Source organism: Bordetella sp. FB-8 (genome assembly GCF_000382185.1).
Classification (GTDB): Bacteria; Pseudomonadota; Gammaproteobacteria; order Burkholderiales; family Burkholderiaceae_B; genus Bordetella.
This window is the reverse complement of sequence record NZ_KB907784.1, coordinates 1735867-1793537: the sequence shown is the minus strand read 5'-3', so window position 1 is coordinate 1793537 and position 57671 is coordinate 1735867. Positions and strand designations below refer to the sequence as shown.

Genomic DNA, 57671 nt, shown 5'->3' with positions numbered 1-57671 from the left:
ATTTAAGCCCGGTTGGAATCGCAATTCTGCTTTCTGCAATTTTCGGAAATTCGAGATCGTTAACTGCGCTAAATGCACTTGCGCCCCCTGGTCACAAATTTTGATGTGCCTGCGATGGTTCGAGGTTGTCTTCCCCCGACTGTCAGGCCGCGCTTACGTGTCGAGCATGTCCCAATCGTCGCCCAACATCCATCGGATGGCGGATAGCTTGCCGTTAATCATTCCCCACTCGAAATCGCTCCACGGACCAATGCCGTCCGAGCCAAGTTCGTCTTCTGCTCGCTTGGCCGCCGCAAGAGCGCCTTCCCATACCGTATCTACGGTTGTATTGATCCGCTTCTTGGGCGACAACTTCTCCCACGCCTCGCCACTTACCAGCTTGTGTTTGCCACTCTCGATAGAAATGCGCAAGTTCCAATGCCGGTTGTACCAAACCTGCTTGAAAAGCCTGTGTTCGGCCTCTAGCAGCTCGGATAGTTTGCGTGGTTCCTGGCTGAATTCATGTTCAAACTTGATCTCTTCCAGCAGGTCTTCGGCGAACTCACCTAACAACGGCCCAAGGCTGGTCGCATATCGGGAGCTGCTGTTGTCGAATATCGCGGACAGATCCGAGTGCGGCAGGCGCGAGTCACCGCCGCGATCACTGAAGTCGTGGATGTTATGGGTCACAAAGCCGTACACATCGTCGGCATTGGACCTAAAGGAAAGCGCATCGATGTATGTCTCGATGATAATGGCGTCATCGATGCCATTGCGTTGCCGATGAAATGGGGCGGTTTTTGCGATAGCACGATCTGCCGCTCGGGCCTTAACGGCATCGGCGAGTGCGATGTGATCGGTGGACGCGAATATCTTTTCGATGATCCCGATGGCATCGTTCACCGCCTCACCACCGATCGCTATCCGATGATCGGCCTCATTCAGTTTTCGCAGCGCGTCTTCACGCCCTTCTTCCTGTGAAAACTTCAACATAGCTTCTCGAACTAGCTTGAAATGACTCGACAGACTGCGCTTGCTATCGGCAATGATGCGCTCTTTGTTTCGGTTGAATTCGTCCACCACTATCTGAGGGAGGACGATTTCAAGTTCGCCGGCGTTTTTCATGGCGAGGACAGCATCAAGAAGCGGAAGTTGCCGATAGTCTTTGGCCAGATCCAGCCAGACGCACGTATCTATAAGCAGATGAAGCTTCAAGGCCCCCTCCAAATTTTGATCGTTTGAGCCATCGCATCGGATAGGTCTCGCGGCATTTTGCCCGACAAATGAGATGCTATCTCATGCTGCTGGACGCTTAGGAAGTTTCCGATGGGCGTCCCCGGCCAGGCGGCCGGTCGCGCTCTCGTGCTGCGCATCGAACCTCGCTGCGCGAGTTTCGCCCCCTACGGGCTTCCGTCGCTGACGCCTACGGCCCGGATTCCTCGATCCGGGCCTGCGCGCTTCGCTTGCGTGCGGTCGGCACACAGGAGTGGCCGTTGCCTTGTCCAGCCGTCTCCCCTGACTTCATCACCTTGTCCGCGACTGTAGCCCGCGTCCGTGTGCCGTCAAGGCGCGCAGGGCCGTGTCCTCGGCTGCGCCTGCGGGCCGCACCAACCCTGCGCTTGCCTCCTTGACGGCCCCCGTCCGCGCGCTCCTGACCGTCGCGGGCGATGAACTCAGGAAAGACGGTGGCAACAGGGCCAACCGGGTTCCTCGTGCCGACCGCACAGAACCGCCGAAAGGCGGGCTCCGAATCTAGGAATCCGGTGTGCGGCTCGAACAGCCAACCCTTTTCATCAGGAGAAAGACCATGCAACTCGCTTCCCGTTTCGCTTCGCGCTCGCCGGTACTGCGTTCCGACTATCCGCTGTCGGATGACCAGATTCGCGCCGTAGCGCCTTCTATCTTTGCGGACGCCCCGCACGAAAGCCGTTCCGAGCGGTACAGCTACATTCCCACCGCGACCGTGCTGCAAGAACTGCGCGGCGAAGGCTTCGAGCCTTTCATGGTGTGCCAGACCCGCGTGCGGCAGGACGACCGCCGCGACTACACGAAGCACATGATCCGGCTACGCCACGCCAGCCAGATCAACGGCCGCGAAGCCAACGAAATCATCCTGCTGAACTCCCATGACGGGACGAGCAGTTATCAGATGCTGGCCGGCATGTTCCGGTTCGTGTGCCAGAACGGCCTTGTTTGCGGCGACACCGTGGCGGACGTGCGCGTACCCCACAAGGGCGACGTAGCCGGGCACGTCATCGAAGGCGCTTACGAAGTCCTGCACGGCTTCGACCGCGCGCAGGCATCTCGCGATGCCATGCAGTCGATCACGCTGGACAGCGGCGAGGCGGAAGTATTCGCCCGCGCTGCGCTGGCGTTGAAATACGACGAGGCAACGCCCGCACCCATCACGGAATCGCAAATCCTGATGCCGCGCCGCCACGACGACAGCCGTCGCGACCTGTGGAGCGTGTTCAACCGCACCCAAGAAAACCTCATCAAAGGCGGCCTGTCCGCCCGTGCCGCGAATGGTCGCCGCCAGACCACCCGCCCGGTGCAGGGCATCGACAACGGCATCCGCCTGAATCGCGCCCTGTGGCTGCTGGCCGATGGCCTGCGCCAGTTGAAAGCCTGATTCCCCACGCGGCAGGGGCAGGCAGCAGCCCTTGCCGCTTCTCCCGCTGCTGCATCCCTAACCGCAAGGAGTTGTCACCATGAACGCCGTTACCAAAACCGAAGTCATCGCCCTCGAAACCGCCGCGCCACTGGAAGTGGCCGACCCGACCAAGAACCTGATTCTGGTTCCGCTGTCGCAACTGTTGCCGCGCCGTTCCAAGCGCAACGTCCGCACGACCCCGCGCCAGTCCATCCCCGAACTGGCCGCGAGCATCGCCCGCGTCGGCCTGCTGCAAAACCTCATCGTCATCCTGTCCGCCGATGGCGAGCAGTACGAAGTCGTCGCGGGCGACCGCCGCCTGACCGCGTTGAAGCTGCTGGCGAAGAAGAAGCGCGTCGCTGCCGACTACGACGTGCCGTGCCTGCTGGTGGCCGATGCTTCCGCCCGTACTGTCAGCCTCGCCGAGAACGTGCAGCGCGAGGCCATGCACCCCGCCGACCAGTTCGCGGCCTTCGCCGCGCTGGTCAAGGAAGGCCGTCCCATCGAGGACATTGCCGCCGACTTCGGCGTGTCCCCGCTGGTCGTGCAGCGCCGTCTCAAGCTCGCCAACGTCTCGCCGCGCCTGCTGGCCGACTACCGCACCGGAGCCGCCACGCTGGAACAGTTGATGGCCTTGACCATCACCGACGACCACGCCGCGCAGGAAGCCGCGTACTACGGTGCGCCCGAATGGCAGCGCGGCGCATCCGCGCTGCGCGACCGCCTGACCGAGCGCGAAATCACCGCCACGCATCCGCTGGTGCGTTTCGTCGGGCTGGACACCTACACGCAGGCCGGTGGCGGTATCCGCCGCGACCTGTTCGCGGAAGGCGATGCCGGAACCTACCTCACCGACGCCGCGCTGCTGGAAATGCTGGTACGCGGCAAGCTGGACGCGCAGGCCGAGGACGTGCGCGCCGAGGGCTGGGCGTGGGTGGAAGCCGTGCCGCACATGAGCCACGCCGACCGCCAGACGTTCCAGAACGCACCGCGCCAGCGCCGCGAGCCGACCGCCCGCGAAACCCGCCGTATCGCGTCCCTGCAAACCCGTCTCGATAAGCTCGACACCGAACTGGAAGCTGCCTACGACGCCGAGGACGAGGACAAGACCGAGGCGTTGGAACCGCGCCGCGAGCAGGTGGCCGAGGAACTGCAAGCCATCGAAGAAGGCTTGCGCGACTACGCCCCGGACGTGCGCGCCGTGGCCGGTGCCATCGTCACGCTCGACCGCGAAGGCGAAGCCGTGATTCATCGCGGTCTGCTGCGCGAGGCCGAGGCGAAGGCGTTGCGGACGCTGGAAAAGCTGCGGCAGGGTTTCAGTGCAGGCGACGGTGCGAACGACGAGGAAGGCCACGACGAAGGCGACGCGCCCAAGACCGCGAGCCTGTCCGACCGGCTGGCGCAGCGGTTGAGCGCCCACCGCACAGCGGCGCTGCAAATCGAAGTCGCACGGCATCCGCACGTTGCGCTGGCCGCGTTGGTGCATGGCATGGTGCGGATCGTCTTGCAGGATGGATACCACCGCGACGGCTTGCCGTTCGGCGTGAGCCTGAAAGTGCAAGACCGACTGGAAGACATGGCCCCGGACATGCCGGAATCGCCTGCCGCCGTGGCGCTGCGCGAATTGCAGGAAGTCGCAGGCGAAGCCTTGCCGCAGGACAGCGCCGACCTGTTCGCCGCGTTGCAGGCGAAGTCGCAAGACGAGCTGGTGCGCCTGCTGGCCGTGTGCGTGGCGTCCACGGTGGACGTGGTAACGCCTCGCGCTTCGCAGCAGCAATCCGGCGCGGCGGAACTGGCGCAGGCCGTGGAGTTGGACATGGCGGCATGGTGGAAGCCGACCGCCGAGGGCTATTTCCGCCACATCGCCAAGCCCGCGATTCTGGAAGCCGTGGGCGCGTTCGCACCGTCGAGCGTCACCCGGCTGGCGAAGTTGAAGAAGGCCGACATTGCCAGCGAAGCGGAACGGCTGGCGGATGGCACCGGCTGGATGCCCGCCGTGTTCCAGATCGACCACCACACCGAGCCGGAAGGTGCGCCCGAGGCGAAGGACGAAGCGGATGCGCCAGACGATGCCGCCGAGGTGGAGGAAGCGCACGCGCTGGCCGCGTGAGGCCGCAGCATGGCCCCGGCGCACCGCGCCGGGGTTTTTACCCGAACCGGGCGCGGCAAGTCTGCCGCGCCCGGATTCAACGTCCACCCCAAAACCGCCGCGTCGCCGCCTTTGACCAGGCGGCGACGCGGCGGGCGCGCAATAGCCTTGCGCGCCACAGCGAATCGGTGCCCGCTGGCGCGGGCAGGGTTCTAATCGCGCCCCGCCGCAAGAGACGGGGCTTGTGGGCTACGCCCCGGCTTGCTGCGGCAGGTTGTGCCAAAGCGTGCCGTCCTCGACGCTGACGGTTCGCCGCCTGTCCGTCACGAAGGACGGTTCACCGACACGCCGCCCGGTCTTGCGATGGAGCTTCCACGCCACGCCTCAACCACGATGGCCGCCTGCTGGCGGCAGGTGGCGTTCTTGCCTTGTCGCTGGCGATTGCCCTTGCCCGCGTCAGGGCGCAAGCCGGTAAAGCCGTCACGCGGAAATGCCGAGGTCGGCCATGTCTCCTTTCGGGTGCGGGCGGCCTGTGCGTCCTTGGCTTGTCGTGAATCTGGCGAAGGCACGGCTGCGCCTTGGGCTTCATGGCCGCAACCTTCCAGCGAAAACAATTTCCCCTGCGCTGCGCGCATTCCTCGCGGGACAAATTCTTTTCGCTTCCAGGTTCTCCACTGCATTGCGACCGCAAGCGGTGCGACCCGCCCATCCCCCGCCGGCCGGTTCACAACAAGGACGCACTGGCGCGACCTTGTTCAACCCGAAAGGAGAAACATCATGGCTAACATCGGCACCTTCACCGCAGAGAAAGACGGCTTCACCGGCACGCTTCGCACCCTGACGTTCAACGTCAAGGTCAAGCTGGTTCCCAACGACAAGGGCGACAGCGAGAACGCCCCCGACTTCCGCGTGCAGGCGGCGGGTCACGACATCGGCGCGGCGTGGAAGAAAGTCAGCAAGGCCGAACGGCCCTACGTGTCCGTGACCCTGGACGATCCTTCGTTCCCGGCAACGGTCTATGCCCGCCTGATCGAAGGCGAGGACGGCACGCACGACCTGATCTGGTCGCGCAGCAAGCCGCAGCAGGCGGACTGACGCCGCCCACCGCGCCCCGTCCCTTGCGGCGGGGCGCTTGCCGTGTGACGCCTACGCTTCGGACGCCGCGAGCTGGCGTTCCGTTTCGGTCATCACCACGGCTGTACTGCATTTAAGCGCGCTGGCGATCTTGAAGATGATCGCCAGCGTGGGCATGTGCTCGCCGCGCTCGACCTTCCCCATATGGGAACGCTCGATGCCGGCCAGGTTGGCCAGCGATTCCTGCGCAATCCCGCGTTCCGTTCGCAGTGCGCGCACCGCCGCGCCGAAGGCTTGCGCCAGTTCGGCATCGAAGGTGGTAGCACCGGCCGGACGGCCGGGTTGGACGGATCGCTTCTGCATGGACAGAAGCGTCCAATCGCGGGACAATTAAAACCACGTTATCTTTAACTCATTGGCAGCAATTTAGGTTCGCTTCCGTGCCTTTACGGAAATCCGCATCGGCGGATTCCGACAGAATCAGGGAACCGTATCCGTGCTTTTCCTGGCCTGCACAATTCCGCTTTCGCTCTTCTGCGCATGTACGGATTCGATGGCTTGCGCCTTCGTGTTTCCGCACGAAAGCACGCATCCGCTTCGTCAGTTCCGTGCTTCGCAAGAAAAGCGCATCCTTGCATTGTCGGATTCGTGGGATACCCGCCCATGACCCAGCCACTCGTCACCGCAGAACAGCGCGCGCAGCTACTCGCCGTCGGTGCGGCGCGTGCTGCGGGGCAGGACATTGACCCGCTGCCGGTGGTGCGACTGTTCACGCCGGACGCGCACGCGACCTGGTTGCTGGCTTCGCTCGATCCCGCCGATGGCGATACCGCCTGGGGACTGATCGACCTTGGTATCGGGATGCCGGCGCTCGGGACGGTCAAGCTGTCCGACCTGGCCGGTATCGTCGGGCCGCAGCAACGGCCTGTCTTGCGCGACCTCTATTTCCACGCCGCACGGCCACTATCGGAGTACGTCAGGCTGGCGCAGCGCGACGGCTCCATTCCTGACTAAGCGGGGCGTATTGTGTCTTTCTCGGTCTAGGTCAAGACAGTTGCGGTCTGGATCGGCACTCTGGCACCAAGCCGGTGCGGCCCTGACCGAAAGAGACAGGATGCGCGGCGCGGCTTACGGCAGGGTGTCCGGTGCTGCTCGCCATTTCCGTGCGGCGCAGCCGTTGCATTCGGACGACCCTTGCAAGGCACCGGAGCTAATCGGTCTTGACACCCCTCGTTACAGCTTGATTTTTCGCTTACTTGATGGCGCTTTGATGTTGTAGCTCCTGTGTTCGACGCCCGTGGTGACGTGCCTGTTTGACAGGAGGTTGTGTCATGGCTGATCGAAGCGCCGATGCCTGGTATCCCACCGCCGCGTACCTGTACGTCCTGCATCTGGATGGCCCCGCACTGGCCTGGGAGTACCTGCGCCGCCATCCCGACTACCGGCGCGACTGGCTGCGCCGTCGCTTCCGCCCGGATGCGGCGCACGCCTGGGGCTTGCGCCTGCTGGAAGACCCGACACTGGATGCACGCGACGCACATCCAGACTGGTTTCCCGATCCTGTTGGCGTGATCCAGCTCTACCCGGATGCCGACCCGCCACCGAAAGCCAACGCCTTCGCGTTCTGGCGCATTCCCGGTCGCAAGCACCTGATCCATGACGGCAAGCGCCTCGTGCTGACCGCACGTTGGCCACGCTGCTGCGTGCGGCTTGTATTGGCGCAGGGTCTGGCCGATGGCATGGCCTATCTCTATGCCGTTCGCGCCTGCGTCACAGCTCGCGCGAGCTACCGCACGATCACGGCCGAACTGGACATGCTGGCAACGGTAGACGCAGCCGTGCCTGCGGCAGCGGCCCGCTCGCGGCCCACGTCTGCCGCGCTGCTGGAGCTGCACACTTTGCAGGCGCTCGACGCCGCCCTCGCGGGCGCATCCTTGCGCAAAACCGCCATCGGACTGTTTGGCGCGGATGCCGTGGCCGCCAACTGGTACACCGACGGCGGCCTGCGCTCGCGCGTGCGCCGCCTGGTGCGGCGCGGCCAATCGCTGATGCGCGGCGGCTACCGCCGCTTTGCACAGCTCGATTGACCTGCGCAGGGTCGCTTTGCCTACGTTGCAAAACGACCCTCCGCGCAACGCGTCGCTTTCCCAAGACTGCCTCCATCCGGTCGCGCTGTGTGGCCGGGCGTTCCTGACCGATGGAGGTTCATCCGATGCGTCCCGCTCCCTTGCGGCCTGCCGCCGCACCCGTCGCCACGACACCGCAACCCCAACGCTACCTTACCAACGACGAAGCCGCCGAGTACCTGCGGCTGTCGCCGCGCACGCTCGAAAAGCAACGCGTGATTGGCAACGGGCCGAAATTCCGCAAGTTCGGCCGCCGCGTGATGTACGCAGCAGTCGATCTCGATGCCTGGGCCGACCAGCGCAGCTACGAAACCACGTCCGATCCCGAATACGCCGAGCATCACTCGGCGGACAACCGTGCGCGCTGACGGGCGACTCGCCGGTGGCCATCGCCATGCCCAGCCCATCGCGGGAGCGGGAACAGCTCGACCTGTTCCGCGCCTTGCCGGGCGACATGGTGCCGCGCGACGCCCAGGACTTGATGGCCTTTCCGTTCTTCTCGCTGGCGAAGTCGCGGCGCACCGCGCCGATCGACTTCCGCAGCGGCAACGTCACGATCCGCGTGGAGGGCACGCAGGAGCACGGCATAGCGACCATCTGGGACGCGGACGTGCTGATCTGGGCGGCCTCGCAGATCGTGGAAGCGCGCGACGCGGGCCTACGGCCGTCGCGGCTGATGCAGGCCACGCCCTACGAGATCCTGCGCTTCATCGGACGCGGGGTGTCGCTGCGCGACTACCAGCGCCTCAAGGCCGCGCTCGACCGGCTGCAATCGACGACCGTAGCGACTTCCATCCGCGAGACGACTGGGCGGCGCCTACATCGCTTCTCGTGGATCAACGAATGGAAGGAGCTGGCCGACGCCCGCGGCACGCCGCTGGGCATCGAGTTGATCCTGCCGGACTGGTTCTATGCCGGCGTGCTCGACGCCGCCCTGGTGCTGACCATCGACCCGTCGTATTTCCGGCTGACCGGCGGTATCGAGCGATGGCTGTACCGGCTCGTGCGCAAGCACGGCGGGAGACAGGAACACGGCTGGCAATTCGACTTCCGGCACCTGCACAAGAAATCGGGCAGCACGGCGAAGCCCTACGACTTCGCCTGCGACTTACGCGCGCTGGTCGCGCGGCAGTCGCTGCCCGGTTACGTGCTCGGCATCGAGCGGATACCGGACAGCAACACCGAATTGTTGACCTTTCGGCCCGTGCCGTTCACGGCACGGGGATAACTCGGGGACATCGTGTGGACGGCCTCGTGCTATCAGGCGTGCCGGGTATCGTGCTATCAGGCGTGTCCCTATCGTGCTATCAGGCGTGCGAAATCGCCGCAAAGCCAATAACGGCGCGGGTTTGCGCTCCCTCTAACTTCTCTAACTTAAAAGCTCTAACTGGTAGTAAGAGCGCGCCGCTTCGGTGGACAACCGCCAAACGGCACCATGCGCAACCGCGAAAACCCGGCTTTCCAGCACGGAGGACCGCGCCATGATCGTTGCGCTGCTCAACCAGAAAGGCGGCGTCGGCAAGACCACGCTCGCCACGCACATCGCCGGCGAGCTGGCGATGCGTGGCCAGCACGTCGTCCTGCTCGATGCCGACCCGCAAGGCTCGTCGCTGGACTGGACGCAGCGGCGCGCCCAGCAGGGCTTGCCGCGCCTGTTCAGCGCCGTGGGCCTGGCCCGCGAGACGCTACATCAGGAGGCGCCAGAGCTGGCCCGCCGTGCCGATCACGTCGTCATCGACGGCCCGCCGCGCATCGCCGCCCTGGCGCGCTCTGCACTGCTGGCGGCCGAGCGCGTGCTGATTCCCGTGCAGCCCAGCCCCTACGACTTGTGGGCGTCCGCCGAGATGGTGGCGCTGATCCGCGAAGCGCAGGTATTCCGGCCTGCGCTGCACGCGGCCTTTGTCGTCAATCGGCGCGTCAGCACCACCATCATCGGCCGCGAGGCACACGGCGCGCTCGCCGAGCAGCCACTACCTGCGCTGCGCTCGGAAGTGCATCAGCGCATCGTGTTCGCCGACAGCGTAGCCGATGGCCGGCTTGCACGCGAGACAGCACCCGACAGCGCCGCCGCACGCGAGATCACCGCGCTCACCGACGAGCTGCTGCGGTGGCCGACATGACGACTGCGCGCGGCAAACGCATCGGCATCGGCGCACGTCCGCCAGCAAACCCGCACGCCGAAGCGTGGGTTCGCCAGGGCGACGCCGATGGCCTCCAGAAAGGCGACCTCTACACCGCACGCCTGACCCTCGACATCACGCCCGCGATGCGGGCGCGTATCAAGGTGTCGGCCTTCACGCAGGGCGTGACCGTCGCCGAACTGCTGCGCGCACTGCTGGAACGCGAGTTCCCGGAGAAAACCTCATGAACGCATCCGCTCTGGCGGCCACGACTGCGCCGCCGCCATCGCTTACAGTGCTCATCGGTCAGGTCGGCATCGCACCGCTGACCCGCGTTTCGCTCGCCTATATCGAGCAGCGCATCGACGTGTATCTACGCTTCGGCGAACCGGCGCGCACCATCCGGCTCGACCGCTGGCGCCGTGTCGCCGTGTTCCTGCCGCGCGCCATGTTTTGCCGCATTCGCTGGCACGCCAACGACTACGGCACGATCCGCTGGCAACTCATGGTAATGCAGGCTTGCACGCCGCTGGACGCGGCGCAGCGCATCCCCGGCGTGTTGCCGGGCGCGCGCCTGCTGCTGCATGCCGAGAGCAAGCCTGCCGTGCGCGCCGTGCTGGCGCAGCTCGACGCCATCGAGGCGCAAGGTATCGCGCCCGCCGACGTGTCGCCCGCGTACTGGCGCACGCTCGGCAACCGGCTCGCGGCACGCTTGCCGTTGCCCGCGTACACCGCCGAGCGGCACGCCGCCTGGCTGGCTGGGAGGTCGCGGCCATGACGAGTATTTTTCCATCCGGCACCGCACCGCATTCTCGTTCGCGCCTGCGCGCTCGCCTCGTGCTGGCGGGCCTGTCCGCCTGCGGCTTCGCTGCGCTGGCCTGGGCGGCTTTCGTGCAGCCGCTGCCGCGTCTGACCTACAACCCGTCCGACAGCGTGGCGGTCGGCTGGTATCGCGTCGATCTGCTCGACCATCGGGCCGGCTCGCTGCCACGTCCGTTGTCCGTGGACAGCATCGTGCTCGTCCCGTTGCCGACCGAAGCCGCTGCACTGGCGGCGCAGCGCGGCTACCTGCCAATGCGCGTTCCCTTGCTCAAGCGCATCGGTGCGGTCGCGCCGCAGGAGGTGTGCATCGTCGGTCGCAGCGTGCGCATCGACGGCGTGCCGATGGCCCCCGTGCTGCCCGCTGATCGCATAGGCCGTCCGCTGCCATCCTGGCAGCAGTGCCGCCGCCTCGCACCGGGCGAACTGTTCCTGTTGAGCGTGACCAACCCAGCGTCGTTCGACAGTCGCTATTTCGGGCCGATTGCTGCTTCCACGGTGATCGGTGTCGCGCATCCGGTCTGGCTGGAGACACGCTGATGATGGCCACCGATTCGCTGCGCTTCCTCGTGCCATCCGGCGTGCCGTTTTTCCGGCCGTCGCCGTGTCGTCGCGCGTGTCGTACGAGCGCGTCCGCGCCGCTCGTCGCGCAACATCCAGCGACGCTTTCCCCCGTGCAGGCATCTTGCCTTGAACGCGCCCGACCGAGGGTCGTGGCTGCGTTCCAGGGCGTGCTGGCTGCGAGCAACACAGCGCCGCCGGGCCGACGATGCCTGGAGCGACAGCGAAGGGCAAAGGCGGAAGGCAAGATAAAAGGTCGCGGCACATGGCCGCTTGAAAACCTTGTCTGCACATGGGGGGGGCGCGGCACGCGCCAGGGGACGGCAGCGTGCCGCGAAGGTGCGCCATGCCGCATCGGCATTAGCGGAATCGCGTGCTTTGTCCGCTGGACTGCGACAGCCTTGGATTGACCCTGCCTCGATTTCACGTACATCAAGAAGTTGTTAACTTCAAAGGTACGGAGAATCGAGATGAAAGAAGGCAGGCTGCCCAAGAGGCAGTACACAGAGCAATTCAAGGCAGAGGCTGTCAGGCTCGCGGCCTCGGTGGGCGGGCACGAAGCGGCACGGCGCCTTGGCGTGCCGGTGGCCACGCTGGGAAACTGGTCAAGGCGGAGCGTTGCCTCGGCCAGCACCGGCGTAGGGGCAGTCGCGGGGGAGGCGCCTACCCGTCGCCCCATCAGTGAGTTGGAGGCGGAGAACAGCCGCCTGCGCCGGGAATTGGCCGAAGCGAAGCTGGATGTAGAAATCCTGCGAAAAGCGACGGCGTACTTCGCCAAAGTGTCGCGATGAAGTACGCCTGGATCGACAAACATCGCGACCAGTACCCTGTTAGCCGGTTGTGCCGCGTGCTGGGTGTCTCGCGCAGCGGCTACTGCCAATGGCGCGTGCGCCCGCCCAGCAAGAGGGCGTTGGCCAATCAGGCCCTGGATGCCAAGGTGGCCGCTCTCCACCAGGCCAGCCGCCGCAGCTACGGACGTCCTCGAATCGTGCAAAGACTGCGCCAGCAGGGCCAGATCGTCGGTGCCGAGCGGGTTCGCAAAAGCCTGCGGCGCCAAGGGCTGCGGCCGGTGTACAGAAGGCCGTTCGTGGTGACTACCGACTCGGCCCACCGCCTGCCGGTGGCGCCGAACCTGCTGGATCGACGTTTCGATGGCTGGCAGCCCGACCAAGCCTGGGTGGCCGACATCACGTATGTGCCCACCGGCGAGGGCTGGCTGTATCTTGCGGCAGTGATGGACTTGGCAGGCCGGCGGATCGTGGGGTGGTCGATGTCCGAGGCCATCGATGCGGGCTTGGTATGCGCCGCGCTGCAATCGGCCTGGTGGCAACGCAAGCCCGAAAAGGGTCTGCTCGTACATACCGATCGCGGATCGCAGTATGCCAGCGGGCGCTACCGAGCGTTGGCGGCCGGCCTGGGCATCACGATGTCTATGAGCCGCAGGGCCAATGCTTGGGACAACGCACCGATGGAGAGTTTCTTCAAGACGCTGAAGGTCGAACGTGTCTACCAGGTACGCTACGAAACGCGGGCGCAGGCGCGGCTAGACATCGTCGACTGGATCGAGGGCTGGTACAACCGCCAGCGCCTGCACTCGGCCAACGGCTTCCTCGCCCCTGTCGCATGGGAGAATGCCCGTTCGGCTGCATGACTTGATGTACGTGGAAACGAGACAGGGTCACAACGCCTGCAACGCCGCCAGCGCGCCGCGCATGGCGCTTCGACGGCCGCGCATGTCGTGCGCTCGGCCGACCACGGCGGCGGCGGGGCCGCGCCGGAACTCAACGATTCCTCGAACGAGTAAGGGAGGCGAGCCATGCGCTTCACACGACCCGGCGTGCGCTACAGCGAGTCACCTGTGCCTGCCACGCCTTATCAGGCCGCCGCGCAGGTATGGGATGAACGCCTCGGCAGCGCGCGCGTGCAGGCGAAGAACTGGCGGTTGATGGCCTTCGGCTGCCTGGGCCTCGCGCTGCTGATGGCTGCGGGCCTTGTCTGGCAATCCGGCCAGTCGCGCGTCACGCCCTACGTGGTCGAGGTCGGTCACTCGGGCCAAGTCCGCGCGGTCGGGGCAGCTACGACACCGTACCGGCCAACCGATGCACAGATCGCGTACCACCTGGCGCGCTTCGTGACCGACGTGCGTTCGCTGTCGATCGACCCGGTGGTGGTCCGCCAGAACTGGCTCGAAGCCTACGGCTACACCACCGACCGGGGCGCGGCGACCTTGAACGATTACGCCCGCGCTCACGATCCGTTCGCACATGTCGGGCAGGACTCTGTATCGGTGGATGTAACCAGCGTGGTGCGCGTCAGCGATACCTCATTCCAGGTGCGCTGGACCGAACAGCATTTCAACGACGGCACGCCGACCGGCACCGAGCACTGGACGGCGATGCTCACTCTTGTCATGCAGACGCCGCGCACCGAACAGCAGGTGCGTCGTAATCCCCTCGGCATTTACATCAACGGGCTGTCCTGGAGTCGTGACCTGGACGCGCCGGAAGGAGCGAAGAAGCCATGAAACCGTCGATCACCGCCATTGCCTTCCTCGTCCTGCTGGGTAGCCTTGCTGGCTGCGCCACGCAAGGCCAACCACCGCCGGCGATCTCGCTGGACGAATCGGTCAAGGCGCAACCATTGCCCGAGCCGCCCAAGCCGGTTGCAGTCGTGGAGGTGCCGAAGCCCTTGCCATTGCCGGATCAGATGAAGCAGCTGCTGCCAAGTGCTGCCGATGGAAAGCCGGCACCCGAACCCGCAGACGCGAAAGCGCGCGTTGAGCAGGCCAACGCCGACGCAAGCGTGGTGCCGACGCGCGACGGCTACATCAACGCGATCCAAGTCTGGCCGTTCTCCGATGGCGCGTTGTATCAGGTCTATACCAGCCCCAGCCGCGTGACGGTCATCAGTTTGCAGCAAGGCGAGGAACTGGTGACGGTCGCGGCCGGCGACACGGTGCAATGGATCGTGGGCGATACCGCGAGCGGCAATGGCGCGAGCCGGCGCGTGGCCGTCATGGTCAAGCCGGTGCGCGCGGGGATCATGACGAACCTCGTCATCACCACGAACCGGCGCACCTACCTGCTCGAACTTACGTCCACCGCGAAGGCGTGGATGGCGTCCGTATCATGGGAATATCCGAAGGACCAGATGCTGGCCTTGCAGGCCCAGGCGCAGGCCGCCGATGCGGTGGCGCCTGCTGCCGATGGCCTGTCGCTCGACCAGTTGCATTTCCGCTACGCGATCACGGGCGACAGCCCGCCGTGGAAACCCGTGCGTGCCTTCGACGACGGGCAGCATGTCTATATCCAGTTTCCTGCGGGCATCGCGCAGGGCGAATTGCCACCGCTGTTCGTGGTCGGGCCGGATGGCAAGGGCGAGCTGGTGAACTACCGTTTCCATGCGCCTTACGACATCGTGGATCGTTTGTTCGGTGCGGCCGAGCTACGGCTCGGCGGCAAGGATGAGAGTAGGGCGGCCGTGGTACGCATCGAGCGTATCGATGGCGTGGCTGCGGGAGCCAGTCATGGGCGCGACTGATAACGAGGCCCAGCCTGCGCCGAAGGTCGCCCCGGAAGGTGTCGCGTTGCGTGCTGCACCGCGCGCGGTCACGCGGCTCAACCGTCGCACGCTGGCCGTCTCTGCCACGCTGCTCGCGGTGGCCGTGGCCGGCGCGTCGATGTGGGCGCTGCAATCGAAGGGCCGGCGTGATTCGGGCGACCAGAGCAACCTGTACAACGTTGATCGGATCGCCAGGGCCGACGACCTCGACCGGTTGCCGTCTGACTACTCGAAGCTGCCGGCGAAACCCGCGCCGGCTTCGCCGGCCAGCGTGCCGCAGCTCGGACCGCCGTTGCCTGGCGACTGGGGCGCAGCGTCTGCCAAGCCGCCGCTACCGGGTGGCAGCGTCAATCCGGGACCATCGGCCGAGAACATCGACCGGCAGCGCCAGGCCGACGAGATTGCGCGCTCGGCGGTGTTCTTCGACACCGGCAGCGATGCCGGCAAACCCGATGCGGTTTCCGCGTCTGCGGGCACCACGCCGACGGCGAATGCCGCGGCCGGCCCGTTCAATCCGATGGGTGCGGGGCCGGCATCCACAGCCGCGCAACCCAATGACCCGACGGCGATCCAGAACCGGCAGGACCAGAAAGAAGCGTTCATGGCAAAAGGCGGTGACGCTGCGACCAGCAACACCGGCAGCTTGCAGGCACCGGCCTCGCCGTACACGATCATGGCGGGCACGATCATTCCGGCCGCGCTGGTGACGGGCATCAATTCCGACCTGCCGGGGCAGATCATTGCCGAGGTCACGCAGCCCGTGTACGACACCGCAACCGGCCACTATCTGCTGATTCCGCAGGGTTCGCGCCTGATCGGGCGCTACGACAGCCAGGTCGCGTTCGGGCAGCAGCGGGTGCTGCTGGTCTGGTTGCGGCTGGTATTGCCGGATACCTCGTCGATCGCACTCGACAAGTTGCCCGGCATCGACCCGGCCGGCTACGCGGGCCTCGAAGATGGCGTGGACTGGCATTGGGGCCGCATTCTGACGGGTGCAGTGCTATCCACGATGCTCGGCGTTGGCTCCGAACTGGCCGTCTCGAATCAGGGCAGTGCTAACGGCAATACCGTTATCGCGTTGCGGGATAGCTCGCAGGACACCGCCAATCAGGTCGGTCAGGAAATCACGCGCCGCGACTTGAGTATTCAGCCGACGCTGACGGTACGGCCTGGGTTTCAGGTCAACGTGATGGTGAACAAGGATATGGTGCTGCGGCTATACCAGCCGCTTTTTGTCCAGAGAGGGCCGATGCCATGAGCACGATGCGCAAGCTGCGGCTAGGGCCGCTACCGAAGACCGAGAACATCAAGCTGGCCTTCGCATGTCCGGTCACGCTCAAGGCCGACCTTGATCGCTACGCCTCACTGCACGCGCAAACCTATGGCGAAGCGGTCGATGCTGCGACGCTGATCCCGCACATGCTGGAGGCGTTCATAGCAGGGGATCGCAGCTTTCGGCGCGCTGAGAAACCATTGAAGACCAAGTATCCCGTTGGGGGTGAATGATCCGAGGGTTACTCTTGCTTAGGTTTGGCTGATCCCCGCCCAAAGTGCTCGCTTAATGGTTCTTCGCAGTGCCTCAGAACTTCCCCTGTATCTGGATCGACTACACGCTCGTAGTAAGCGTCGGCATCTCGGTCTATATCTCGGACTTTTTCGACCATCTTTTCAAGGGATGTGCTCCATTGGCTTCCCGTCTGCAAATGCCGCCGCATTTTCCGTTTACCCGACATCTTGGTGTTTGTGGCTTTGACGTCCAACCAATCCGTAACGGTTACACCAACCTCATCCGAAAAGTGCATGTTGATGGTCTTGGCCAAGCTTCCGCACTTGGCGCATGGCACATTCTCTTGCCCTGCGGGCACTGGCGCACACGGCTCGCCACATTCAGTGCAATTCCACGTCTCACTTTGGCTCATATGCAATTGACCTGCTCACGATTGGAAGCACGACAGTAGAACGATAGCAGTGCTCGAATTAACGAAAAAAGCCGCCCCTGCGTGAGCAGGGGCGGCTTCCGAATTGGTGCCCGAGGTCGGACTCGAACCGACAAGCCTTGCGGCGGAGGATTTTCTTCCCACTTCGGCTTTCGCCGCCGACCTGCACGGGGCAGGGCGTTCGTGGTCTGGAGCACGCCTTCACCATAGCATTGCGTGTTACCGCTTTGCCGTAGGTGCCCGCCGTCTGCTCTCTACACCTTCCCTTGAACCTTTCGGTTCGAGGGCTTGGCTCGGCATTAGCTCGGACTTGCGTCCAGGGCCTTCACCGAGTTTGACGGGCTTCACCTCAAGGATTTCTCCAAGAGGGCTCAAATTTGGTCTGAGTCCTCTGCGTCTACCAATTCCACCACTCGGGCAGGACGCACATGATACTTCAACTAATTGCTACTACTGACTTGGAGCCAGCCCGCGCTGCCCTGGCTCCTAATTGGCTCCTAGCTCAAAAAGCGCGCTTTTCGATCGGAAGCCGGTTTGCCTCAAAAACCCTTGCCAGACATGGAGTTGCAGACGCTGAACCCAAGCTAACCATAGGTACAAGTACCTATTTTTGAGTCCCCTGCGTCTACCAATTTCACCACTCGGGCACATGCGTGAAGATCATCATTATATATGGCTCCGGTCGGCTGCTCCTACACCCCAGGCGACTCCGACTTACTTTCCTGCCCGGGAGGACGGACACCGCGGCGGCCGGCTCGCCCGGCCTGCCGCCTACACCGCCTACGCCGCCGATTCGGCCGGCTCGTGCTCGCGGCGTTGTTTGAGTTTGAGCGGCGGCACGCGCCGCACCAGCAGCAGCCCCAGCAGCGAGACGCCCAGACCGACGTATTGGCTGATGTGGATGGCGTTCACCAATACCAAGTGGATGCCTCCGAACAGCGCCTCTGGGTTGTGCCCCTGCGCCGCGAGCTGCGCCATGACCTGCCGCTGCCCTTCCTGGTCGAGCAGCACCTGCGGATTGCGCAGGCGATCCAGCCAGGTCGTGGCGTCCATGGTGCGAAGCAGAAAGGTCACCTGCGATTGATAGGCATGACCCACCACGGTGCCCACCAGCGCCGTGCCTATCATGCCGCCCACCATGCGCAGCGACTGCGTGGTGGCGGTGGCGATGCCCAGATGGTGCGGCGGCGCGGCCAACTGCCCGAAAATCGTCAGATTGGGCATGACAAAGCCCACGCCCATGCCGCTCAAGGCCATATAGACGCCGAACAGCCAGTGCGGCGTGTCGGCTTGCGTGAGGATCACGCCCAGCGAAGATAGCGCCAGCGCGGCAAAGCCGATATACAGCATGATCAGGGGGCGCTCCAGCCGCGAGATGACGCGGCCGTTGATCAGGCTGGCGAAGGGGATGCCGACCATCATGGGCGTGACCAGCAGGCCGGCTGCCTGTGGCGACATGCCAAAGCCGCCTTGCAGCATCAGCGGCACGTAGAACATGACCGAAAACGAAGCCGTGCCCATCAGAAAGGCCAGCAGGAACAAGACCGAGATAGTGCGGTTGCGGAACATCTCGAAGGGCAGCAGCGAATAGGTGCAGCGGCGCTCCCAGAAGTAGAGAGCGGCGAAGGCCAGCACGCTGCCCGCGCCCAGCCACGACAGCGTCGTGCCCGATTCGTGTCCGGGCAGCAGCTCCACCAACAGTTGCAGGCTGCCCAGCGCCAGCGCGATCAGGACTGCGCCCAGCCAATCGAGCTGGATTTTGGTGTCCTTGTGGTGCCGGATGGTGGGCATGTGCCAGGACACGAAATACACCCCGAGCAGGCCCACCGGCGCGTTCACATAGAACACCGAGCGCCAGCCGTATTGCTCGGTAAGAATGCCGCCCAGCGTGGGGCCGATCGCGCTGGCCAGGCCGAATGCCGAGGTGATCAGTATCTGCCAGCGCAGGCGCACGCGCGGATCCGGGAACAGGTCGGGCACGCTGGCGAAGGCCGTGCCCACCAGCATGCCGCCGCCTACCCCCTGCAGCGCGCGCGCCAGCACCAGGAAGGTCATGCTGGTGGACAGGCCGCACAGCACCGAGGCCAGCGTGAACACGATGATGGCCGCCACGACGAAGGACTTGCGTCCGTAGTAGTCGCCCAGGCGGCCGAATATCGGCACGGTGATGACCGAGGTCAGCAGGTACGAGGTGGCAACCCAGGCATACAGGTCGAACCCGTGCAGTTCGGCGACGATGGTGGGCAGCGCCGTGCCCACCACGGTCTGGTCCAGGCCGACCAGCATCATGACGCAGCAGATGCCCAGCATGGCCAGCAGGGATTTGACGAACGGGCGCGAGGCTTCGGCGGACGGGGGTGTGGCGGACGCAGGTGTGGCGGGCATCAGGGGCTCGGATCAACGGCTTGGGCAAAGTAGACTAATCGATTGAGTATATGACCCTTGAAATCGCGCCAATTGCCCTTATCTGGACCGACGAACCCAATTTCCTTTTTTTCACGCCTATCCGACGTTCCGATTCCCATGAGCCAGACTGCACCCTCCCCTTCCGAAACCCTGGGTTTCCAGGCCGAAGTGAAGCAATTGCTGCACCTGATGATCCACTCGCTCTACAGCAACAAGGAAATTTTCCTGCGCGAGCTGGTCTCCAATGCATCCGATGCCTGCGACAAGCTGCGCTTTGAGGCCATCGACCACCCGGAACTGCTGGCCGGCGACAGCGAGCTGGGCATCCGCGTGTCCTACGACAAGGCGGCGCGCACCCTCACCCTTTCGGACAACGGCATCGGCCTGTCGCGGGATGAGGCCATCGCCAACCTGGGCACCATCGCCCGCTCGGGCACGCGCGAGTTCTTCTCGCAACTGACCGGCGACAAGCAAAAGGACGCCCAGCTCATCGGCCAGTTCGGCGTGGGCTTTTATTCTTCCTTCATCGTGGCTGACCGGGTCACGGTGGTGAGCCGCCGTGCCGGGGCCGAGGGCGCCATACGCTGGGAGTCCGACGGCCAGGGCGAGTTCACCATCGGCGAAGCCGAACGCGCCGGCCGCGGCACGGATGTGACGCTGCATCTGCGCGCCGAGGAAGACGAACTGCTCAACGGCTGGAAGCTGCGCGAGATCCTGCGCCGCTATTCCGACCACATCTCGCTGCCCATCCGCATGGCCAAGGAGGAGTGGGACGCCGAAAAGAACGAGCAGGTGAAAAAAGACGAGTGGGAGGCGGTGAACCAGGCCAGCGCCTTGTGGACCCGCGCCAAGTCCGACATCACCGACGAGCAGTACCGCGAGTTCTACAAGACCATCTCGCACGATTTCGACGACCCGCTGACCTGGACGCACAACCGCGTGGAAGGCCGCAGCGAATACACCCAGCTGCTCTACCTGCCCAAGCATGCCCCCTTCGATCTGTGGGACCGCGACGCGCGACGCGGCGTCAAGCTGTACGTCAAGCGCGTGTTCATCATGGACGACGCCGAGCAGCTGCTGCCCTCGTACCTGCGCTTCGTGCGCGGGGTGATCGATTCGGCCGACCTGCCGCTGAACGTCTCGCGCGAGATCCTGCAGGAAAGCCGCGACGTGCGCGCCATCCGCGAAGGTTCGGCCAAGCGCATCCTGTCGCTGCTGGAAGAGCTGGCCGAGAACAAGAAAGACGACTACGCGGCCTTCTGGACCGAGTTCGGTCAGGTGCTCAAGGAGGGCGCTGGTGAAGACCCGGCCAACCGCGAGCGCCTCGCCAAGCTGCTGCGCTTTGCCTCGACGCATACGGGCGACGCGGCGCAGACCGTTTCGCTGGCCGATTACCTGTCGCGCGCCAAGGAAGGCCAGGACAAGATCTACTACGTCACAGCCGACTCCCATTCCGCCGCCGGCAGCAGCCCGCATCTGGAGATCTTCCGCAAGAAGGGCATCGAAGTGCTGCTGCTGTCCGACCGCGTGGACGAATGGATGCTGTCCTACCTGCGCGAGTTCGAAGGCAAGTCGCTGGTGTCCGTGGCCAAGGGCGGCCTGGACCTGGCCGACCTGGCCGACGAAGAAGAAAAGAAGCGCCAGACCGAGGTGGCCGAGGAATTCAAGCCGCTGGTCGAGCGCCTGCAGCAAGCGCTGAAGGATCAGGTCAAGGAAGTGCGCGTCACCTTGCGCCTGGTCGATTCGCCTGCCTGCGTGGTGGTCGGCCAGAACGAGCTCAGCCCGCATCTGCTGCGCATGCTCAAGGCCGCCGGCCAGGATGCCCCCGACGTCAAACCCGTGCTCGAGATCAACCCCGAACACGCGCTGATCGGCCGCATCGGCCAGGCCGCCGACGAGGAGTTCGGCGACTGGGCCAGGCTGCTGCTGGACCAGGCCATGCTGGCCGAAGGCGCGCAAATCGCCGATCCGGCGGCCTTCGTCAAGCGCATGAATGCGCTGTTGCTCAAGGCTTGAAGCCACAGCCAGGCAGGCCAGAGTACCGCGCGCTCGCGCCTTACTGCAGCCTGCCTATCGCCAGCCGGTTAACGCGCTCTTCGACGCGATCGCGAGGCCCAGATCGGCAATCTGGGCCTCGCTCGAATGCGCCTTGAGCGGCCCAACGTCTTCCTCGACGTGAGTGCGGGCCATGCTGGGCGCCCTGCGATGGAGGCGTCCTCGGCCGCGCGGCGCAAGAGGGCCTTCGATGCCTGGTCAGAAGTCGTGCACGTTCCATTCGTAGTCGCTGGCGACCTCACCGATCAGGCGCAGGCGCTCGGCCGGCGGGGACACGAGCCCCTGGCAGACTTTCGCGTTATAGCCCACCAGTATCGCCTTCGCGGCATTGACGAACTCGGGCGCGAGGCCCTGGTCCTCGTAGTTGCGCACGAAGGATTGCGCGACGATGCCCACGATGAAATACAGGCCCGCGTTGTCCACGTCGGCTTTCATCAGCTGGAAGGCGTCCTTGTAGAAGGCCTTGAAGGTATCGGTTCCGGGGCTGGCGTCGGCAAAACGTTTTGCAATGTCTGTAAAGCTCATGATTGTTCCTATTTGGGGCATGGCGAGAAGGCGCTTTCGACCGACCCACCGCCATCATATCGTCAACCTGCGGCCCATTGCGGCGTTGCGTGGCCTCGCGAACATGCGCCCGGCTATTGCCTCGATGATCAGATGCGCGCCAGGCGCTTGCGTGTGATCTGCGCGCCTTCGGGCGCCCTTGTAGGATCGCGTTCGCAAACGGGCGGCCATGCCCTCGCGCATGCGGACCGTCTCGGCCGACGCGCTCAGGGTCGCGATGTCGTCATGCACGAAACCGCCCTTCCCATGGATCAGTCCAGTTCGGCGCCCTTGAGCTCGGGGATCAGGAACAGGGTGGCCAGCATGTCGACCACGTAGATGGCCGCCAGCATCCCGATGGCGATCTGGAACGAGTAGGCCGAGGCGAGCGTGCCCACGACCACCGGGCCGAAGCCGCCGATGGCGCGGCCGATGTTGAACAGCACGTTTTGCGCGGTCGCCCGGGCTTCGGTGGGATAGGCCTCGGACATCAGCGCGCCATAGCCGCCCACCATGCCGTTGACGAACATGCCCATGATGGCTCCGACCCAGAGCATCGCAAAGGGATCGGAGAGCCGCGAATACACCAGGACCATGACCACCGCGCCCGCCTGGAACAACAGGAAAGCGGGCTTGCGGCCGATGCGGTCGGCCATCTGGCCGAAGACCCAGATGCCGATCATCATGCCGACGATGGCCACCGAGGTCCAGAACGCGGACTTGGCCAAAGTGAAGCCGAGCTTGTGGGACAGGAAGCTGGGCATCCAGATCATGATCCCGTAGTAGCCGAAGTTCTGCACACCGCACAGAATCACCAGGCCCAGGCTGGTGCGGGTCGTGCGGCCGTCCTTGACCAGGAGCTTGAAGGCGTTGCCGCGCGAACCCTTTTCCCTGGCATGGCGCACGAACACCTCGGGTTCGTGCAGCGTGCGACGGATCAGCCAGGCGAACAATGCCGGAATCACGCCCACCAGGAACATGCCGCGCCAACCGATATGGGGCAGTAGCGCGGGAGTCAGCAGGGCCGCCAGGAGCACCCCGACCTGCCAGCCCAGCGCGACGTGCGAACACACCCGCGCCCGCAGCCTGGCGGGCCAGGCTTCCGCAGCCAGGGCCATGCCGATGCCGAACTCGCCGCCCAGGCCGACGCCCGCCAACGTGCGATAGACAAGCAGATCTTCATACCCGCGCGCAAAGGCGCACAGGCCGGTAAACAGGGCGAACATCACGATGGTCCAGGTCAGCACGCGGACGCGGCCGTAATGGTCGCTCAGCGCGCCAAAGAGGATGCCGCCGGCGACGGCGCCGATCAGCGTCCAGGTCACCAGCGAGCCTGCCTGTCCGCCGGTCAAGTGCAAGTCGGCGGAGATCAGACTCAGCATGAAACCCAGGATCAGCAGATCGAAACCATCCATCGCGTAGCCGATGGCCGAACCGGCCAGGGTCTTCCACCCGTAGCGCGTTACTTGGGCTGGCACGTTGATTTTTCCTTGAGGGTTTTGATTGGACTTTGATATGAGCATCAAAAATGATACTGAATCACCCAGCTCGAACTGGGAAAACCCCTAATGCCTTGGCCGGGAAAACCCGATTGCCAGCCATATGCTTATCCTCTTTAATTATTTGAATTACGCATGATGAATTAATAAGAATACATATTTCGAATGAAACTGTAGCCTCCCTCCATGGAACTGCGCCAACTCGAGGCCTTCGCGGCTGTCATGTCCACCGGCAGTGTCACTGCCGCCGGCCGGCTGCTTGGCCGTTCGCAGCCAGCCATCAGCCGCCTGCTCCAGGAGCTGGAAGCCGAAATCGGCTATGCCCTGTTCCTGCGCAGCGGGCCGCGCGTCACACCCACCGATCAGGGCTTCCTGCTGTATGAGGACGTCGAGCGCGCGCTGGCGAGCCTGCGCGAGATCCGTAGCCGCGCCAAAGACATTGCCCGCGATGCCGGCAGGCCCCTGCGCGTGGCCGCCACATCGGCCCTGGCAGTTGGCCTGATCCCGGAGGCGGTGCGCCGCGTCGAGGCCCGCACGGGTCCGGGCGCCATGCAGATCCTGGGCATGACGCCCGAGCGCGTGGTGCACGCCGTGCTAACCGGCGCGGTGCAGCTGGGCGCGACCAGCCTTCCGCTGGAACACCGCGGCCTGGACGTGCACTGGATCGGCCAGGCGCCTTGCGCTGTGGCCCTGCCCGCCGACGACCCGGCGGCCGCGCGGCCCGTGGTCGCGCTGCACGAAATGGCGCAGCGGCGCCTGATCACCATGGCCAACCCCTATCGCTTGCGCCATCGCCTGGATCAGGCCCTGGCGCAGGCGGGCGGCAACTCGGCCAACATCATCGAAACCAACTCGTCGACCTATGCCCTAGGCGCCGTGCGCGCCGGCCTGGGCGTCGCGGTGCTGGAACCGGTGACCGCTTACGGCGCGCCCATGCAGGGCGTGACCATCCGCCCGCTGGACGTGGACATCCCGTTCTATTTCGGCGTCATCTCGCCCCAGGCCAAACCGCTCACGACCCTGGCCGATGACTTGGCCCAAGCGCTGGCCCAGGCCGCCGCCGCGCTGCTGCCCGGCTTTGTCAGACACGAGGCCTCGCAACACGGCGCCTTGCTGCAGTCCGTCTACGACCACGTCCCCCCTTCCACGGAAACCCTGCCATGATTTTTCCCGCCGCGCTGCCGGAGACCCTGCCATGACGCCGCAACCGGGTTCGAATGCGGCGCTGGCCGCACTGGAGCGAGACCTGGCCCGGGACCTCGAATATCTGTGCCGCCCTGCCGCGAACTGGGTGCTCCCGCGCCAGGCCCGCGGCGAGAAGGTCCACGACATCGTCATCATCGGCGGGGGCATGTGCGGCATGGTCGCGTGGTTCGCGCTGCAATGCGAAGGCATGCCCGAAACCCGCATTTTCGACCGCAATCCGGCCGGTCTGGAAGGACCCTGGCTCAACTACGCCCGCATGCAAACGCTGCGCTCGCCCAAGCATCTGGTCGGCCCAGCTTACGGCATGAGCAGCCTGACCTTCCGCGCTTGGTTCACCGCGCAGTATGGCGCCCCGGCATGGGAGCCGCTGGACAAGATTCCGCGCCCCATTTGGATGCAATACCTGCGCTGGTACCGCAAGGCCTTGTCCGTTCCCATCGAGAACAACGTCAACGTCGATGACATCGTGGCCGAGGGCACTCTGCTGCGCCTGCATCTCTCGGGGGCCGGCGCGACGGCCGCCTCGGTACTGGCGCGCAAGGTCGTCATGGCCACCGGCCGCGATGGCACCGGCCATCCCAGCATTCCGGCCTTCGTGCGAGGGCTGGACCCTTCGCTCTGGGCGCATTCGTCCGACGACATCGACTTCGCCCGCCTGCGCGGCAAGCGCGTGGTGGTGGTCGGCGTCGGCGCTTCGGCCGTCGACAACTCGGCCGAAGCGCTGGAGGCCGGCGCGGCCGAAGTGCGCCACCTCATACGCCGCAAGGAAATGCCTACCGTCAACAAAATGATGGGGATAGGCTCGCCCGGCCTGAGAAACGGCTTTCCCGACCTATCCGATGCCTGGCGCTGGCGGTTCATGCACTATGCCACTGTCATGCAGACGCCGGCGCCGCGCGGCTCCACCTTGCGCGTGAGCCGCCATCCCAACGCCTACTTCCATTTCGGCAAAGCCGTCGAACGCGTCCGTGCGTCGGGCTCGGGCATCGTCGTCGCGACCGCCGACGGCAGCCAGCTCGAAAGCGACTATCTCATCCTGGGCACGGGCTTTACCGTCGATCCCATGGCGCGCGCCGAATTCCCCGGCTATGCCGATCAGATCCTGCTCTGGAAGGACCGGTATACGCCGCCCGCGCAGGAACAACACCGCGAACTGGGAAACTTCCCTTATCTGGCCCACGATTTCTCGTTTCTGGAGCGCACGCCCGGCACGGCTCCCTGGCTCAAGAACATCTATTGCTTTAACTACGGCGCCGCGGTCAGCCTGGGCAAGGTCAGCGGCGACATTCCCGGCATCAGCGAAGGGGCGGCCTGGCTGGCGCGCGGGCTGGCCTCGCGCCTGTATGCCGAGGACGTGGCCGAGCACTATCAGGAGATGCTCGACTACGACAAGCCGGAACTGCTGGGCGACGAATGGACAGCGAGCGAATTCGGCGCGGCGTTGCGCGCGGCGGCGGGGCCATGACGCCCGCTCATGCGGACAAGGCCTCGATCAAATCACTAACGGGACAGGAGCAACGGTGAACAACGATGTCGTGAGGACCCAGGCGGGCATAGACGCGCAGTCGCCGCTGAGCGCCGTGCTCGACACACGGGCGGACGTGCTGCAAATGACGCAGGCCACGCACGATGCGGCGCTCAAGCCGGGCGACCCCGGCGGCATATCGCACGCGGGACGCGCCGCGCTGGCCGCGCGCATCGCCAAACTGCACAACGAGTCCGGCCTGGTAGCGCACTACGAAGACCTGATGCGGCAGGCTCGCGCCTCGGCCGCGATCTCGCGCCTGGCCGACCCCGCCTTCAACGGCGAGGGCGATGCCCAGTTGACGGCGGTCCTGGCCTTCACGGACATCGTCACCCAGGCCCCCAAGGAGACGACCGCCGACGACATCGCGCGGCTGCAGCAAGCCGGCGTGAGCGACGCGGACATCGTGCGCCTGGCCGAGCTGAACGCTTTCCTGGCCTACCAGATCCGGCTGATCGCCGGCCTCAGACTGATGAAGGAGTTCGCACAATGAGCGCGGTCCTGCACGAATTCACCACCGCAGTGCCACACTGGCGCCCGCGGGTCAAACCCATCGACCTGGACCAGGCTTCGGCCGACCAGTTGGACGCGCTCAAGGTCACGCCGTCCCACACCAAGGTGTCCGACTACGTCCTGGTCCTGGCCAACGATGTCGAAACGCTGAGAGTGCGCACGCCGCTTTTCAACGCCATCATGTACAACGACGCAGGCCTGTCGCGCGCGGAGCGCGAGGTCGGCGCCACGGCCGCATCCGTGGTCAACCGCTGCGTCTACTGCGCCGCCGTCCACGCCAGCCGTTACAACCAGTTGACCAAAGACCAGACCGTCATGGCGAAGATCTTCGCCGACGGCGCCGACGCGCAACTGGCCCCCCGGCTTTCGGCAATCCTGGCGTTTGCGACCACGCTGTCGCAGACCCCGAGCCAGGCCACGGCGCGGGAGATGGCCGCACTGATCGAGGCCGGGCTCGACCAGGCCGAGATCCTCGACCTGATCCTCTCCGCCTCGCTCTTTGGCTGGGCCAACCGTCTGATGCACACGCTGGGCGATCCGCTGCCCAAGGACCAGGCCTAAATGCCCACTTGCATCGCCGTGGGCATCATCGGCGCGGGCGCCGTCGCATGTGGCACGGCGGCGCTGCTGGCCCAATCCGGCCATCGCGTGCGCCTGTGGTCGCCGTCGGGCAATGGCACCGCGGCGCTCGCGCAAGGACGTCCCCTCAAGGCACAGGGTGCCATCGAAGGCGAGTTCGCCGTCCAGGCCGCCTCGTCCGCTGCAGATCTGGCCGCCCACGCCCGGGTCATCATCCTGGCCCTGCCGGCCTACGCGCACCGCAAGATGATGGACGCCGTCGCCCCGCATCTCACGCGGGACCATGTCGTGGTCATCAGCTCGCATGCCTCGCTGGGCGCGCTCTATCTCTCGCTCCTGCTCGCAGAGCGCGGCGTGCGCCTGCCCATTGTGGCCTGGGGCACGACGGCCGTGTCCGGCCGGCTGGCGTCGCCTTGCAGCGTCAAGGTCAATACCGTGCGCAGCAAGATCGATCTGTGCACCCTCCCGGCCAGCGACAAAGAACGCGGCCTGGCCGCATGCCGCGAGCTGTTCGGCGAGCGCTTCGTCGAGCGCGACGGACTGCTCGCGATCGCGCTGAGCAACCTGAACCCGCAGAACCACATGGGTATCGCGCTGTGCAATATGACACGCATGGAACTGGGCGAAACCTGGGACCAGGGTAGGCATGTCACGCCGAACGTGGGGCGCCTGCTGGAGGCGCTCGATACCGAACGCCTGGCAATCGCGCAGGCGCTCGGCCTGCAGGTGCGGACCATCTTCGAACACTTTCATCTGTCGTTCCACGTGCCCCTGGGCAGCGTCTCGGACATGAACCAGGAAATGTCCCGGCTGGGCCGCGGGGGCACTGGCCCGGCGAGTGCCGACAGCCGTTACGTGACCGAAGACGTACCCTACGGCCTGGTGGCCACGGCCAGGCTGGGCGCGTTGACACAGCGCCCCGCGCCGTTGCACGAGGCCGGCGTGGCTGTCTTCTCGGCTATGTACGGACGGGATTTCAGCGACGAAAACGCGCTTCTGCGGGCGCTCGACCTCGACGCCCTGTCGCTGGCCGAGTTAAAGGCGTTGTCCCGCAATGGCTACGCCTGAAGCAAGCAGCATCCATCATCCATACGGTTCAGGCGCGATGCGCCGCGACCATAACGCAAGGGGAAGAGCATGAGCACACACATCATCAAGCGCATCGCCGCCGTCGCGCTGAGCTGCGCCGGCCTCGGACTGCTGCCCGCCATGGGCCACGCACAGGAGATCGACTCGACCATCAGCCGGATCAAGTCCACCCACACTTTCACCATAGGCTATCGCGAGTCTTCGGTGCCGCTGTCCTACGTCGGCCCGGACGGCAAGCCAACGGGTTATTCCACCGAGTTCTGCCTGAAGATCGCCGCCGCGGTCAAGGACTACCTCAAGCTGCCCGAACTGGCGATCAAGTACGTACCGGTCGACATCCAGACGCGCCAGGCGCTGGTGGCCAACGGCACGGTGGACATCTCCTGCGAAGGCGCGGTCAATACCTGGACCCGGCAAAAACAGGTGTCCTTCTCGCCCATCAGTTGGGTGTCGGCCGAGCAGTTGCTCGTCCTCAAGAGTTCGGGCATCAAGGACATCAAGGATCTGAACGGCAAGACCGTCATCGTCGCGACGGCGGGCACCAGCGAGCCGACCTTGAACCGCCTGATCCAGCAGGACCACCTGAACGTGAAGATCATGCACGTGAATACGCACTCGGCCGCGCTGCTGGCGCTGGAAAGCCACCGCGGCGCCGCCTACCTCAGCGACAACGGGGCCTTCTACGGCATGATCAAGGCTGCCAAGCATCCCGAGGATCTGGCCGTCGTCGGCCCGGAGCTGAGCTACCAGCCCGAAGCCTTCATCATCGCCAAGAACAATCCGACCTTCTCCTGGATCGTCGGCCACACCATGTCGGACATGTTCAAGTCGGGCGAGGCCGACAAGCTCGTGGCCAAGTGGTTCGGCCCCCTGGGCGTGGGCATCAGCCCCAAGCTGCGCGCCGCATGGGACACCTATTCCTTCCCCGAATAACACGCGCCGATGAACTACACGTGGGACTGGAGCGTCCTGATCCAGTCGCCCTATCTAGGGTGGCTGGCCTCAGGCGCGGGACAAACGCTCGCCGCCAGCGCCGGCAGCTGGATACTGGCCATGGCGGTTGGCTTTCTCGTCGGCGCCCTGCGCAGCCTGCCCTATCGCTGGACCAGCGTGCTGGCGCGCATCTACGTCGAGGTTTTCCGCAACATCCCGCCGCTGGTCCAGCTCTTTCTCTGGTTCTTCGTTTTTCCTGAAATCGTTCCCGAACCGCTGGGCGACTGGATCAAAGGCCAGATGCCCATGCCCGAACTGACAACGACCATCATGGCGATCGGGCTGTTCTCCGGCTCGCGCGTGGCCGAACAGGTGCGTGCAGGCGTGGATACCGTACGCGTGCGCCTGCTGCCGGCCGCCCTGGCAACGGGCTTGACGCCGCTGCAGGCCTACCGCCTGGTCCTGTTCCCGATCGCCTTGCGCAAGATCATCGCGCCGCTCACCTCGGAGCTGCTGATCACGATCAAACTGTCGTCCATCGGCCTGACGATCGGCCTGATGGAGCTCACGGCGCAGAGTCGCCAGATCGAGAACTACACCTTCCACGGTTTCGAGGCCTACGCCTTCGCCACGGCGGTCTACCTGGGCATGGGCCTGCTCGTGACGGGCGTCATGCACATCGTCAATCGACGCCTGACGGGTTCGCTCGCCGGCAGACCCTAGGAGCCCACCGTGGATTGGATGGTCATCTGGAAATACCGCGAACTGCTTGCCCATGGCATGGTGACCAGCGCCCTACTCGTGGCAGCTGGCATGCTCGGCGGCATGCTGGTGGGCGCTCTGCTGGCCCTGGCGCGACTATCGCGCTTTCGCACGCTCGCACTCCTGGTCGGCGGCTATGTGGCGGTAATCCGGTCAATGCCGCTGATCCTGGTGCTGTTCTGGTTCTACTTCATGTTGCCCCTGGTAACGGGCCACCCCCTGGGTGCGATGACTTCCGCGCTCACGACCTTCGTGTTGTTCGAGGCCGCGTTCTACTGCGAGATCTTCCGCGCCGGCATCCTGGCCGTGCCGCAAGGCCAGAGCCTCGCGGCCGCCGCCACCGGTCTGGGCAATTGGCAGACGCTGCGGCTGGTCATTCTGCCCCAGGCCGTGGCGGCCATGGTGCCGCTTCTGCTCAACCAGGCCATCATCCTTTTTCAGGACACGTCCCTGGTCTACGTCGTCGCGCTGCGCGACTTCCTGACGGCTGCCAACGTCGTGGTCGGGCTAAACGAACGACCCATCGAAGTCTACACTTTCGTCGCCGTCGTCTATCTGGTGATCTGCTACGGCGTATCCCTGCTGGTAGGCCGCGGCAAAAAGGCCGTTATCCAATGAGTCCCATGTCCAACCGCGAATCTTCCCCTTCGCATGATGCCGTCGCGCCGATGATCGCCGTTCAGGACATCTCCAAGTCCTACGGACACGCGCAGATACTGAAGAACTGCTCGCTGTCGGTCGCGCGCGGAGAGGTGGTCGTGGTCTGCGGCCCCTCGGGGTCCGGCAAGAGCACCCTGATCAAATGCATCAACGGCCTGGTGCCGTTAGACTCGGGCAGCATCCTCGTCGACGGCATCTGCGTAGGCGCGCCGCGCACCAATCTGCCGGCGCTGCGGGCGCAGATCGGCATGGTGTTCCAGCATTTCGAGCTCTATCCGCACATGAGCGCGTTGGCGAACGTCAACCTGGCGCAAGTCCACGTGCTCAAGCGCAGCCGGGCGCAGGCGTCCGAAATCTCGACGCGCCTGCTCAACCGGGTCGGCCTGGCGGACAAACTGCACTCCCGCCCAGGCCAGCTTTCCGGCGGACAGCAGCAGCGCGTCTCGATCGCCCGTGCCTTGGCCATGAATCCCAAGGCCATGCTCTTTGACGAGCCGACCTCGGCGCTGGATCCGGAAATGGTCAACGAAGTGCTGGACGTGATGCAGGCGCTGGCCCAGGAAGGCATGACCATGGTGGTGGTGACACACGAGATGGGCTTTGCCCGCCGCGTCGCCGACCGCGTCTTGTTCATGGACGCCGGCCAAATACTCGAAGACACGGCCAAGGCGCAGTTCTTCAATGAGCCGGCCACCGAGCGGGCGCGCCAGTTCCTGTCGAAAGTGCTGACGCATTGAGGCCGCGCCCCATCGCCCGGATCTGGACCGCGCCGCTCTGGCGTTGCTGAATTTAAGCTTGCGCCGCATGCGGCGACCTTGAGCGCCACGGCGAAGCTATCGGCCTGCGAACAGGCATCCTCCGCGCTTTTCGATGTGGCGGCCGGCCAACAATTAGTAACCCATACAGTCCGCAGCCACTAGAATGGGGGCGACTCCTGCCGCGAGGAAACACTTGCGTCGCCGGGAACGAGCCGCCCTATTCGGGGAGACTGCCGATAACACCCTGGGAAAGCTTGCTATGAATGCAAGCAATCAGGGAATGCCAACCCGATGATTTCATTGGTTGGCGCGGTTCCCCTTCTTTATGCAGCCTGATTAACATGCTTCGAGCCGGCCAGTTGACCTTGCACTACAGCGCGCTCATGGTCCTGATCGGACTTTCCTGCGCGCTGTGCAATGTATTGCCTTTCTACGTCCTGTCTTTACATCTCGATCTGGAGTCGCTGGGCGATTTTTTCTGGATACGCTATCTGATCTTCGGCGTTTCCTTCATGGCCTTCGCCAATTTTCGCCAGCTCATTACCGCGCGCAATATGTGGTGGCTGCTGGGCCGCGGCATTGTCCGCTGGATCTGGGTATTGCTGACCGTGCTACTGAGCCTGATCTATATCGTGCACGACAACACGGTTCTGCCGGCGGTGGGCCGCCTGATCTACGAATGGATGGCCGTCGCCCTACCCCTGCAGCTGTTGTGCCTGGCCTTGGGCCGGCGCATCATCTACCAGTTCAACAATACCGCCATGAACCGGCGCAAGGCGGTGTTCTTCGGCATGGGACCGCAGGCGCGCACGCTATCGCTGCGCCTGCGGCGCTCGCCCATCCTGGGCATCGAGGTGATGGGCTATTACGCGGCAAAGCCCGTGACCTGCGACGACAGAAAACCGGACTCGGTGCCGCCTTATCTGGGCGCGCACGAGAGCGCCTGGCCCCGCATCAAGGCCTCCGAATTCGACATCGTGTTCATCCAACCCTACGACTACTATGACGAGGAACTGAGCACCCGGATATTTGGCCAACTCTACGATTCGACCACCACCATCTACATGGTGCCCGAGACCCGCTGGGCCGAGGATGTCACGCTGTCCGGCGCCGAGATCGCCGGCATTCCGCTGCTATCGATCCACGACACGCCCATCATCGGCGTCGCCCGGCTTTTCAAGCGGCTGATGGACCTGGTGCTGGGCGGCCTGGCGTTTGCCCTGCTGTCGCCGGTCATGCTGATCGTCGCGGTGGCCGTGCGGATCGACTCGCGCGGGCCGATTCTCTTTCGCCAGGTCCGCTATGGCGAACGCGGCCAATCCATCAATGTCTACAAATTCCGTTCGATGTATGCCGAAGACGGCGGCCCGTTGCGTCAGGTCAGCCGCAGCGATCCGCGCGTGACGCGCGTGGGCAAGTTCCTGCGCCGCAGTTCACTGGACGAACTGCCGCAGTTGATCAACGTGCTGGCCGGCTCCATGAGCCTGGTTGGACCGCGCCCCCATGCCGTCGTCCACAACGAACTCTATCGCCAGCAGATCAACGGCTACATGCTGCGCCATAGCATCAAACCTGGCATCACAGGGTGGGCGCAGGTCAACGGCCTGCGCGGCGAAACCGACACCCTGGAGAAAATGCAGCGCCGGCTCAAATATGACCGCTATTACATCACCCACTGGTCGCTGGGTCTGGACATTCGCATCCTGTTCCTCACCGCCTGGACGGTGATCCGCGGCGACAACGCCTATTGAGTTTCGATGTAACAGCCTGCCAACAGCTTATATACCAAACAGCCAGAAACAATTAGAATTAAAATGGCAATAAGGGAAATTACAGCCAAAATAGGGCTGCCACGCACGCAATACACTCAAACATGGATTGCGTGGTTTTTCGGTGAGCCCCTCTCCTGCGCCACTCTCCTCGCGACTGCCGAAGATGCCTCGAACTGGTCAATTTTCCCTGCACTACAACGTCCTCATGGCGCTGAGCGCGATCTTCAGCGCCCTGTGCAATGCAGTGCCTTTCTACACGCTGTCCAGTCACCTGGGACTGGAGGCGGGTTCCGATATTCACCAGGGCTGGATCTTGATCGCCGCCGCCTCCTTCCTGACCTTCGTCGATTTTCGACAACTCATCACCGCGCGCAGCATGGGATGGCTTTTGAGCCGCGCCTTGCTGCGCTGGGTCTGGGTAGTGCTGGCCGTGGTGCTGAGCCTGCTTTTCCTGGTGCGCAACCAAACCGAAATAGACCTGACGCGCAGTCTGGTCCCTCGCTGGGCGATCATCGCCCTGATTTTGCAAATGCTGTGCCTGATGCTGTGCCGCCGGGGCATCTACTGGATCAACAACCTGGCCGACAATCGGCATAAAGCTGTGTTCTTTGGCATGGGACCTCAGGCGCACACCCTGTACTTGCGCCTGCGGCGTTCGCCCATCCTCGGGATCGAGGTCATGGGCTACTACGCATCCCAACCGGTGGATAGCCGCATTACCGCCGAAGGGCCGGTTCCGCCGTATCTGGGTTCGAACGAGAACGCCTGGCCTCATATCAAGAACGCCACATACGACATGGTGTTCATCCAGCCCTACGGTTATTACGACCAGCAACTGAGCGCCCAAATGTTCGAGCAGCTCTACGACTCGACGGCCAACATCTACATGCTGCCCGAAACACGCTGGGCCGATGACGTCGTCACCTTGACGAGCAACGAGATCGCCGGCGTTTCGCTCCTGTCCATCCACGCCACCCCCATCATGGGCTTTGCCCGCGTGTTCAAGCGAATCATGGATCTGGTGCTCGGCGGCATCGCACTGCTGTTGCTCTCGCCCGTCATGCTGGCGGTCGCCATCGCCGTGCGGCTGGATTCGCCCGGCCCGATACTCTTTCGCCAGAATCGCTACGGCGAGCGAGGCCAGCCCGTTCCCGTCTATAAATTCCGTTCAATGTACGTCGACAAGGACACGGCGACGCTGCGCCAGGCCAGCCGCGGCGATCCACGCGTAACGCGGGTGGGCCGAATCCTGCGCCGCACCTCGCTCGACGAACTGCCGCAGTTGTTCAACGTGCTGCTCGGCACGATGAGCCTGGTCGGCCCGCGCCCGCACGCCGACGCGCACAACGAACTCTACCGGCGCCAGATCAGCGGCTACATGCTACGCCACAGCATCAAGCCGGGCATCACAGGATGGGCGCAAGTCAACGGCCTACGGGGTGAAACCGACACCCTGGAAAAGATGCAGCGCCGGATCGAATACGACCGCTACTACATCCAGTACTGGTCGCTGAGCCTGGACATCCGCATTCTGTTCCTCACCATCTGGACAGTCATCCGCGGCGACAACGCTTATTGACGCGGCCTTGCCAGCTCAATCGCGATAGAGCGAGGCATAGGCATCGATAAGCTTGGGCGCCTCGTACTTCCACTCCAGTTCGTTTTCAACCCGCGCGCGGCCGAATTCCCCCATGGCCTTGCGGCGCTCGGGATCGGCCAGCAGCTCGACGATCTTCGATGCCATGTCCGCCGGATCGTTTTTGGCCGCGTAAAGGGATGCCTCTTTAGCGGACACCCGGCCTTCCATAAGATCGAACTGCACGATGGGCTTACCCAGCGCCATATACTCCATGATCTTATTCATGGTCGACGCATCGTTCATCGGATTGGCAATGTCGGGGTTGACGCAGACATCGGCCGTATTGAGAACCGCCAAAAGCTCCGCGTCGCTGACCCGGCCGGTAAACGTGACGTAATCCGCCACGCCTAGCGTCTTCGCCAGTTCCTTCATCTCTTCCAGCGAGGTCCCGCCGCCCACGATCCCGAATTGAATATCGGCCCGACCGCGTTCGTGCACCAGGATGCGCACAGACTCTAGAAGCAAGTCGATTCCCTCCTGCTTGCCCATGACGCCCACGTATCCCACGAGATAATCGCGCCCCCGCTTGAGCGACGGATCCGGCGGCAGTATTTTCAGGCGGTCGAGCTTGGGTCCGGACCTGACGACGAAAACCCGATCGGGATCCATGCCGCCGCGCTCGATGGCGATGCGTTTGTAGCTTTCGTTGGTCGCGATCGATATGTCCGCTAATTTGAACGTCAGCCATTCGGCCCAGACCATCAACTTCCAGAAGAAATCGCGCTTGCCGAACTTGGCTTCGTAGAGTTCCGGGTTGATGTCGTGGTGATCGAAAACGAATTTCTTGCCGAACAGCTTGAAGAACATGCCGACGAGGAAGATCAGGTCCGGCGGATTGCACGCATGAAAAATGTCGAACCCCCGCCCGAAGGCGATCTTCACCGCAAGCACCCACTCCCAAAAAAGCGCGGCGCCGTATTCCAAGGCATAGCCCAGCGCGCCGTCCGCCTCATGCGCAAGCGGATGGCGGTAGATGTGGATGCCATCGATGATCTCGAATCGCTTGGGCCAATCCCGCGTGGCGGGACAGATAATCGTTACCTGATAGCCTGCCGCGACGAGCGTCGTCGCCTCTTGCCAGACCCGCCTGTCGAATGGAACGGGAAGATTTTCGACAACGATCAGGACGCGACGCCCGCGCTTACCAGCAGATGCCGTCATAGCTGCCTCCCGTGGGGGGGACATTGCCGACCCGCACCAAGTCGACGACGTGCTGGCCCTCCCGCACGGTCAGATTCTTGAATTCGGGCGAGCCGTTGCCGATGACGACGATCTGCGCATGATCGAGCAGCGAGTCGATCGAATCCACCATCAAGCGCGAAATATGGGGAATGTGATTGAGGATGTAATCCCGGTTGCCACCCTGCAGCGCCGCGAGACTGACATTGCGGTCGTAGACACGCACGTCGTAGCCCTTGCCGATCAGCCGCTCGATGATCTCGACCAGGGGGCTTTCCCGCAGATCGTCCGTACCGGCCTTGAAGCTGAAGCCAAGAATACCTATCTTGCGCCCTTTGCCTTGAATAATCATGTCGAAGCCGCGGTCGATGTGGCTTCGGTTGCTGGGCATGATTGCACGCAATAGCGGCAAATCGAGATCGAGAGTCTGGGCCTTGTAAGAAAGCGCCCTGACATCCTTGGGAAGGCAAGAGCCGCCGAAGGCGAAGCCAGGCTTCATGTAATAGGGGGAGATATTGAGCTTCGTATCCTGACAGAAGATATTCATGACCTGGTGGCCATCGACCCGCACCTGTTTGCAAATCGAGCCCACTTCGTTGGCAAAAGCGACTTTCACTGCATGCCATACGTTGTCGACATATTTGACCGTCTCCGCCACTTCGAGCGACGTGCGAATCAAAGGCGCGTCCAGCCCGGCATACAGGCTCGCGACGATATCGCCGCTGGTCACGTCGACTTCGCCAATCACCGTCTTGGGCGGATTGCGATAATCGTGAACCGCCGTGCCTTCCCGCAAGAATTCCGGGTTGTTGCACAAGCCGAAGCCTGATCCGGCCAGCTTGCCCGAGGTTTCCTCGAGCACCGGACGCACGAGAGTTGCCATGGTGCCGGGGAGAATGGTCGAACGGATGACGACGGTATGGCGCTCGTCCTTGTCCCTTATCGCAAGCCCGATCTGCTCGCAGACGCGGCGAACGTAGGAAAGATCCAGGGACCCGTTTCCTTGGCTGGGCGTGCCCACGCACACCAGCGACAATTCCGTATCCCGAACGGCGGCAATCGTGTCGTCGGTCGCGCGGATACGCGAGCCGGCCGCGACGATCAGTTCGCCGATTTCAGCCTCCACGATCGGAGATTTCCCTTCGTTGATAAGTCTTACTTTTTCTGGATTAGGGTCGACACCGATCACTTCGTGACCGTCGTGCGCCAGGCAACCCGTTGCGACGACGCCAACGTAGCCGAGTCCGAATACGCTAATACGCAAAATGGCCTCTTAATCGGAAAAATTTAACAAACGTCGCAAAGTCTACCTCGGCTTGCCCGCGGCTACCATAGTTGGGTAGAGTTCTGGCAATAAACTAAACAAGAGCATCGGCGGAGTTAAACAATGTGCGGAATAGTCGGTTGGGTGACGCGTCGGCCGGTATCCGAGCCGCACAATGTTCTTACGCGCGCCTTGAATGCCATTGAGCATCGCGGCCCGGACGGCAATGGCATCTGGATTGAGTCGGGAGCCGACCAGGAACAGGTCGCGCTGGCGCATTGCAGGCTCGCCATCATCGACTTGACCGGAAGCGCGCAGCCGCTGCACAGCCATGATGGCCGTTTCACCGTGACCTATAACGGTGAAATCTACAATTACCTGGAATTGCGCGAGGAGTTAAAAAAACTCGGCCTGCGCTTCACGAGCAACGGCGATACGGAAGTGGTCGTCGAAGCCTATCGCCAATGGGGCACGGAGGCATTTTCCAAATTCCGCGGCATGTACGCGTTCGCGCTATGGGATGCGGACCATGATCGACTGATCATTGCGCGCGACCAAGTTGGAAAAAAGCCCCTGTATCTGGCCGAAATAGCCGAGGGCATCGCATTCGCCTCCGAGATCGGCGCCTTGCAGCAACTCAATCAAGTACATGCCTCAATCGATCTGGACCAGATTCCCGCTTACTTGGCGCGCCGTTACATCACAGGGCCTTCAACCTTTTTCCATCAAATCCGCAAACTCCAGCCCGGGCACTTCCTGATCTACGAAAAAGGCATGGCGCGTGAACAGCGCTTCTATGAAACACCGCTGCTGTCGATAGCGCCCCGAGCGCGCCCCCTTGCGGAAAACGTCGAACGGCTCGGCAATCTTCTGGACGAGTCCGTCCGCTTGCGCATGCGCTCGGACGCCCCCTTCGGGCTCTATCTTTCAGGCGGCCTGGATTCCTCGGTCATCCTGGCATTGATGCAACGCCATAGCGCCAGCCCCGTGCGCACGTTCTCGGTCGGCTTCGAGGGCAGCAACGCCAACGAACTTTCGCCGGCAAAACGCACCGCGCAAGACTTCGACACGATGCATCATGAACTTACCGTCACCGCCGGCGACTTTGCCGCGGCGTGGCCACGCTGCGTCGCATTGCGCGGCGCCCCCGTTTCAGAAGCCTCCGATATCGCCATCCATTTGCTTTCGAAAGCCGCGCACTCGACGGTCAAAATGGTTCTTACCGGCGAAGGCGCAGATGAACTGCTTGCCGGCTATCCCAAGTTCTGGGCTGAACGCTGGCTAGCCCGCTACCATGCGGTGATCCCTCCCGCGCTCCACCGGAGGTTGTTCCATCCGCTAATCGCCCGCCTGCCGTATCGCTTCGATCGCCTGAAAATTTTCAGCCGCGCCGCCGGCACCGCGCACGTCGCGGTTCGCGCACGCAACTGGTTTGCCAGCGGAGGGATGGATCTCATCGAGCGGCTTACGCGGGGATCCGCGGAACGCGAAACCACCGAGCGGCCGCGCCATTCCAGCCAGATCCGGGCCTTGCAGATTCACGACTTTGAATATTGGTTGCCCGACAACCTCCTCGAAAGAGGCGACCGGATGATGATGGGGGGCTCCGTAGAGGGAAGAATGCCCTTTATGGACGTTAAATTGGCCGAACTTGCAGCCGAATTCCCCGAAGATCATCTAATTCAGGGTCGCCGTGGCAAGATCGTGCTGCGGGAGATAGCAAAACAGCTGCTCCGTCCGGAACTGCTGGCCCGGCCAAAGATCGGCTTCGCCGTCCCGCTGGAATCCTGGTTCCGCGGCCCGTTGCAGCCCATGATGCGCGACCTGCTGCAATCCGGCAACTCGAAGGTCAGAACCCTTGTCGACGCCGCAGTGCTCGATAGCATCGTGGCCAGCCATATGAAAGCCAGCCAGAACCACGCAAAACTGCTCTGGTCGCTTGCCAATCTTGAACTCTTTCTACGCATGCATCAGCACTGAAGCTGCCGGCGCGCGAAGCCATTGCGGGAATTCATGGTTTTCACCGAAATAACCGGCATCTCCCTTTATTCTTATTATATCCTCCCTCATATTCCCATAACTAGACTCAAATTGATCGAATTGAGCCTGTGCCCTACCCTTTCGATGTCTGAAATGAATTGATTTGTAGTATTTCTCACCCTTAGAATGCACTACCTATGCCCACTCTCTGCTATTTCAAGAAAGCCGAGAAGCGCATGTACTAAAAGGCGCAAGGTTATGCCTCAAGAATGTTGCTGGAAAGCAGCAGCTCCGCCTTGCCAAATATGGCAGATTTTGCCGTGATTGATTTCAGAATCCCACCATGGCGCGCTGAATCGAGGCGCCCTTGCATCCTACTTCCTAGCTCACGCTCTAATTTGAACGCTTTCTGGCGCAAGGCCAGACGAATTTACTGCTTCGCGGGCTTGCATGCCGGGTTCGACCTGGCATGGCACACACAGATCAATTGATTTTCTGGTATTGCGGTTCGCGCCGCGAGACCGCCTGGGCTGATCCGCATTCGGCGGGCATGCCATGTCGATGGTATTGCTGGAGGAAACGTGGATAACACCACTGCCGTGAGTCATTACATCAACAACCGCCTGTGCGCACCGCAATGGCGCTCGTTCCTATCGATTTTCGCCGAAGAGCTGGCGCAAGACATGACCTCTAGGCACTTGGGCCAGGTCATGCGCCGCACCGGCGAGCAATTCGCCCGCCAGCACTCGCTGCCCGGAACCAGCACGATCGCCGACCTGCAGATGGCCATCAACCGGGTCTGGGATGCGATGGACTGGGGCTGGGTCGAAATACACGAGGCCCAAGACCGTTTGGTGCTGAGCCATTACTACGCGCCTTTGCAAGCGGCGTTCGGCGCAGCCCACCAGGCTTGGTCCAGCGCTTTCCTGGAGGGTGCCTACGATTTGTGGATGCACCAATCGGGAGCCGACTCGCAACTGCGGGTGACTTCGGCGGACGATCACAGCGCCTCGGGCGCGATGGTTTTTCACTTCGGCAGATGACGGGTTTGCGGCGCATGCCGTAAATCTGTTCGGTGCATGTCGGCCTAGGCATGTCGGCCCGGGGAATGCAGGAACGAGGGCGTTACATGAGCAATACAACGGACATTTCAAACCTCTACCAACAGACAGGCGGGAACCCGTCGCAATATAAAGAGGTAGAGGTGGCGGAACAGGCGCACGCGTCTCGCGGGCGCTGGACCATGTTGTCGGCCGTACATCCGGACCGGGCCGAAGCGATATCGGTGAACGGAACACCGGACGAAGCAGTTCACCAAGCCGAAGCGGCGAGATTTGACGCGATGGCACACGAAGCGGCAACCATCGCGCCGGCCGTGCCGAAGGCTCCGATTGGGCCGAGCGACCCTTGGATCGGGCCTGCGACGATGTCCATGCCATTCGCGGCCCAGGAACAGGCGCCCTACACCGCTGCCGCAATCGTGGAAAACGCAGCGCCGGCCTATGAGCCGCCGCTTGCCCCTGCCCCCTCCCCTCCTGTCGAATACGTGCACATGGCACCGGTTCCCATGCCTGCCGTGCTTGAACAGCCGCACGTTATCCACGCTGCCATGCCCGATCCATTGCCCGCTTATGCCGAGCCCGGACAATCTTTCGCTCCCATCGTGACTCAAGCGCCGCTTGCGCCTGTCATGCCGGAACAATCCGCTGCCCAACCTCTGACCGAACCACTGCCTGTTTCAGAGCCACCGACTCCTACACCCGCCGCGCAGACTTCCAGCCTGAGCGGCGTGTTTGCTCGCCTGGCGCGAACCGCGCCCGCAGCCGATTCCACACAAGGTCAAAAATCGCCATGGTAACGGTCATCGCAGTCGTGGCTGCCAAGGGTGGCGTGGGTAAGAGCACGATAGCCGCCAACCTGGGAACGGCGCTGTGCCAGACTGGCCGCGCAATCCTGTCGATCGACCTCGATCCGCAGAATGCCCTGCACTTGCATCTGGGCGGCAACCCGGAAGACATCCATGGCCTATCGCGTGCCAGCGTAGGCGGAACGCCCTGGCGCAATGCCTGCGTGCGATCCGTTTCGGGTGTTTACGTCCTGCCCTTCGGCCAGGTCAACGATACCGACCTACAGACCCTGGAACGCCAGATTGCCTCCGATCCCAACTGGCTATCGAATCATTTGCGCAGCTTGAACCTGAACAGCGACACGGTGGTGATCCTGGACACGCCGCCAGGATCGTCTGAATACCTGCGCCAAGCGCTGGGCGCGGCCGATCTGGTGATCTCCGTGCTGCTGGCCGACGCCGCCTCATACCCCACGCTGCCGATGATCGAAAACATGATCCAACGCTATAGCGGGGCGCGGCCCGGCCGGCTCGGACATGTCTGCATCGTCAATCAGGTCGATGCCGCGCGGCTTCTATCCAAAGACTCGGTACATCTGATCCAAAGCGCGCTGGGCGATCGCGTCATCGGCGTGGTGCACGAAGATCAGGCCGTGAGCGAATCGCTGGCCCGGGGCCGCACCGTGGTCGAGGCCGATCCCTACAGCCTGGGCCGCAAAGACCTGATGCAATGCGCGGATTGGATCTTACGGCGCCTGAAAACCAGGGCGGACGCGGCTCTATGAGTCAGACCAAACCGAAGCGGACCAAACTGGCGCCGGAGCCATCGCAGGCCGACACGCCTCTGCGGGACTATGACGGCAAGCAATGGGACGAGCGGCTCATGACCCTGGGGGCGTCGCTATGGTCGCCGAACTGGTTCCGGCTGCTGATAGTGCTGTTGGCCGCGCTGCTGTTCATCGCAACCGTGACGGTCAAGCTGAATTCGACGCAGCAATGGGTATTCGGGATCCTCTGCATCCTCGTCGCCTTTTTGCTGAGCCGCATCAGCGGCAGGTTAATCACGGTAACGATGGTGACCCTGTCTATATTCGTTTCCCTACGCTACATATACTGGCGCGTGACCCAGACGCTGAATTTTTCCGGGCCGCTGGAATTCGTGTTCGGCTATGCCTTGCTGCTGGCCGAAATATACGCATTAGTGATGCTGATACTCAGCTATTTCCAGACGCTCTGGCCGCTGCCGCGCCGACCTGTGCCGCTGCCGGTCGATACCTCGGCCTGGCCCACGGTGGATGTGTACATCCCAACCTACAACGAGCCTCTGGACGTCGTGCGGCAGACGGTGATGGCCGCCACGGTGCTCGATTGGCCCGCCGACAAGCTGCGCGTGTACGTGCTGGATGACGGCCGCCGGGATGAGTTCCGGGAATTCTGCGCCCAAGCGGGCGTGGGCTACCTGACACGGGCTGACAACCAATACGCCAAGGCCGGCAATCTGAACGCGGCGCTGCCGCGAACCAGCGGCGAATACATCGCCGTGTTCGACTGCGATCACATCACCACCCGTTCGTTCCTGCAGGTCTGCATGGGGTGGTTCCTGAAAGACAAGAAGCTGGCCGTGTTGCAGACACCGCACGTGTTCTTTTCACCAGATCCCTTCGAGCGCAATCTCGAAACCTTCAGGCGGGTACCCAACGAAGGCGACCTGTTCTATGGCGTGGTGCAAAATGGCAACGACCTATGGAATGCCTCCTTCTTTTGCGGTTCCTGCGCGGTGCTGCGGCGTTCCGCGCTGGAGGATATCGGTGGCGTAGCGACCGAAAGCGTCACGGAAGACGCCCTGACCGCACTGAAGCTGAGCGCGAAGGGCTACAACACCGCCTATCTGGCCGTGCCGCAAGCGGCTGGCCTGGCGACCGAAAGCCTGGGACGCCATATCGGCCAACGCATACGCTGGGCACGCGGCATGGCGGAGATCTTCCGCAAATACAACCCGCTGCTGAGCCGAGGTTTGCGCCTGTCGCAGCGGCTGTGCTACCTGAGCGCGATGATGCACTTCTTCTTCGGGATCCCGCGCATGGTGTTCCTGCTCATGCCCATGGCTTATCTATTCTTCGGCGCGCAGGTCTTTCATGCATCGGCGCTGATGGTGCTGGCCTATGTCGTGCCGCATCTCATTATTTCGAACATGGGCGCCTCCCGCATTCAAGGACGTTTCCGCCACTCGTTCTGGAACGAAATCTACGAAACGGTATTGGCTTGGTACACCATTGTGCCGGTGATCCAGGCTTTGCTGTTTCCCGGCAGCAAGGGTTTCAACGTGACAGCCAAGGGCGGAGTAATCCGACAATCGTTTTTCGATTGGGCGCTGGCCAGGCCCTACCTCGGCCTACTGCTCGTGAACCTGGTAGGCGTCGTGGTGGGCCTGGTGGACCTGGCGCATCATCCCAAATGGATCGTGACGATGAGTATCTTGTTCAACCTGGGGTGGGTGGCCTACAACATCATGCTTCTGAGCGCGGCCGCGGGGGTCGCGAGCGAGGAAAAGCAGTTGCGCTCCATGCCGCGCGTGCAGGTCAAATTGCCAGCCGCCGTGGGCCTGCCCGACGGGCGTCGCATCGCCTGCCAGGCCAGCGACTTCTCTCGTGGCGGGCTGGGGCTGATGATGCCCGAGGATGCGCCCTTGCCGGAGCGCGGCGAGCGCGTCATGATCTCGGTGTTCCGCGACAACTACGAAGGCATATTCCCCGCCGAAGTCGTGATGTGCCGTGGCCGTCTGCTGGGCGTGAGCTTTCCGGACCTGACCATCGAGCAAGAGCGCGATCTGGCGCGGGTGACGTTTGCGCGCGCCGACAACTGGTCCTCGTCCTGGGGAAAATATCGCCCCGATAGGCCGATGCGCTCCTTCGTCGAGGTGATCGGCATCGGCATAGTCGGCTTGCGGGATCTGCTCAAGCAGATGTTCTGGTGGGGCAAGGGGCACTTGCGCCATCCGGCCGAGGTGTCCACGGGCGCACCGGGAACCAAACGATCATGAGCTTCAGGTGTACGCCGTCCTCGCTGCGTGTCGCATGCCTGCGCCGGCTGATTGCGCTATGGTGTTGTTGCATCCCCCTGCTAGGCGCAGCCGATGCCTGGGCCCTGGCTGCACCCGCCGAGGCGCCGCCTGCCTCCGCGCCGACCGCGCCAGCGGCGGCTGTGTCCACCGCGTCTCCCCAGGCCTCTCCTTTCCTGCCGCCCGGCGCTCAGACTTACCGCATTCCGCTGTTGCGGCATTACGCGGACCAGGGGCTGACCCTGAGAGGCGAGGACAGCTACGGCGGCATGGATTTCGGCCTGCGCCAGGATGAACGCGTGGTGCGTGTCAGGCTCAATCTAGACTACAGCTATTCGCCCACACTGCTGCCAGCGCTCTCGCATCTCAAAGTGCTGCTCAATGGCGTGGTAGGGGCCACCATCCCCTTGTCCAAATCCGCGTCGAGCACATTTGAGCACCTTTCGGTGGATCTGCCCGTGTCGGTCTTGTCAAAGTTCAATCATTTGAACCTGGAGTTGATCGCCCATAGCGAAGCCAGCGACAAGGGCAATGATCCCCAGAGTCCCGATCTATGGCTCAAGGCGAACTCCGGCAGCATGCTGGAGTTGACCGTGGTGCCGGTGGATCTGCCCAACGAGCTATCGCTCCTGCCCGCGCCGTTTTTCGACGCGCACGACGAGCGCACGCTTGAGCTGCCCGTGGTGCTGCCGCATGCGCCCGACGCCAGCCGCCTGGAATCGGCCGGCATCGTGACCTCGTGGTTCGGCGCGCTGGCGGACTATCGCGGTGCTCGCTTCACGGCCAGCCTGGGCGCGGTACCCGCGCACGGCCATGCCGTGGTACTGGCGCTGCCGGGCGAATTGCCGGGCTTGACGATGCCCGCAGTGAATGGTCCGACGCTGGCCATCGTGCCCAATCCCAACGACCCCAACGGCAAACTGTTGCTGATCACGGGCCGTGACGATGCGGAAATCCGCCAGGCCGCCATGGCACTGGCCACGGGCGCTCAGACCTTATCCGGCCCTCAGGCCAGAATCAATGCCATGGTCACAGCCGCGCCACGAAAGCCTTTCGACGCGCCCAAGTGGCTGCGCAGCGACCGCCCTATGCAATTGGGCGAATTGATGCCGGCCGACACGTTCACGGCCCAGGGCCTGCAGCCGAGGACAATCAATGTGAACCTGCGCCTGCCTCCGGGCTTGTTCGGCTGGAACAACCCCGGAGCGAAGCTGAATCTGCATTACTCCTACACGCAACGCCCGACGTCGTTGCATTCGGAACTGACCGTGTTGTCCGGCAACCAGCTCTTGCAGTCCCTGCCGCTGTCCCCCAGCGCATCGGACGGCCACGCCGAACTGCGCATTCCCACCTATCTGCTGCCGCCGCTGGCCACGCTGCAGTTTCACTTCCGCTACGAATTCCTCAAGCCAGACGGCAACTATCAAGACGTCCCGGGCGGTTCAATCGAAAGCGCGATCGATCCCACGTCGACCATCGACATTTCCCATCTGCCGCACTACGAGGCCATGCCCGATCTTCGCGCCTTCGGCGATGCGGGCTTTCCTTTCACGCGCATGGCCGACCTGTCTGAGACGGCGGTGATCATGCCTGACAAGCCGGGCGTGGACGACTATTCCGCTTACCTCACCCTGATGGGCGGCATGGGCCAGGCCACAGGCTATCCGACGCTTGGAGTAACAGTAGGCAGCGCGGCGCAGGCCAAGTCGCTAAGCGGTAAAGACTTGCTGGTGCTGGATTCGGGCGGCGATCAGCCCTTGATCAATGCGTGGCGCGGTGATCTGCCGCGCAGCTTCTTCGACCCGGGCGCCGCACCTAGCAGCGGGAACGGGTTCCTGAACCTATGGGACAAGCTGAAGGACACCGGCGAGAGCGGCCGGCGTGCGGCAACTGGCGATCTGTATCGTGGCGGCGACCGGCAAGGCATGGTCGCCGGCCTCATGTCACCGCTGGAGCACGGGCGCAGCGTAGTCGTCTTATCGAGCAATACCCCAGCCGGCCTGAACGCGGTGGTAAGCACGCTGCTGACCAATCGCTATCTCATCGAAAAGAGCGCGGGCGATAAGATCGGCGGCAGCCTAGCCGTGGTGCATGACGGCGCCATTACCACTTTGCAGGACGATCGGAGCTATTACGTCGGGCGTTTGCCGCTCTGGCTGGCGGTGGAGTGGTTTTTTGCCAACCACATGCTGCTACTGCTCGTGGCGACGCTGGTCGGCGTAGCGCTCATAGGCTTGCTGGGCGGTGTATTCCTGCACCGGCGCGCGCTATACCGATTGGAACTGGAACATTCCCAAACATAGCAACGTGAAGAAAAAAGACGAGGATTCCATGCGTAAAAGTCGGCCCGATATCTCCCAGGCACGCTCCGCGCGTTGCATGCTCATGCCGCTGGCATGGTCGGTATTGATACTAGGCTGCGGGTTCGCCACCCAGGCGTCGGCCCAGACGGCGCCGCCGGCGACAGCAATCGCGCCGGCCGCTGCAGCCGCTGCGCCGGACATGCCCTCGGCCGCCACGCTGATGCCCGGCGCGTCGGCGCCACCTGCCGCGCCAGCAGGGGCCAATATTCCAGCACCGCCCGCGGCGCCGCCCGGCCTGAGTGCGGACACTTCCGACACGGGGCCCGTCACCACCGTGAACTATTCGCTGCGCCGCCTGGGCGCTCAATACCCCCTCAACCTGCGTGGCGTGGACGGCAGCGACTCGCTGCCTTTGGGCGTACGCGACGACCAGGTCGTCACCGGAGCGCAGTTGAACCTGCGCTATGCCTATTCGCCGGCTTTGTTGCCCGATCTGTCGCACATCAATGTGCTGATCAACGACCAGGTGGCGACTTCCATCGCCGTGCCCAAGGATACGGGAGGCACCAGCCTGCAACGCACGATCCCGCTGCCGCCGTACCTGTTCACCTCGCACAGCGTGCTGCGCCTGCAATTGATCGGCCACTACACAATGCAGTGCGAAGACCCGTTGCACTCCAGCCTGTGGGCCAATATCAGCAATCTGAGCACGCTGGCTCTCTCCACCCAGCCGCTGAAATTATCCAACGACCTGGCTCACCTGCCCGAGCCTTTCTTCGATTCTCACGACATACGCCGGCTGCATCTGCCTTTCGTATTCGAAGGCAATCCCGATTCGGCCGCGCTGGAGGCTGCCGGGGACGTCTCGTCCTGGTTCGGCGCGCTGGCGGGCCGTCGCGGCGCTGAGTTTCCGGCTTCGGTGTCCACGGTACCCGCCCAGGGCAACGCGGTCGTGATCGTCGAGGGCGCTGCGCAGGCCGGCCTGGCGCCGTCGCCGCTGCAAGGTCCGACGCTGGCGGTGGTGACCAACCCGAACGATCCCTACGGTAAGCTGCTGCTGGTGATGGGCCGCGACGGCAAGGAACTCAAGCAGGCGGCCAACGCGCTGGTTACGGGCAACCAGACCCTATCGGGCCCGAGCGCGGTCATTACGCAGTTGGCCGACCTGGCGCCGCGCAAGCCTTATGACGCGCCTCGTTGGCTACGCACAGACCGGCCGGTGTCTTTCGGCGAGCTGATCGACGCCAATAAATTGAATGTGACGGGCTTCAGCCCCGACCTCATCCGCATCAATCTGCGCGTGCCTCCCGACCTGTTCGGCTGGCACGAACCCAAGGTACCGATCGATCTGCGCTACCGCTACACACCGCAGCCTTATAGCCTCAGCTCCTCGCTGCTGTTCAGCGTCAATGACCAGTTCATGAAGTCGATGCCGCTACTTTCGCTGCAACGCCTCGAAGGCAGCGACAAGCTGAGCGCCAAGGTCCTGCCCGACAGCAGCCTGCCGGAGCGGGCAACGCTGCAAGTGCCGCTGGAACTGCTCAAATCGCGCAGCCAGCTTCAGTTCCGCTATATGTACGACTACATCAAGCAGGGCGAGTGCAGGGACATCATCATCGATAACGTGCGCGGCTGGATTGATCCGAAATCAACCATCGACCTGACGCATTACCCACACTACATCGCCATGCCTGACTTGGCCGTCTTTGCCCAGGCCGGCTACCCGTTCACGCGCTTGGCCGATTTATCCGAGACGGACGTATTGCTGGGCCGCAATGCCGGCCCTCAGGAATACAGCGCCTACCTGGCCGTAATGGGCCACATGGGTGACTCCACCGGCTATCCGGCAACCGGAGTCACGGTGCTGCTGGGCCAGCGGCTTGATGCCGTACCGTCCAACAAGGACATCCTGGTGATCGCGTCCGGCTCCGACCAAGCCTGGCTCAAGGGCTGGGCGCAGAACATGCCCGCCACTTACGATCATAGTGCACGCTTCTCCATCTCGGACCTGCCGCACCGCGTGCTGGGCTGGTTTCATTCGGATCCACGCCAGGATACCGAACCCAGCCGTCTGTCTCTGGCCTATACCAGTCCTGGCGTGAGTGCCGTGCTGGCCGGTTTCGAGTCGCCCACGGGCAAGAACCGCAGCGTGGTAATGCTGGCCAGCAACCAGCCCGATGGACTGAAGGACGCCGTGTCGGCCTTGTTGGGCGGCCGGGATTACGAGAACCAGCACATCCAGGGCAGCCTGGTCTCCATCCGTGGCAAGACTGTCGATTCGCTGGTGGGCGAGCACACGTATTACGTCGGGCGGCTCGACCTGGTCCGTCGTGTCGACTGGTGGCTTTCGACATGGGGATTGTCGCTGGCTCTGGTGCTGCGGATACTGGGTATCATCCTGCTGGCCTTGATCGTGATTGCTCTCTTGTCGGCCTACCGGCGCCATCATCTGCGACGGCAGGCCGAGGCCGAAGCCCAAGCCCGCGCGCGGCAGCAGCAGCTAGTGAAGCAGCAAGCGGCGAAGCAACAGGCCGAACAACGCTTGTGACGAGCATTTGGGAGTCCCTATGTTTGTAAGCCGCCGTCAGGCCTGGGCCCTGGGATTGCTGGCCGCATCAGTCAGCCATTCCGGATGGGCGCAGGACGATGCGACCAACACGCTGCTCAAGCAGGGCCACTATTGGCAGTCCAAGGGCAAGGACGACCTGGCCGCGCAGACTTGGTCCAAGTTGCTGCTGACCGAACCCAATCAGCCAGATGCGCTCTTTGGCATGGGTTCTATCGCCGTCGACAAGCACCAGATATCGCAGGCGAACGGTTACTTGGCCAAGCTGCGCGCGGTCGCGCCGAACAGCCGTCTTGTACTCCTGCTGGATCAGGACGTACGCCTGGCCGTGGAGCCGGGCAAGTCCTTGCTGGCCAAGGCGCGCCGAATGGCGCAGGACGCCAGCAACAAGAACGATCCGGCCGACCTGAACGCGGCGATTGCGGTATACAACCGCGCCCTGGGCGGCAGGGCGCCGCAGGGCAATCTGGCGGTGGAGTACTACACTTATCTTGGCTATTCCAAAGGCGGCACGAGCCAGGCTATCGAAGGCCTGCAACGCCTTAATGCCGAGCGGCCGAACGACCCTGCCATCATGCTGCCGCTGGCTCAGCACATGGTACGCGACGAGAAGCAGCGCGCGGCCGGTATCAGCCTGCTGGAAAAACTTTCAACCCGCCCCGACATCGGCGGGGCGGCCACCGAAGCCTGGCGGTCCGTGCTGACGTGGATAGGGCCGCCTACCGCGCAGCAGAAACCTTGGTTCGAGGCCTATCTCAAACAACATCCGGACGACGATGCCATACGCCATCAGATGATGGAGCCACGGCCGGCCGTGGCGTTGACCGGCGGCCACGCCGGGCCAACCATGGACCCGCGGCTGACACGAGGTTTCGCGGCGCTCAAGGGTGGTGACCTCAACACGGCCGAGCAGAATTTCACCGACGTGCTGCACGACAATCCCGGCAACCCTGATGCGCTGGGCGGCCTGGGCCTGGTGCGTATGCAGCAGAACAATCTCGCGCAGGCCCAGACGCTACTCGCGCGCGCCGTGTCGCGCCCGAATGCGGGTCCCAATTGGGCCCATGCCTTGAACTCCGCGAACTACTGGGCCCTGGTAAATCAGGCCAATGGATTGCAAGATGCGGGCGACTACGGCCGGGCGCGTCAACTGCTGGACAAGGCGGTGCGGCTGGATTCGCGTGAACCGGGCGCTCGCAATGCCATGGGCCGGCTTTACGCGGCGCAGGGTGACCTGACCAACGCCGAAAAAATATACCGCGGCGTATTAGCTACGAATCCGAACAACCGCGAGGCCGTCAACGGCCTGGTCAGCGTCATGGCACAGAGCGGCCGCGCCGATCAGGCCATGCAGTGGGTCAATCGGATGACGCCCGAACAACAGGCCAGCATCGGCGGCATGGACCGCCTGCGGGCCGCCGTCGCCGCCGGCCGGGCCAAGGCCGCCGAGCAGCGCGGCGACCTGGCCGGCGCCCGCCTGGCGCTGAACCAGGCGCAACGTGAAGACCCCAGCAACCCCTGGATACGCCTAGACCTGGCACGCTTCGATCTGAAGAACGGCAGGCGGGACAAGGCACAGTCGCTCGTCGACGGTATGTTGGCCTCTAACCCGGACGATCCGGATGTCCTCTATGCCAGCGCGCTCTTCGCGATGCAGATGGGCGATTGGGCCAAGGCCCAGGATACGCTGGCACGGGTTCCCGCGTCGGCGCGCACGCCGGCCATGGTGGCCACTGGACAGCAAGTGGCCTTCCAGATCCAGGTGGCCAAAGCGGACAAAATGGCTCTCGACGGGAATACGCAGGACGCACGGGCCTTGTTGACCACGCTCGAACCCGCGGCGGGACACAACCCGGCGATGCTGGGCAGCCTTGCCCAGGCCTATGTCGACGCGGGAGATACCGAGCACGGCTTCAGCTTGCTGCGCACGCAGATGGCCAACGGCCTGCAAGGCAGCCGTCCCGACGTGTTGCTGCCTTACGCGGGCCTGCTGCTCAAGACCGGCCACGACGCCCAGGCGGCGAGCGTGATACACCAGCTTCAGGGCCGGACCCTGACGGCAGACGAACGCAGCCAGCTGAACGATCTGAACTACCTCTACATCGTACGGCAGGCCGATGCGCAGCGCCAACGCGGCGATCTGGCGGGCGCCTACGACACGCTGGCGCCAGTCCTGGCCAAACGGCCCAACGATAGCCTGGCCACGGCCGCACTGGCGCGCATGTACGCCGCCGACGGCAAGTACGACAAGGCGCTGTCCCTCTACCAGCAGGCCTTGAAGAACGACCCCGGCAATCCGGGCTTGCAACTGGGCGTGGCGCTGGCGGCAACGCAGGCCGACAACTACGGGGCAGCGGATACGGCGCTGAATCAGGCCATTTCCCAGGCGCCGGGCGATCCCGACATACTGGCCGGCGCCGCGCGTATCTACGCCATGCAGGGCAAGACCGGCCAGGCGCAGTCGCTGCTGGAATCGGCCATCGCGGCCAAGGAAAAGCGCTTAGGGCAGTCGGGACAACCGGATGCGATAGCAGATGGCGGCGGCATCGCCGTGGGGAGCAATCCTTTTGCAGACTCCCGCGGCGCTCAGTCTCAAGCCAGCGCCAATCCTTTTGCCAGTCAGCGCGTAGCATCGGGGATGGCTTCCGCGAACAGCGGCCCGCCTGTCGTGGCGTCGGCGGCGCCTTACGGCCGCTCGTCCTTGCGTTCGTCTTCCCATCCGTCCGTGCCGGGCACGCCCATCGACACGCAAGCGTCGCAGGACAAGGTCACGATAACGGGACCGGACGATCCGTCATCGCTGGATTCCATGCGCAGGGAGTTGAGCGACATCCGCGCGCAGAACTCGCCCGAAATCCGGGGGGGCCTGTTCGTCTCGTCGAACAACGGTGCCAACGGCACCAGCCAGTTGACCGACATACAGGAACCCCTGGAAGGCCTGATTCCGGTGGGCAACGGCAAGCTGTCCCTGCGCGTGACACCGGTTCAGCTCGAGAGCGGCACACCAGGCTCCGACGTCTACAGCAGCAGCCAGTTCGGCAGCGGCCCGATCGCCTTGCGCCAGGGGCTGGGTCCGGTGGGTTCGCAGAGCGCCCATGGATTCGGCCTGGCGGTGGGCTACGAAGCCAAGAACTGGATGGCCGACATCGGCACCACCCCGCTGGGTTTCCAGGTGACCAATATCGTCGGCGGCGTCAAGCTCAAGGGTGCCATCAATCCGAGCCAGGGCAGTTGGTATAGCGTGGACCTATCGCGCCGGGCCGTGACCGACAGCATTACCTCTTTTGCCGGTTCACGCGATCCGCGTACCGGATTGACCTGGGGCGGCGTCACGGCGACAGGAGTGCGCGGTTCGTTCGGCGTGGACAATCAGGATTACGGTATCTACGGCTACGGATCGGTGAAGTACCTGAACGGCAAGAATGTCGCGTCCAACACCGCCGCTGAAATCGGGGTTGGCGCCTACAAGTACCTGCAGCGTACCGACAACCGCATGCTGTCCGTCGGAGTGAACCTGGGCGGGATGTTCTACAACAAGAACGAAAACGCCTTTACCTACGGCAACGGCGGCTACTTCAGCCCGCAGCAGTTCTACTCGCTGAGCGTGCCGGTGACCTGGGCGGAGCGTTCGGGTCTCTGGAGCTACAAGCTGCAAGGCGCCTTGGGCCTGCAACACTACAACCAGAGCAGCTCGCCGTACTACCCGACCAATAGCGCCATGCAACTCGCGGCCGTTTCGGCCGCCAGCGCTCTGGGTTTGGCCGACGGCGCGGTCCATCCCTCGCAGTCCTCGACCGGCGTAGGCTACAACCTATCTGCCGCGGCGGAGTACCGCTTCAGCAACCATCTGACCATGGGCGCAATGGCAGGACTGAATAACGCATCGGGCTACCGGCAGTGGGCGGCGGGCCTGTACCTGCGCTACAGCTTCTATCCGCAGACGCAGGCCATGGACCTTCCGGTCATGTCGTACCAGTCCCCCTACAGCAACAACCAATAAACGCTATTTTCAGGAACAATAGAGTCATGCTTGCTTCCATTCTCGCTGGCCTGAGCATCCTCATCGTCGGCGACAGTCAATTAGGCGTAGGGGAACCAGGCTATCTCTCCGATACCTTGCAAGACCGTCTGATCTCCGATGGCGCCCAGGTAAGCTCTTATGGCGTCTGCGGCAGCATACCGGGCGACTGGGTGAGTTCCGTGCCCGGCACGTGCGGCGGAGTCGTGCGCAACGGCAAGGCGCCAGGGGCCGCGCAGCGCGAGGCCAGGACCAAGCCCGTCGATCAACTGATCGCCGCCAGCAAGGCCAATCTGGTCGTCATCGTCATGGGCGACACCATAGGGGGATATGGCAAGGACGATTTCCCCAAGGTCTGGGCCTGGCAGCAGGTAACGGCCCTCACCAAGGATCTGGCTGCGAACAAGACGGCCTGTGTTTGGGTGGGCCCCAACTGGGGCACCGAGGGCGGCAAATACCACAAGACGTTCTCACGTGTGAAGCTGCTCTCGTCTTTCCTGGCGGCCAACGTCGCGCCTTGCCAATACATCGATTCGCTCACGTTTTCCAAGCCCGGCCAATGGGCCACGGTAGATGGCCAGCACTTGACGGTCACGGGCTACAAGTACTGGGGCGCCGACATCGAGCAGGCACTCGTCAAACTTCCCATGGTTCAGCAGCTTGTCCAACACGCTAAGCATTGACGCCGCGCACGGCCATACAACCCATCATTCGGAGTCTCCATGCCCGTAGCTTCCGCCTTGTTGGGGCTTTCTCTACTGGTCGTAGGCGAGAGCCATCTATCTTTGTCCCAATATCTGCGCGAGCCGCTCCAGAAGGATCTGCTGGCCGCGGGTGCCGCGCACGTCCACTCGATCGGCGCTTGCGGCGCCCCCCCGGGAGACTGGATCAAGACCACGTCGGTCGTCTGTGGCGCCGACCAGGTCGACCGCCGTCCGGCCGTGGTGCTGGGGACCGAGGCCCATACCACGCCCATCGCCCAGTTGATCCAGGCCGACAGGCCCAACCTGCTGGTCATCGTCGAGGGCGATACCATGGGCTCCTATGACAAGGCCGCCTTTCCCAAGGCCTGGGCCTGGCAGCAGGTTACCAGCCTGACCAAGGCCGTCGCTGCCACACATACGGCCTGTGTCTGGGTGGGGCCGGGGTGGGGCAACAACGGGGGGCAATTCGCCAAGAGCGACGATCGGGTCAGGGAATTGAACGCATTTCTGGCGGATAACGTCGCGCCTTGCGCCTACATCGATTCCACGAAATTCGCCAAACCCGGACAGTGGCAGACGCGGGACGGAGAACACTACCTGATGTCGGGCTATGCCTCTTGGGCCAAGGACATCGTTGCCGCCCTGCAAGCCTCACCTGTCGTTCTCAACTTGAAAAAACAATGAAAAAAATCCTGTCCAGCCTCCTCCTGTCCGCGATACTGCCGACTACGGCGTTGGCGGCCGATATTGCGCTGTACCCAACCGGCCCCGCGGAGGATTCATCCTTCGTCCGTTTCGTCAACGGCGGTTCGCAGCCGGTGGAGGTGACCGCGCAGGGGTCGAACGCGCGCCTGACGCTGGATGCCGCCAAGCCGGCCTCCGACTTCCTGCCCATCGCCGCGGGCAAACCCATCGCGGGCACGATGACGCGCGGCCAGGCGAGCCAGAAGAAGGTCTCCGCCACGGCGCAGCCCGGCGAGTTCATCAGCCTGATCGCGCTGGATGACGCCAACAAAGGGCTGGACATCGTGACGGTGCGCGAGAAGCCGGACGACTTCAACGCGCTCAAGGCCTCGGTGGCGCTCTACAATCTCGACGCCCATTGCGCCACTCCCGCCTTGAAGGTTGCGGGGCGCGACATCGTGCTGCTGGACCAGGTACCCGAAGGGCAAAGCAAGCGGCGCCAGATCAATCCGGTCGCCTTGAGCGTGCAGTTGAACTGCGGCGGCCGGCCCGTCGGCCAGCCGCTGAATCTGGGCACGCTCGTGGCCGGCCAACGGTATACGGTATTTCTCGTTCCGGCAGGACAGAGCTCGCGGATCTTCTATGCGACCGATACGGTGGCGCACTAAGCGCCGGGCCCCGGGGGCAAGGCGCGGCGCGTCAGCGGCAGGCAGGAACGGGAATCGGCACCAGGGCACCGTTGGCGGGGTAGCCGCGCTGGTAGATGTAGTCGGTAAAGGCCTGGGCCGGGTCGACGAAAGTCCAGCCGTCGGCTTCGAACATCGACAAAATATCGGGCAGCAGGGCCGCGTTCAGCCCATTGGTGTGCAGCAACAGCACATGCACTGGGCTGCGGCCCAGCTGCCGGCGCCAGTATGCCGCCTGCTTGTCGGCTTCCTGCTTCAGGCGTTCGAGGAGAGCCTTGCGATAGGGCGCGATGTCCAGGGCGGGGTTGCGCTTGAGCGCGGCCAGGTAGCGTTCGCTGTAATTCCAATCGTCGATGGCGATGGTGACCGGCGCTTCGCCGTAGCCATGCTGGGCCAGCAATTGGAGCAGCTGATTGCGGCGTTCGGGCGTGTTGCCTTCATTGAGATAGGGAAAGCGCAGGCGCGGGCACCAGCCGGGCATCTTGCCCAGCAATGCCTGCTCATGCATCACGTCCTGCATAAAGTCTTCGGGCGACTCGGTGTCGAGAAAGCCTTGATGGCTGTAGGTATGGTTGCCAATGGCGTGGCCAGCCTGGCCCCAGGCGCGCACCAGCGCCAGCCCTCCAGGGCTGTCCACCACGACGCCGGCCGGGAAGAACATGGCACGCACGTGGTGCTTGGCCAGCGCATCGAGTATGGTGGCGTTCCACCGAACCGCGCGCGGTTCGACGCGCGGATCGAGTCCGTCGTCGAACGTGATCGCCATGCTTTGCGCCCAGGCCGTCCAGGGCAACAGGCAGAGCAGCAACACCACCAATACGCGGCGGCCCAGCGCAGCAGCCTGCATGTGCGAAAGCGTCGAAAGAATCTGCATGTCGGCTGCTCGGAAAGGCGCGGGTAGGGAATCCGGACATTTTAATTCAGGAGAGGGGCCATGATTGCTTCAGTTCTCGCCGGCCTGAGCATACTCATGATAGGCGACAGCCATTTGAGTTCTCCCGGCTATCTCATCGACTCGCTGCAGGATCGCTTGATCGCGGACGGCGCGCAAGTGCATACCTTGGGGGTATGCGGCAGCAATCCGGGCGACTGGGTGAGTTCCGTGCCGGGCACCTGCGGCGGCGCCAAGCGCAGCGGCAAGGCGCCGCTGATCAAGCTCTCCAACGCCAAGACCGTGCCGGTCGATCAGTTGATCGCCGCCGACAAAGCCAACCTCGTCGTCATCGTACTGGGCGACACAATAAGTGGCTATGGCAAGGACGATTTCCCCAAGGCCTGGGCCTGGCAGCAGGTCACGGCCCTGACCCGCAACCTGGCTGCGCACAAGACCGCCTGCGTCTGGGTGGGGCCGGCCTGGGGATCCGAGGGCGGCAAGTACGGCAAAACCTATGCCCGGGTGAAATATCTCTCGTCATTCCTGGCGGCCAATGTCGCGCCCTGCAGCTATGTCGATTCGCTGACGTTTTCCAAGCCCGGCCAATGGGTGACGATCGATGGGGTGCATCTGACGCCGCTGGGCTACAAGTACTGGGGCGCGGACATCGCGCAGGCCATCGTGAAGCTTTCCGCCGTCCGGCAGCTCGTTCAAACAAGCGCGAAGAAGAAATAAGCCGAGAGTCTGTACATGGTCTTTGCGTCCCTTGAATTCCTGACGCTGTTCCTGCCAGTCTTCCTGGCGATCTACGTCCTGTCGCCAGCACGCTGGCGCAATGGCGTATTGCTTTTTTGCAGCTGGTTTTTCTACGGCTGGTGGAGCCCGGTCTTCCTGCTGCTTTTCATCGCCCTGACCTTTTGGGGCTGGCTGGGCGGAATGGTTATCGACAAGGCGCCCAGCCGGCGCGCGCGGGGCTGCTGGTTGGCGTTCTTCATCATCGTCAATGTCCTGACTCTGTGCTGGTACAAGTACGCCAACATCGTGGTCGACAGCCTGGACAGCGTGCTGGCGCTGGGCCACGCGGGACCCATCGCCTGGCAGCGCGTCGTGCTGCCCATCGGGCTGTCCTTCATCGTGCTGCAATCCATCTCCTACCTGATCGACGTGCAGCGCGGCACCGTGCAGGCCGACCACAGCGTCATCCGCTACGGGGCGTACCAGGGCATGTTCGTGCACCTGATCGCCGGGCCTATCATTCGCTATGCCTGGGTCAAGCGCGAGCTGGTTTCGCGCACGGTAGGCTGGGACGGTTTCACCGCCGGCGCGCGGCGGCTGATGGTGGGCATGAGCATGAAAGTGCTGGTGGCCGATACGCTCTCGCCCATCGTCGACGCCATTTTCTCCTTGCACTCGCCCACGCTGGCCGATGCTTGGCTAGGCTGCGGCTTCTACACGCTGCAGCTTTTTTTCGACTTCGCGGGCTATAGCGCCATGGCCATAGGCCTGGGCCAAATGCTGGGCTTCCGATTTCCCGAGAACTTCAACCACCCCTACCTGGCCAGTAGCATCCAGGACTTCTGGCGCCGCTGGCACATCTCCTTGTCGAGCTGGATACGCGACTACCTGTACATACCAATGGGCGGCAACCGCC

52 protein-coding genes (2 of these 52 only partly in view) are annotated in these 57671 nt (G+C 63.5%); 41 read left to right on the top strand and 11 right to left on the bottom strand.

The features are described from left to right. Positions 1–78 carry the start of an ATP-dependent endonuclease gene (locus tag H143_RS0108550; protein WP_019937820.1) on the bottom strand. Its footprint begins 1671 nt before the window's first position, so 78 of the gene's 1749 nt are visible here — the first part of the coding sequence; it begins with the start codon at positions 76–78; the stop codon falls past the left edge of the window. A 75-nt stretch (positions 79–153) separates the two neighbouring features. Further along, complete coding sequence (locus tag H143_RS0108545; RefSeq protein WP_026349858.1) at positions 154–1194, bottom strand: PIN domain-containing protein; 1041 nt, start codon at positions 1192–1194, stop codon at positions 154–156. Positions 1195–1786: 592 nt separating this feature from the next. Between H143_RS0108545 and H143_RS0108540 the strand changes: the two genes are divergently transcribed. Together H143_RS0108540 and H143_RS0108535 are read left to right on the top strand one after the other, a co-directional pair. After that, positions 1787–2611: a DUF932 domain-containing protein gene (locus H143_RS0108540; protein WP_019937817.1), complete on the top strand. Its 825-nt coding sequence runs from the start codon at positions 1787–1789 to the stop codon at positions 2609–2611. A 79-nt stretch (positions 2612–2690) separates the two neighbouring features. Further along, a complete protein-coding gene (locus tag H143_RS0108535) occupies positions 2691–4742 on the top strand; it encodes a ParB/RepB/Spo0J family partition protein (RefSeq protein WP_019937816.1) in 2052 nt (683 codons plus the stop codon). Positions 4743–5044: 302 nt separating this feature from the next. On the opposite strand, the gene H143_RS0108530 is transcribed toward H143_RS0108535, so the two are convergent. Then, positions 5045–5290, bottom strand: a complete 246-nt coding sequence (locus tag H143_RS0108530; RefSeq protein ID WP_155803356.1) for a hypothetical protein — start codon at positions 5288–5290, stop codon at positions 5045–5047. Between the two features lie 208 nt (positions 5291–5498). On the opposite strand from H143_RS0108530, the gene H143_RS0108525 reads away from it, so the two are divergent. Then, the gene (locus tag H143_RS0108525) at positions 5499–5816 is read left to right on the top strand and encodes a DUF736 domain-containing protein (protein WP_019937814.1); all 318 of its coding nucleotides are present in this window, start codon (positions 5499–5501) and stop codon (positions 5814–5816) included. A gap of 51 nt (positions 5817–5867) precedes the next feature. Here the strand turns inward: H143_RS0108525 and H143_RS0108520 are convergent, their stop codons facing one another. Then, positions 5868–6158, bottom strand: coding sequence for a helix-turn-helix domain-containing protein (locus tag H143_RS0108520; RefSeq protein WP_026349857.1), 291 nt, complete (start codon positions 6156–6158; stop codon positions 5868–5870). A gap of 300 nt (positions 6159–6458) precedes the next feature. On the opposite strand from H143_RS0108520, the gene H143_RS0108515 reads away from it, so the two are divergent. From H143_RS0108515 to H143_RS0108450, 13 genes are all read left to right on the top strand, one after another. Then, positions 6459–6809, top strand: coding sequence for a DUF2958 domain-containing protein (locus H143_RS0108515; protein WP_019937812.1), 351 nt, complete (start codon positions 6459–6461; stop codon positions 6807–6809). Between the two features lie 317 nt (positions 6810–7126). Beyond that, positions 7127–7882, top strand: a complete 756-nt coding sequence (locus H143_RS0108510) for a DNA -binding domain-containing protein (RefSeq protein ID WP_019937811.1) — start codon at positions 7127–7129, stop codon at positions 7880–7882. A gap of 125 nt (positions 7883–8007) precedes the next feature. Beyond that, positions 8008–8289, top strand: a complete 282-nt coding sequence (locus tag H143_RS0108505; protein ID WP_019937810.1) for an AlpA family transcriptional regulator — start codon at positions 8008–8010, stop codon at positions 8287–8289. Between the two features lie 26 nt (positions 8290–8315). After that, the gene (locus tag H143_RS0108500; RefSeq protein ID WP_033366288.1) at positions 8316–9149 is read left to right on the top strand and encodes a replication initiator protein A; all 834 of its coding nucleotides are present in this window, start codon (positions 8316–8318) and stop codon (positions 9147–9149) included. A 253-nt stretch (positions 9150–9402) separates the two neighbouring features. Beyond that, complete coding sequence (gene parA, locus H143_RS0108495; protein WP_019937808.1) at positions 9403–10041, top strand: ParA family partition ATPase; 639 nt, start codon at positions 9403–9405, stop codon at positions 10039–10041. Then, the gene (locus H143_RS0108490; protein ID WP_019937807.1) at positions 10038–10289 is read left to right on the top strand and encodes a hypothetical protein; all 252 of its coding nucleotides are present in this window, start codon (positions 10038–10040) and stop codon (positions 10287–10289) included. The genes parA and H143_RS0108490 overlap by 4 nt, the downstream gene beginning before the upstream one ends. Continuing rightward, positions 10286–10819, top strand: coding sequence for a DUF2840 domain-containing protein (locus tag H143_RS0108485; RefSeq protein ID WP_019937806.1), 534 nt, complete (start codon positions 10286–10288; stop codon positions 10817–10819). Before H143_RS0108490 ends, H143_RS0108485 begins: the two co-directional genes overlap by 4 nt. Beyond that, positions 10816–11400: a S26 family signal peptidase gene (locus H143_RS0108480; protein ID WP_019937805.1), complete on the top strand. Its 585-nt coding sequence runs from the start codon at positions 10816–10818 to the stop codon at positions 11398–11400. Before H143_RS0108485 ends, H143_RS0108480 begins: the two co-directional genes overlap by 4 nt. Before the next feature lie 491 nt (positions 11401–11891). Continuing rightward, positions 11892–13072 (top strand): IS3 family transposase gene (locus tag H143_RS0108470; RefSeq protein ID WP_155803331.1). Its coding sequence is split into 2 segments (ribosomal slippage): positions 11892–12180 and positions 12180–13072, totalling 1182 coding nucleotides; the frame shifts between segments, so codons are not numbered across the junction. A gap of 165 nt (positions 13073–13237) precedes the next feature. After that, a complete protein-coding gene (trbF, locus tag H143_RS0108465; RefSeq protein ID WP_019937804.1) occupies positions 13238–13945 on the top strand; it encodes a conjugal transfer protein TrbF in 708 nt (235 codons plus the stop codon). After that, positions 13942–14961: a P-type conjugative transfer protein TrbG gene (gene trbG, locus H143_RS0108460; RefSeq protein WP_019937803.1), complete on the top strand. Its 1020-nt coding sequence runs from the start codon at positions 13942–13944 to the stop codon at positions 14959–14961. The genes trbF and trbG overlap by 4 nt, the downstream gene beginning before the upstream one ends. Next, positions 14948–16240 (top strand): TrbI/VirB10 family protein, encoded by a 1293-nt coding sequence (locus H143_RS0108455; RefSeq protein ID WP_026349856.1) that lies wholly within the window; start codon positions 14948–14950, stop codon positions 16238–16240. Before trbG ends, H143_RS0108455 begins: the two co-directional genes overlap by 14 nt. Further along, on the top strand, positions 16237–16488 hold the full coding sequence (locus H143_RS0108450) for a DUF2274 domain-containing protein (protein ID WP_033365433.1): 252 nt from the start codon (positions 16237–16239) through the stop codon (positions 16486–16488). Before H143_RS0108455 ends, H143_RS0108450 begins: the two co-directional genes overlap by 4 nt. Positions 16489–16496: 8 nt before the next feature. On the opposite strand, the gene H143_RS22420 is transcribed toward H143_RS0108450, so the two are convergent. Next, a complete protein-coding gene (locus tag H143_RS22420) occupies positions 16497–16802 on the bottom strand; it encodes a hypothetical protein (RefSeq protein WP_155803355.1) in 306 nt (101 codons plus the stop codon). A gap of 897 nt (positions 16803–17699) precedes the next feature. Beyond that, positions 17700–19304: an MDR family MFS transporter gene (locus H143_RS0108445; RefSeq protein WP_019937800.1), complete on the bottom strand. Its 1605-nt coding sequence runs from the start codon at positions 19302–19304 to the stop codon at positions 17700–17702. 138 nt (positions 19305–19442) lie between these two features. Here H143_RS0108445 and htpG point away from each other — a divergent pair, with 138 nt between their 5' ends. Further along, positions 19443–21341: a molecular chaperone HtpG gene (gene htpG, locus H143_RS0108440; protein WP_019937799.1), complete on the top strand. Its 1899-nt coding sequence runs from the start codon at positions 19443–19445 to the stop codon at positions 21339–21341. A 237-nt stretch (positions 21342–21578) separates the two neighbouring features. On the opposite strand, the gene H143_RS0108430 is transcribed toward htpG, so the two are convergent. Both H143_RS0108430 and H143_RS0108420 read right to left on the bottom strand, forming a co-directional pair. Next, positions 21579–21905, bottom strand: coding sequence for a hypothetical protein (locus H143_RS0108430; protein ID WP_019937797.1), 327 nt, complete (start codon positions 21903–21905; stop codon positions 21579–21581). Positions 21906–22195: 290 nt separating this feature from the next. After that, positions 22196–23446, bottom strand: coding sequence for an MFS transporter (locus tag H143_RS0108420; protein ID WP_051094388.1), 1251 nt, complete (start codon positions 23444–23446; stop codon positions 22196–22198). Positions 23447–23608: 162 nt separating this feature from the next. On the opposite strand from H143_RS0108420, the gene H143_RS0108415 reads away from it, so the two are divergent. The 11 genes from H143_RS0108415 to H143_RS0108365 all read left to right on the top strand — a co-directional run bounded on the left by H143_RS0108415 (position 23609) and on the right by H143_RS0108365 (position 34798). Further along, a complete protein-coding gene (locus H143_RS0108415) occupies positions 23609–24586 on the top strand; it encodes a LysR family transcriptional regulator (protein ID WP_019937794.1) in 978 nt (325 codons plus the stop codon). 31 nt (positions 24587–24617) lie between these two features. Then, positions 24618–26093 carry an NAD(P)-binding domain-containing protein gene (locus H143_RS0108410; RefSeq protein WP_019937793.1) on the top strand — a complete coding sequence of 492 codons (1476 nt, stop codon included), beginning with the start codon at positions 24618–24620 and terminating at the stop codon, positions 26091–26093. Between the two features lie 55 nt (positions 26094–26148). Next, positions 26149–26646 (top strand): CMD domain-containing protein, encoded by a 498-nt coding sequence (locus H143_RS0108405; protein ID WP_019937792.1) that lies wholly within the window; start codon positions 26149–26151, stop codon positions 26644–26646. Further along, complete coding sequence (locus H143_RS0108400; RefSeq protein WP_019937791.1) at positions 26643–27227, top strand: peroxidase-related enzyme; 585 nt, start codon at positions 26643–26645, stop codon at positions 27225–27227. Before H143_RS0108405 ends, H143_RS0108400 begins: the two co-directional genes overlap by 4 nt. Further along, entirely contained in the window at positions 27228–28313 is a 1086-nt protein-coding gene (locus tag H143_RS0108395) for an NAD/NADP octopine/nopaline dehydrogenase family protein (RefSeq protein ID WP_019937790.1), read from the top strand. Between the two features lie 69 nt (positions 28314–28382). Continuing rightward, complete coding sequence (locus tag H143_RS0108390; RefSeq protein WP_019937789.1) at positions 28383–29267, top strand: amino acid ABC transporter substrate-binding protein; 885 nt, start codon at positions 28383–28385, stop codon at positions 29265–29267. Between the two features lie 9 nt (positions 29268–29276). After that, a complete protein-coding gene (locus H143_RS0108385) occupies positions 29277–29990 on the top strand; it encodes an amino acid ABC transporter permease (protein ID WP_019937788.1) in 714 nt (237 codons plus the stop codon). Between the two features lie 18 nt (positions 29991–30008). Continuing rightward, positions 30009–30647 (top strand): amino acid ABC transporter permease, encoded by a 639-nt coding sequence (locus tag H143_RS0108380; RefSeq protein WP_019937787.1) that lies wholly within the window; start codon positions 30009–30011, stop codon positions 30645–30647. A gap of 50 nt (positions 30648–30697) precedes the next feature. Further along, positions 30698–31426, top strand: a complete 729-nt coding sequence (locus tag H143_RS0108375; protein WP_026349854.1) for an amino acid ABC transporter ATP-binding protein — start codon at positions 30698–30700, stop codon at positions 31424–31426. Positions 31427–31788: 362 nt separating this feature from the next. After that, on the top strand, positions 31789–33198 hold the full coding sequence (locus tag H143_RS0108370) for an undecaprenyl-phosphate glucose phosphotransferase (RefSeq protein ID WP_019937785.1): 1410 nt from the start codon (positions 31789–31791) through the stop codon (positions 33196–33198). 184 nt (positions 33199–33382) lie between these two features. After that, positions 33383–34798 (top strand): undecaprenyl-phosphate glucose phosphotransferase, encoded by a 1416-nt coding sequence (locus H143_RS0108365; RefSeq protein ID WP_155803354.1) that lies wholly within the window; start codon positions 33383–33385, stop codon positions 34796–34798. 15 nt (positions 34799–34813) lie between these two features. On the opposite strand, the gene H143_RS0108360 is transcribed toward H143_RS0108365, so the two are convergent. Both H143_RS0108360 and H143_RS0108355 read right to left on the bottom strand, forming a co-directional pair. Further along, on the bottom strand, positions 34814–36043 hold the full coding sequence (locus H143_RS0108360) for a glycosyltransferase family 4 protein (protein ID WP_231378480.1): 1230 nt from the start codon (positions 36041–36043) through the stop codon (positions 34814–34816). Then, on the bottom strand, positions 36000–37301 hold the full coding sequence (locus tag H143_RS0108355) for a nucleotide sugar dehydrogenase (protein WP_026349852.1): 1302 nt from the start codon (positions 37299–37301) through the stop codon (positions 36000–36002). The genes H143_RS0108360 and H143_RS0108355 overlap by 44 nt, the downstream gene beginning before the upstream one ends. Positions 37302–37424: 123 nt before the next feature. On the opposite strand from H143_RS0108355, the gene asnB reads away from it, so the two are divergent. The 11 genes from asnB to H143_RS0108300 all read left to right on the top strand — a co-directional run bounded on the left by asnB (position 37425) and on the right by H143_RS0108300 (position 55128). Continuing rightward, positions 37425–39281 (top strand): asparagine synthase (glutamine-hydrolyzing), encoded by a 1857-nt coding sequence (gene asnB, locus H143_RS0108350; RefSeq protein ID WP_019937781.1) that lies wholly within the window; start codon positions 37425–37427, stop codon positions 39279–39281. Positions 39282–39880: 599 nt separating this feature from the next. Then, positions 39881–40324 (top strand): cellulose biosynthesis protein BcsD, encoded by a 444-nt coding sequence (bcsD, locus tag H143_RS0108345; RefSeq protein ID WP_231378479.1) that lies wholly within the window; start codon positions 39881–39883, stop codon positions 40322–40324. 86 nt (positions 40325–40410) lie between these two features. Next, entirely contained in the window at positions 40411–41139 is a 729-nt protein-coding gene (bcsP, locus tag H143_RS0108340; RefSeq protein WP_019937779.1) for a cellulose biosynthesis protein BcsP, read from the top strand. Further along, positions 41133–41912, top strand: a complete 780-nt coding sequence (gene bcsQ / locus H143_RS0108335; RefSeq protein WP_019937778.1) for a cellulose biosynthesis protein BcsQ — start codon at positions 41133–41135, stop codon at positions 41910–41912. The genes bcsP and bcsQ overlap by 7 nt, the downstream gene beginning before the upstream one ends. After that, the gene (gene bcsA / locus H143_RS0108330; RefSeq protein WP_019937777.1) at positions 41909–44167 is read left to right on the top strand and encodes a UDP-forming cellulose synthase catalytic subunit; all 2259 of its coding nucleotides are present in this window, start codon (positions 41909–41911) and stop codon (positions 44165–44167) included. The genes bcsQ and bcsA overlap by 4 nt, the downstream gene beginning before the upstream one ends. Further along, complete coding sequence (bcsB, locus tag H143_RS20265; RefSeq protein ID WP_019937776.1) at positions 44164–46488, top strand: cellulose biosynthesis cyclic di-GMP-binding regulatory protein BcsB; 2325 nt, start codon at positions 44164–44166, stop codon at positions 46486–46488. The genes bcsA and bcsB (H143_RS20265) overlap by 4 nt, the downstream gene beginning before the upstream one ends. A 28-nt stretch (positions 46489–46516) precedes the next feature. Next, positions 46517–49036 carry a cellulose biosynthesis cyclic di-GMP-binding regulatory protein BcsB gene (gene bcsB / locus H143_RS20260; protein ID WP_231378478.1) on the top strand — a complete coding sequence of 840 codons (2520 nt, stop codon included), beginning with the start codon at positions 46517–46519 and terminating at the stop codon, positions 49034–49036. 19 nt (positions 49037–49055) lie between these two features. Further along, positions 49056–53054 (top strand): cellulose biosynthesis protein BcsC, encoded by a 3999-nt coding sequence (locus H143_RS0108315; RefSeq protein WP_019937774.1) that lies wholly within the window; start codon positions 49056–49058, stop codon positions 53052–53054. A gap of 26 nt (positions 53055–53080) precedes the next feature. After that, complete coding sequence (locus H143_RS0108310; RefSeq protein WP_019937773.1) at positions 53081–53755, top strand: SGNH/GDSL hydrolase family protein; 675 nt, start codon at positions 53081–53083, stop codon at positions 53753–53755. Positions 53756–53794: 39 nt separating this feature from the next. Next, positions 53795–54460, top strand: coding sequence for a hypothetical protein (locus H143_RS0108305; RefSeq protein ID WP_033365427.1), 666 nt, complete (start codon positions 53795–53797; stop codon positions 54458–54460). Continuing rightward, positions 54457–55128, top strand: coding sequence for an alginate O-acetyltransferase AlgF (locus tag H143_RS0108300; protein WP_019937771.1), 672 nt, complete (start codon positions 54457–54459; stop codon positions 55126–55128). Before H143_RS0108305 ends, H143_RS0108300 begins: the two co-directional genes overlap by 4 nt. Positions 55129–55159: 31 nt before the next feature. Here H143_RS0108300 and H143_RS20255 read toward each other — a convergent pair whose 3' ends face one another. Then, entirely contained in the window at positions 55160–56020 is an 861-nt protein-coding gene (locus H143_RS20255; RefSeq protein WP_019937770.1) for a polysaccharide deacetylase family protein, read from the bottom strand. Positions 56021–56080: 60 nt separating this feature from the next. Between H143_RS20255 and H143_RS0108290 the strand changes: the two genes are divergently transcribed. Together H143_RS0108290 and H143_RS0108285 are read left to right on the top strand one after the other, a co-directional pair. Beyond that, positions 56081–56755, top strand: a complete 675-nt coding sequence (locus H143_RS0108290) for an SGNH/GDSL hydrolase family protein (protein WP_019937769.1) — start codon at positions 56081–56083, stop codon at positions 56753–56755. Positions 56756–56770: 15 nt separating this feature from the next. After that, positions 56771–57671: the 5' portion of an MBOAT family protein gene (locus H143_RS0108285; RefSeq protein WP_019937768.1), read on the top strand. It continues 509 nt past the right edge of the window; 901 of the gene's 1410 nt are visible here — the first part of the coding sequence; it begins with the start codon at positions 56771–56773; its stop codon lies off the right edge, out of view.

Coding starts and splice junctions, on each gene's coding strand:
- H143_RS0108430 (WP_019937797.1), bottom strand. CDS start 21,905: ATGAGCTTTACAGACATTGCAAAACGTTTTGCCGACGCCAGCCCCGGA.
- H143_RS0108370 (WP_019937785.1), top strand. CDS start 31,789: ATGCTTCGAGCCGGCCAGTTGACCTTGCACTACAGCGCGCTCATGGTC.
- H143_RS0108500 (WP_033366288.1), top strand. CDS start 8,316: ATGCCCAGCCCATCGCGGGAGCGGGAACAGCTCGACCTGTTCCGCGCC.
- H143_RS0108385 (WP_019937788.1), top strand. CDS start 29,277: ATGAACTACACGTGGGACTGGAGCGTCCTGATCCAGTCGCCCTATCTA.
- H143_RS0108305 (WP_033365427.1), top strand. CDS start 53,795: ATGCCCGTAGCTTCCGCCTTGTTGGGGCTTTCTCTACTGGTCGTAGGC.
- H143_RS0108480 (WP_019937805.1), top strand. CDS start 10,816: ATGACGAGTATTTTTCCATCCGGCACCGCACCGCATTCTCGTTCGCGC.
- H143_RS0108315 (WP_019937774.1), top strand. CDS start 49,056: ATGTTTGTAAGCCGCCGTCAGGCCTGGGCCCTGGGATTGCTGGCCGCA.
- H143_RS0108395 (WP_019937790.1), top strand. CDS start 27,228: ATGCCCACTTGCATCGCCGTGGGCATCATCGGCGCGGGCGCCGTCGCA.
- H143_RS0108520 (WP_026349857.1), bottom strand. CDS start 6,158: ATGCAGAAGCGATCCGTCCAACCCGGCCGTCCGGCCGGTGCTACCACC.
- H143_RS0108485 (WP_019937806.1), top strand. CDS start 10,286: ATGAACGCATCCGCTCTGGCGGCCACGACTGCGCCGCCGCCATCGCTT.
- H143_RS0108300 (WP_019937771.1), top strand. CDS start 54,457: ATGAAAAAAATCCTGTCCAGCCTCCTCCTGTCCGCGATACTGCCGACT.
- H143_RS0108505 (WP_019937810.1), top strand. CDS start 8,008: ATGCGTCCCGCTCCCTTGCGGCCTGCCGCCGCACCCGTCGCCACGACA.
- H143_RS0108540 (WP_019937817.1), top strand. CDS start 1,787: ATGCAACTCGCTTCCCGTTTCGCTTCGCGCTCGCCGGTACTGCGTTCC.
- H143_RS0108515 (WP_019937812.1), top strand. CDS start 6,459: ATGACCCAGCCACTCGTCACCGCAGAACAGCGCGCGCAGCTACTCGCC.
- H143_RS0108445 (WP_019937800.1), bottom strand. CDS start 19,304: ATGCCCGCCACACCTGCGTCCGCCACACCCCCGTCCGCCGAAGCCTCG.
- parA (WP_019937808.1), top strand. CDS start 9,403: ATGATCGTTGCGCTGCTCAACCAGAAAGGCGGCGTCGGCAAGACCACG.
- H143_RS0108525 (WP_019937814.1), top strand. CDS start 5,499: ATGGCTAACATCGGCACCTTCACCGCAGAGAAAGACGGCTTCACCGGC.
- H143_RS0108410 (WP_019937793.1), top strand. CDS start 24,618: ATGACGCCGCAACCGGGTTCGAATGCGGCGCTGGCCGCACTGGAGCGA.
- H143_RS0108455 (WP_026349856.1), top strand. CDS start 14,948: ATGGGCGCGACTGATAACGAGGCCCAGCCTGCGCCGAAGGTCGCCCCG.
- H143_RS0108290 (WP_019937769.1), top strand. CDS start 56,081: ATGATTGCTTCAGTTCTCGCCGGCCTGAGCATACTCATGATAGGCGAC.
- H143_RS0108400 (WP_019937791.1), top strand. CDS start 26,643: ATGAGCGCGGTCCTGCACGAATTCACCACCGCAGTGCCACACTGGCGC.
- H143_RS0108450 (WP_033365433.1), top strand. CDS start 16,237: ATGAGCACGATGCGCAAGCTGCGGCTAGGGCCGCTACCGAAGACCGAG.
- H143_RS0108310 (WP_019937773.1), top strand. CDS start 53,081: ATGCTTGCTTCCATTCTCGCTGGCCTGAGCATCCTCATCGTCGGCGAC.
- H143_RS0108535 (WP_019937816.1), top strand. CDS start 2,691: ATGAACGCCGTTACCAAAACCGAAGTCATCGCCCTCGAAACCGCCGCG.
- H143_RS0108380 (WP_019937787.1), top strand. CDS start 30,009: ATGGTCATCTGGAAATACCGCGAACTGCTTGCCCATGGCATGGTGACC.
- H143_RS0108375 (WP_026349854.1), top strand. CDS start 30,698: ATGATCGCCGTTCAGGACATCTCCAAGTCCTACGGACACGCGCAGATA.
- asnB (WP_019937781.1), top strand. CDS start 37,425: ATGTGCGGAATAGTCGGTTGGGTGACGCGTCGGCCGGTATCCGAGCCG.
- H143_RS0108510 (WP_019937811.1), top strand. CDS start 7,127: ATGGCTGATCGAAGCGCCGATGCCTGGTATCCCACCGCCGCGTACCTG.
- bcsA (WP_019937777.1), top strand. CDS start 41,909: ATGAGTCAGACCAAACCGAAGCGGACCAAACTGGCGCCGGAGCCATCG.
- H143_RS0108415 (WP_019937794.1), top strand. CDS start 23,609: ATGGAACTGCGCCAACTCGAGGCCTTCGCGGCTGTCATGTCCACCGGC.
- H143_RS0108490 (WP_019937807.1), top strand. CDS start 10,038: ATGACGACTGCGCGCGGCAAACGCATCGGCATCGGCGCACGTCCGCCA.
- bcsQ (WP_019937778.1), top strand. CDS start 41,133: ATGGTAACGGTCATCGCAGTCGTGGCTGCCAAGGGTGGCGTGGGTAAG.
- bcsB (WP_231378478.1), top strand. CDS start 46,517: ATGCGTAAAAGTCGGCCCGATATCTCCCAGGCACGCTCCGCGCGTTGC.
- H143_RS0108365 (WP_155803354.1), top strand. CDS start 33,383: ATGCCTCGAACTGGTCAATTTTCCCTGCACTACAACGTCCTCATGGCG.
- trbG (WP_019937803.1), top strand. CDS start 13,942: ATGAAACCGTCGATCACCGCCATTGCCTTCCTCGTCCTGCTGGGTAGC.
- H143_RS20255 (WP_019937770.1), bottom strand. CDS start 56,020: ATGCAGATTCTTTCGACGCTTTCGCACATGCAGGCTGCTGCGCTGGGC.
- bcsB (WP_019937776.1), top strand. CDS start 44,164: ATGAGCTTCAGGTGTACGCCGTCCTCGCTGCGTGTCGCATGCCTGCGC.
- H143_RS0108360 (WP_231378480.1), bottom strand. CDS start 36,043: ATGTCCCCCCCACGGGAGGCAGCTATGACGGCATCTGCTGGTAAGCGC.
- trbF (WP_019937804.1), top strand. CDS start 13,238: ATGCGCTTCACACGACCCGGCGTGCGCTACAGCGAGTCACCTGTGCCT.
- H143_RS0108390 (WP_019937789.1), top strand. CDS start 28,383: ATGAGCACACACATCATCAAGCGCATCGCCGCCGTCGCGCTGAGCTGC.
- H143_RS0108420 (WP_051094388.1), bottom strand. CDS start 23,446: ATGCTCATATCAAAGTCCAATCAAAACCCTCAAGGAAAAATCAACGTG.
- htpG (WP_019937799.1), top strand. CDS start 19,443: ATGAGCCAGACTGCACCCTCCCCTTCCGAAACCCTGGGTTTCCAGGCC.
- bcsP (WP_019937779.1), top strand. CDS start 40,411: ATGAGCAATACAACGGACATTTCAAACCTCTACCAACAGACAGGCGGG.